Source organism: Saccharothrix sp. DSM 118769, assembly GCF_052936295.1.
Map to the genome: position 1 here is coordinate 9,434,620 of NZ_CP193627.1, position 56,418 is coordinate 9,491,037.

58 protein-coding genes (2 of these 58 cut by a window edge) are annotated in these 56,418 nt (G+C 73.9%); 19 read left to right on the forward strand and 39 right to left on the reverse strand.

Features of this window, described 5'->3' with window-relative positions; genetic code table 11:
• Positions 1-745, reverse strand: the 5' portion of a protein-coding gene (locus ACRAKJ_RS40565) for a Gfo/Idh/MocA family protein (protein WP_438923924.1). 260 nt of this gene lie to the left of the window's left edge; only the first 745 of its 1,005 coding nucleotides appear in the window; the start codon lies at positions 743-745; the stop codon falls past the left edge of the window.
• 139 nt (positions 746-884) lie between these two features.
• Between ACRAKJ_RS40565 and ACRAKJ_RS40570 the strand changes: the two genes are divergently transcribed.
• Positions 885-1,871, forward strand: a complete 987-nt coding sequence (locus ACRAKJ_RS40570) for a substrate-binding domain-containing protein (protein WP_438923925.1) — start codon at positions 885-887, stop codon at positions 1,869-1,871.
• A gap of 60 nt (positions 1,872-1,931) precedes the next feature.
• Here ACRAKJ_RS40570 and ACRAKJ_RS40575 read toward each other — a convergent pair whose 3' ends face one another.
• From ACRAKJ_RS40575 to ACRAKJ_RS40585, 3 genes are all read right to left on the reverse strand, one after another.
• Positions 1,932-3,464, reverse strand: a complete 1,533-nt coding sequence (locus tag ACRAKJ_RS40575) for a tripartite tricarboxylate transporter permease (protein WP_438923926.1) — start codon at positions 3,462-3,464, stop codon at positions 1,932-1,934.
• 1 nt (position 3,465) lies between these two features.
• Positions 3,466-3,975, reverse strand: a complete 510-nt coding sequence (locus ACRAKJ_RS40580) for a tripartite tricarboxylate transporter TctB family protein (RefSeq protein WP_438923932.1) — start codon at positions 3,973-3,975, stop codon at positions 3,466-3,468.
• Between the two features lie 110 nt (positions 3,976-4,085).
• Complete coding sequence (locus ACRAKJ_RS40585; protein WP_438923927.1) at positions 4,086-5,069, reverse strand: tripartite tricarboxylate transporter substrate-binding protein; 984 nt, start codon at positions 5,067-5,069, stop codon at positions 4,086-4,088.
• Positions 5,070-5,217: 148 nt separating this feature from the next.
• Here ACRAKJ_RS40585 and ACRAKJ_RS40590 point away from each other — a divergent pair, with 148 nt between their 5' ends.
• Positions 5,218-6,813: an ATP-binding protein gene (locus ACRAKJ_RS40590; protein ID WP_438923928.1), complete on the forward strand. Its 1,596-nt coding sequence runs from the start codon at positions 5,218-5,220 to the stop codon at positions 6,811-6,813.
• On the forward strand, positions 6,810-7,478 hold the full coding sequence (locus ACRAKJ_RS40595) for a response regulator (protein ID WP_438923929.1): 669 nt from the start codon (positions 6,810-6,812) through the stop codon (positions 7,476-7,478). Before ACRAKJ_RS40590 ends, ACRAKJ_RS40595 begins: the two co-directional genes overlap by 4 nt.
• A gap of 38 nt (positions 7,479-7,516) precedes the next feature.
• On the opposite strand, the gene arfB is transcribed toward ACRAKJ_RS40595, so the two are convergent.
• The 5 genes from arfB to ACRAKJ_RS40620 form a co-directional block, all read right to left on the reverse strand.
• Positions 7,517-7,948 carry an alternative ribosome rescue aminoacyl-tRNA hydrolase ArfB gene (gene arfB / locus ACRAKJ_RS40600; RefSeq protein WP_438923930.1) on the reverse strand — a complete coding sequence of 144 codons (432 nt, stop codon included), beginning with the start codon at positions 7,946-7,948 and terminating at the stop codon, positions 7,517-7,519.
• Positions 7,949-8,365: 417 nt separating this feature from the next.
• Entirely contained in the window at positions 8,366-9,448 is a 1,083-nt protein-coding gene (gene purM / locus ACRAKJ_RS40605) for a phosphoribosylformylglycinamidine cyclo-ligase (protein WP_438926647.1), read from the reverse strand.
• A gap of 70 nt (positions 9,449-9,518) precedes the next feature.
• Positions 9,519-11,051, reverse strand: a complete 1,533-nt coding sequence (gene purF / locus ACRAKJ_RS40610; protein WP_438926648.1) for an amidophosphoribosyltransferase — start codon at positions 11,049-11,051, stop codon at positions 9,519-9,521.
• Between the two features lie 103 nt (positions 11,052-11,154).
• Positions 11,155-11,886: a maleylpyruvate isomerase N-terminal domain-containing protein gene (locus ACRAKJ_RS40615; RefSeq protein WP_438926649.1), complete on the reverse strand. Its 732-nt coding sequence runs from the start codon at positions 11,884-11,886 to the stop codon at positions 11,155-11,157.
• Between the two features lie 221 nt (positions 11,887-12,107).
• Positions 12,108-12,380: a hypothetical protein gene (locus ACRAKJ_RS40620; protein WP_438926650.1), complete on the reverse strand. Its 273-nt coding sequence runs from the start codon at positions 12,378-12,380 to the stop codon at positions 12,108-12,110.
• A 181-nt stretch (positions 12,381-12,561) separates the two neighbouring features.
• Here ACRAKJ_RS40620 and ACRAKJ_RS40625 point away from each other — a divergent pair, with 181 nt between their 5' ends.
• Together ACRAKJ_RS40625 and ACRAKJ_RS40630 are read left to right on the forward strand one after the other, a co-directional pair.
• The gene (locus ACRAKJ_RS40625; protein ID WP_438926651.1) at positions 12,562-12,867 is read left to right on the forward strand and encodes a hypothetical protein; all 306 of its coding nucleotides are present in this window, start codon (positions 12,562-12,564) and stop codon (positions 12,865-12,867) included.
• Complete coding sequence (locus ACRAKJ_RS40630) at positions 12,864-14,846, forward strand: alpha/beta hydrolase (protein WP_438926652.1); 1,983 nt, start codon at positions 12,864-12,866, stop codon at positions 14,844-14,846. Before ACRAKJ_RS40625 ends, ACRAKJ_RS40630 begins: the two co-directional genes overlap by 4 nt.
• Positions 14,847-14,888: 42 nt before the next feature.
• On the opposite strand, the gene ACRAKJ_RS40635 is transcribed toward ACRAKJ_RS40630, so the two are convergent.
• The 7 genes from ACRAKJ_RS40635 to ACRAKJ_RS40665 form a co-directional block, all read right to left on the reverse strand.
• Positions 14,889-15,230 carry a hypothetical protein gene (locus ACRAKJ_RS40635; protein WP_438926653.1) on the reverse strand — a complete coding sequence of 114 codons (342 nt, stop codon included), beginning with the start codon at positions 15,228-15,230 and terminating at the stop codon, positions 14,889-14,891.
• 14 nt (positions 15,231-15,244) lie between these two features.
• Positions 15,245-15,622 (reverse strand): sterol carrier family protein, encoded by a 378-nt coding sequence (locus ACRAKJ_RS40640; protein ID WP_438926654.1) that lies wholly within the window; start codon positions 15,620-15,622, stop codon positions 15,245-15,247.
• A gap of 538 nt (positions 15,623-16,160) precedes the next feature.
• Positions 16,161-16,970 carry an ESX secretion-associated protein EspG gene (locus ACRAKJ_RS40645; RefSeq protein ID WP_447008830.1) on the reverse strand — a complete coding sequence of 270 codons (810 nt, stop codon included), beginning with the start codon at positions 16,968-16,970 and terminating at the stop codon, positions 16,161-16,163.
• A 75-nt stretch (positions 16,971-17,045) separates the two neighbouring features.
• Positions 17,046-18,458: a PPE domain-containing protein gene (locus tag ACRAKJ_RS40650; RefSeq protein WP_438926047.1), complete on the reverse strand. Its 1,413-nt coding sequence runs from the start codon at positions 18,456-18,458 to the stop codon at positions 17,046-17,048.
• A 36-nt stretch (positions 18,459-18,494) separates the two neighbouring features.
• Positions 18,495-18,884, reverse strand: a complete 390-nt coding sequence (locus ACRAKJ_RS40655; RefSeq protein ID WP_438926046.1) for a transcriptional regulator — start codon at positions 18,882-18,884, stop codon at positions 18,495-18,497.
• 107 nt (positions 18,885-18,991) lie between these two features.
• Positions 18,992-19,615 carry a DUF3558 family protein gene (locus tag ACRAKJ_RS40660; RefSeq protein ID WP_438926045.1) on the reverse strand — a complete coding sequence of 208 codons (624 nt, stop codon included), beginning with the start codon at positions 19,613-19,615 and terminating at the stop codon, positions 18,992-18,994.
• Between the two features lie 46 nt (positions 19,616-19,661).
• On the reverse strand, positions 19,662-21,611 hold the full coding sequence (locus ACRAKJ_RS40665; RefSeq protein ID WP_438926044.1) for a glycoside hydrolase family 15 protein: 1,950 nt from the start codon (positions 21,609-21,611) through the stop codon (positions 19,662-19,664).
• Positions 21,612-21,668: 57 nt separating this feature from the next.
• Between ACRAKJ_RS40665 and ACRAKJ_RS40670 the strand changes: the two genes are divergently transcribed.
• Positions 21,669-23,561 carry a glycoside hydrolase family 15 protein gene (locus ACRAKJ_RS40670; protein WP_438926043.1) on the forward strand — a complete coding sequence of 631 codons (1,893 nt, stop codon included), beginning with the start codon at positions 21,669-21,671 and terminating at the stop codon, positions 23,559-23,561.
• Positions 23,558-24,580, forward strand: coding sequence for an alcohol dehydrogenase catalytic domain-containing protein (locus ACRAKJ_RS40675; protein WP_438926042.1), 1,023 nt, complete (start codon positions 23,558-23,560; stop codon positions 24,578-24,580). Before ACRAKJ_RS40670 ends, ACRAKJ_RS40675 begins: the two co-directional genes overlap by 4 nt.
• Positions 24,581-24,629: 49 nt before the next feature.
• On the opposite strand, the gene ACRAKJ_RS40680 is transcribed toward ACRAKJ_RS40675, so the two are convergent.
• Positions 24,630-26,792 carry an EAL domain-containing protein gene (locus ACRAKJ_RS40680; protein ID WP_438926041.1) on the reverse strand — a complete coding sequence of 721 codons (2,163 nt, stop codon included), beginning with the start codon at positions 26,790-26,792 and terminating at the stop codon, positions 24,630-24,632.
• 145 nt (positions 26,793-26,937) lie between these two features.
• Positions 26,938-27,750: an SAM-dependent methyltransferase gene (locus tag ACRAKJ_RS40685; protein WP_438926048.1), complete on the reverse strand. Its 813-nt coding sequence runs from the start codon at positions 27,748-27,750 to the stop codon at positions 26,938-26,940.
• Between the two features lie 155 nt (positions 27,751-27,905).
• Here ACRAKJ_RS40685 and ACRAKJ_RS40690 point away from each other — a divergent pair, with 155 nt between their 5' ends.
• Positions 27,906-29,015 carry a pentapeptide repeat-containing protein gene (locus tag ACRAKJ_RS40690; RefSeq protein WP_438926040.1) on the forward strand — a complete coding sequence of 370 codons (1,110 nt, stop codon included), beginning with the start codon at positions 27,906-27,908 and terminating at the stop codon, positions 29,013-29,015.
• Between the two features lie 2 nt (positions 29,016-29,017).
• A complete protein-coding gene (locus tag ACRAKJ_RS40695; RefSeq protein ID WP_438926039.1) occupies positions 29,018-30,007 on the forward strand; it encodes a pentapeptide repeat-containing protein in 990 nt (329 codons plus the stop codon).
• Here the strand turns inward: ACRAKJ_RS40695 and ACRAKJ_RS40700 are convergent.
• Positions 29,954-30,850: a LysR substrate-binding domain-containing protein gene (locus tag ACRAKJ_RS40700; RefSeq protein ID WP_438926038.1), complete on the reverse strand. Its 897-nt coding sequence runs from the start codon at positions 30,848-30,850 to the stop codon at positions 29,954-29,956. The two genes, ACRAKJ_RS40695 and ACRAKJ_RS40700, sit on opposite strands and share 54 nt — an antisense overlap.
• 130 nt (positions 30,851-30,980) lie before the next feature.
• On the opposite strand from ACRAKJ_RS40700, the gene ACRAKJ_RS40705 reads away from it, so the two are divergent.
• The gene (locus tag ACRAKJ_RS40705; RefSeq protein WP_438926037.1) at positions 30,981-31,826 is read left to right on the forward strand and encodes an aldo/keto reductase; all 846 of its coding nucleotides are present in this window, start codon (positions 30,981-30,983) and stop codon (positions 31,824-31,826) included.
• 345 nt (positions 31,827-32,171) lie between these two features.
• Positions 32,172-32,987, forward strand: a complete 816-nt coding sequence (locus ACRAKJ_RS40710) for a lysozyme (protein WP_447008831.1) — start codon at positions 32,172-32,174, stop codon at positions 32,985-32,987.
• 64 nt (positions 32,988-33,051) lie between these two features.
• On the opposite strand, the gene purL is transcribed toward ACRAKJ_RS40710, so the two are convergent.
• Genes purL through purS form a run of 3 tightly spaced genes read right to left on the reverse strand, consistent with a single transcriptional unit; the run spans position 33,052 to position 36,217 of the window.
• On the reverse strand, positions 33,052-35,313 hold the full coding sequence (gene purL, locus ACRAKJ_RS40715; RefSeq protein ID WP_447008832.1) for a phosphoribosylformylglycinamidine synthase subunit PurL: 2,262 nt from the start codon (positions 35,311-35,313) through the stop codon (positions 33,052-33,054).
• Complete coding sequence (gene purQ / locus ACRAKJ_RS40720) at positions 35,310-35,981, reverse strand: phosphoribosylformylglycinamidine synthase subunit PurQ (RefSeq protein ID WP_438920139.1); 672 nt, start codon at positions 35,979-35,981, stop codon at positions 35,310-35,312. Before purQ ends, purL begins: the two co-directional genes overlap by 4 nt.
• Positions 35,978-36,217 (reverse strand): phosphoribosylformylglycinamidine synthase subunit PurS, encoded by a 240-nt coding sequence (gene purS / locus ACRAKJ_RS40725; RefSeq protein ID WP_306743917.1) that lies wholly within the window; start codon positions 36,215-36,217, stop codon positions 35,978-35,980. Before purS ends, purQ begins: the two co-directional genes overlap by 4 nt.
• Positions 36,218-36,372: 155 nt before the next feature.
• Here purS and ACRAKJ_RS40730 point away from each other — a divergent pair, with 155 nt between their 5' ends.
• On the forward strand, positions 36,373-37,344 hold the full coding sequence (locus ACRAKJ_RS40730; protein ID WP_438920140.1) for an NAD-dependent epimerase/dehydratase family protein: 972 nt from the start codon (positions 36,373-36,375) through the stop codon (positions 37,342-37,344).
• A 35-nt stretch (positions 37,345-37,379) separates the two neighbouring features.
• The gene (locus ACRAKJ_RS40735; RefSeq protein ID WP_438920141.1) at positions 37,380-37,991 is read left to right on the forward strand and encodes an MBL fold metallo-hydrolase; all 612 of its coding nucleotides are present in this window, start codon (positions 37,380-37,382) and stop codon (positions 37,989-37,991) included.
• Here ACRAKJ_RS40735 and ACRAKJ_RS40740 read toward each other — a convergent pair.
• Positions 37,913-38,641 carry a DUF2334 domain-containing protein gene (locus ACRAKJ_RS40740; RefSeq protein ID WP_438920142.1) on the reverse strand — a complete coding sequence of 243 codons (729 nt, stop codon included), beginning with the start codon at positions 38,639-38,641 and terminating at the stop codon, positions 37,913-37,915. The genes ACRAKJ_RS40735 and ACRAKJ_RS40740 overlap by 79 nt on opposite strands.
• A gap of 86 nt (positions 38,642-38,727) precedes the next feature.
• Positions 38,728-39,621 carry a phosphoribosylaminoimidazolesuccinocarboxamide synthase gene (locus ACRAKJ_RS40745; RefSeq protein ID WP_438920143.1) on the reverse strand — a complete coding sequence of 298 codons (894 nt, stop codon included), beginning with the start codon at positions 39,619-39,621 and terminating at the stop codon, positions 38,728-38,730.
• A gap of 63 nt (positions 39,622-39,684) precedes the next feature.
• Here ACRAKJ_RS40745 and ACRAKJ_RS40750 point away from each other — a divergent pair, with 63 nt between their 5' ends.
• From ACRAKJ_RS40750 to ACRAKJ_RS40765, 4 genes are all read left to right on the forward strand, one after another.
• On the forward strand, positions 39,685-40,539 hold the full coding sequence (locus tag ACRAKJ_RS40750) for a transporter substrate-binding domain-containing protein (RefSeq protein WP_438920144.1): 855 nt from the start codon (positions 39,685-39,687) through the stop codon (positions 40,537-40,539).
• 9 nt (positions 40,540-40,548) lie between these two features.
• Positions 40,549-41,379, forward strand: coding sequence for an ABC transporter permease subunit (locus tag ACRAKJ_RS40755; RefSeq protein WP_438920145.1), 831 nt, complete (start codon positions 40,549-40,551; stop codon positions 41,377-41,379).
• Positions 41,376-42,155: an ATP-binding cassette domain-containing protein gene (locus ACRAKJ_RS40760; RefSeq protein WP_438920146.1), complete on the forward strand. Its 780-nt coding sequence runs from the start codon at positions 41,376-41,378 to the stop codon at positions 42,153-42,155. Before ACRAKJ_RS40755 ends, ACRAKJ_RS40760 begins: the two co-directional genes overlap by 4 nt.
• A gap of 71 nt (positions 42,156-42,226) precedes the next feature.
• Complete coding sequence (locus ACRAKJ_RS40765) at positions 42,227-42,667, forward strand: hypothetical protein (protein ID WP_438920147.1); 441 nt, start codon at positions 42,227-42,229, stop codon at positions 42,665-42,667.
• Positions 42,668-42,733: 66 nt separating this feature from the next.
• Here the strand turns inward: ACRAKJ_RS40765 and purB are convergent, their stop codons facing one another.
• From purB to ACRAKJ_RS40795, 6 genes are read right to left on the reverse strand one after another with little or no spacing between them, the layout of a single operon-like run.
• Complete coding sequence (gene purB / locus ACRAKJ_RS40770) at positions 42,734-44,167, reverse strand: adenylosuccinate lyase (RefSeq protein WP_438920148.1); 1,434 nt, start codon at positions 44,165-44,167, stop codon at positions 42,734-42,736.
• A 46-nt stretch (positions 44,168-44,213) separates the two neighbouring features.
• A complete protein-coding gene (locus ACRAKJ_RS40775; RefSeq protein ID WP_438920149.1) occupies positions 44,214-44,996 on the reverse strand; it encodes a hypothetical protein in 783 nt (260 codons plus the stop codon).
• Positions 44,993-45,523 (reverse strand): SigE family RNA polymerase sigma factor, encoded by a 531-nt coding sequence (locus ACRAKJ_RS40780; RefSeq protein WP_438920150.1) that lies wholly within the window; start codon positions 45,521-45,523, stop codon positions 44,993-44,995. The genes ACRAKJ_RS40775 and ACRAKJ_RS40780 overlap by 4 nt, the downstream gene beginning before the upstream one ends.
• A 43-nt stretch (positions 45,524-45,566) precedes the next feature.
• Entirely contained in the window at positions 45,567-46,151 is a 585-nt protein-coding gene (locus tag ACRAKJ_RS40785) for a TetR family transcriptional regulator (protein WP_438920151.1), read from the reverse strand.
• Positions 46,152-46,176: 25 nt separating this feature from the next.
• Complete coding sequence (locus tag ACRAKJ_RS40790; protein ID WP_438920152.1) at positions 46,177-46,932, reverse strand: hypothetical protein; 756 nt, start codon at positions 46,930-46,932, stop codon at positions 46,177-46,179.
• Between the two features lie 17 nt (positions 46,933-46,949).
• On the reverse strand, positions 46,950-47,468 hold the full coding sequence (locus ACRAKJ_RS40795) for a SigE family RNA polymerase sigma factor (protein WP_438920153.1): 519 nt from the start codon (positions 47,466-47,468) through the stop codon (positions 46,950-46,952).
• A gap of 153 nt (positions 47,469-47,621) precedes the next feature.
• Between ACRAKJ_RS40795 and ACRAKJ_RS40800 the strand changes: the two genes are divergently transcribed.
• Positions 47,622-48,641, forward strand: coding sequence for a GntG family PLP-dependent aldolase (locus ACRAKJ_RS40800; RefSeq protein WP_438920154.1), 1,020 nt, complete (start codon positions 47,622-47,624; stop codon positions 48,639-48,641).
• Between the two features lies 1 nt (position 48,642).
• Complete coding sequence (locus ACRAKJ_RS40805; RefSeq protein WP_438920155.1) at positions 48,643-49,224, forward strand: HAD-IA family hydrolase; 582 nt, start codon at positions 48,643-48,645, stop codon at positions 49,222-49,224.
• On the opposite strand, the gene ACRAKJ_RS40810 is transcribed toward ACRAKJ_RS40805, so the two are convergent.
• The 9 genes from ACRAKJ_RS40810 to purD all read right to left on the reverse strand — a co-directional run.
• Positions 49,195-50,064 carry an ion channel gene (locus ACRAKJ_RS40810; RefSeq protein WP_438920156.1) on the reverse strand — a complete coding sequence of 290 codons (870 nt, stop codon included), beginning with the start codon at positions 50,062-50,064 and terminating at the stop codon, positions 49,195-49,197. The two genes, ACRAKJ_RS40805 and ACRAKJ_RS40810, sit on opposite strands and share 30 nt — an antisense overlap.
• A gap of 48 nt (positions 50,065-50,112) precedes the next feature.
• Positions 50,113-50,283 (reverse strand): hypothetical protein, encoded by a 171-nt coding sequence (locus ACRAKJ_RS40815; RefSeq protein ID WP_438920157.1) that lies wholly within the window; start codon positions 50,281-50,283, stop codon positions 50,113-50,115.
• A 67-nt stretch (positions 50,284-50,350) separates the two neighbouring features.
• Positions 50,351-51,505 carry an aminotransferase class I/II-fold pyridoxal phosphate-dependent enzyme gene (locus tag ACRAKJ_RS40820; protein WP_438920158.1) on the reverse strand — a complete coding sequence of 385 codons (1,155 nt, stop codon included), beginning with the start codon at positions 51,503-51,505 and terminating at the stop codon, positions 50,351-50,353.
• Between the two features lie 450 nt (positions 51,506-51,955).
• Positions 51,956-52,486: an ESX secretion-associated protein EspG gene (locus ACRAKJ_RS40825; protein WP_438920159.1), complete on the reverse strand. Its 531-nt coding sequence runs from the start codon at positions 52,484-52,486 to the stop codon at positions 51,956-51,958.
• 132 nt (positions 52,487-52,618) lie between these two features.
• Positions 52,619-53,383, reverse strand: coding sequence for an ESX secretion-associated protein EspG (locus ACRAKJ_RS40830; RefSeq protein ID WP_438920160.1), 765 nt, complete (start codon positions 53,381-53,383; stop codon positions 52,619-52,621).
• A gap of 1 nt (position 53,384) precedes the next feature.
• Entirely contained in the window at positions 53,385-54,680 is a 1,296-nt protein-coding gene (locus tag ACRAKJ_RS40835) for a PPE domain-containing protein (protein WP_438920161.1), read from the reverse strand.
• Positions 54,681-54,689: 9 nt separating this feature from the next.
• Positions 54,690-55,268: a DUF3558 family protein gene (locus ACRAKJ_RS40840; RefSeq protein WP_438920162.1), complete on the reverse strand. Its 579-nt coding sequence runs from the start codon at positions 55,266-55,268 to the stop codon at positions 54,690-54,692.
• Positions 55,269-55,287: 19 nt separating this feature from the next.
• Positions 55,288-55,743: a hypothetical protein gene (locus tag ACRAKJ_RS40845; RefSeq protein WP_438920163.1), complete on the reverse strand. Its 456-nt coding sequence runs from the start codon at positions 55,741-55,743 to the stop codon at positions 55,288-55,290.
• A 226-nt stretch (positions 55,744-55,969) separates the two neighbouring features.
• A protein-coding gene (purD, locus tag ACRAKJ_RS40850; RefSeq protein ID WP_438920164.1) for a phosphoribosylamine--glycine ligase crosses the window boundary here: on the reverse strand, positions 55,970-56,418 show its 3' portion. It continues 808 nt past the right edge of the window; only the last 449 of its 1,257 coding nucleotides appear in the window; its start codon lies beyond the right edge, outside the window; it ends in the stop codon at positions 55,970-55,972.

Below are 56,418 nucleotides of genomic sequence, written 5' to 3' on the forward strand. Positions count from 1 at the left end.
CGGTGGCGAGCGAGTCGCGGCTGCCGAGCACCTCGATGCGGTGGTCGTAGCCGACGGGGTCGTGCCTGCCGCCCGCTAGGACGGCGTGCGCGCCGCCCGCGAACGTCAGCAGCACCACGGCGTTGTCCACGTCGTCGGCCGCCGCGAACGCCTCGTCCACCAGCACGGACCCGGAGGCGTAGACCTCGACGACGGGTTCGCCGACCAGCCACGGGACGGCGTCCAGGTCGTGGATGAGCAGGTCGCGGAAGATGCCGCCGGACTGCGGCAGGTAGGACGGGTCGGGCGGCCGGGCGTCGTTGCCGAGGGCGCGCACCAGGTAGACGTCGCCGACCTCGCCCGCGCGGACGCGGCGGTGCAGCTCGGACACGGCCGGGTCGAACCGGCGCTGGAAGCCGACGAGCACCTCCACGCCGGACGCCTCCACGTCGGCGACCAGCGCGGCCATCTCGTCGAGGTCGCTCGCGACGGGCTTCTCGCACAGCGCGGGCACGCCCGCGGCGACGGCGGCGCGCAGCAGCGCCGGGTGGGTGGTGGTGGGCGTGGCCAGCAGGACGCCGTCACTCGCGGTGATCAGCGTGTCGAGGTCGTCCACGCTTCTGGTGCCGGGCAGGAGCACCGAGGCCGCCGCCGCGCGGCCGGGGACGGGGTCGAACAGCAGCACCTCGTGGACGTCGTCGAGGGTGGCCAGGTTCGTGGCGTGCATGGTGCCGATCCGACCGACCCCGGCTACTCCGATCCGCATTCCGCTGCTCTCCGTCCTGGTAGACGCGGTCTACCGTTAGAGCGCTCTATTGGTTGGAGCGCCCCAATGCTGTAGCGTGCGTCACACTGGTGTCAAGGTCGCGTTCGCCGCCGGCAGGCGCGGCGCCGAGGAGGCACCCGTGGCAAGACCCACCATGGAGGACGTCGCCGCCCGCGCCGGGGTCTCGCGCGCCCTGGTCTCGCTCGTCATGCGAAGGTCACCGAGGGTGAGCGACCAGCGTCGTGCGGCGGTGCTGCGGGCGGCGCGGGAGCTGGGCTACTCGCCGCACGCCATGGCCCGCTCGCTGGCCAGCCGCACGTCGCACGTGCTCGGCGTGATGGTGTCCGACCTGCACAACCCGTTCTTCGCGGAGGTCGTGGACGGCCTGGACGAGGTGGCCCGGGACCGCGGCTTCGACCTGATCATCAACACCGGCGGGCGCAGCCCGGCGCGGGAGCGGCGCGCGCTGGACAGCCTGCTGTCGTTCCGGCCGGCGGGCCTGGCGCTGCTGTCGCCGGTGGTGCCGTCGGCGGACCTGGGCCGGGCGGCCGACCAGGCGCCGGTGGTGCTCGTCGCCCGCTCGTCCCGGCTGGCCACGGTGGACACGGTCAACGACGACGGCGAGCGCGGCATCGCGCTGGCCGTGGACCACCTGGTGTCGTTGGGGCACCGCGGGATCGCGCACCTCGACGGCGGCGGGGGCGCCCAGGCGGCGTCCCGGCGGCGCGGCTACCTGGCGGCGATGGCGGCGCACGGCCTGCCGCCGCGGGTCGTGCCCAGCGAGTACACCGACGCGGCGGGCGCGCGGGCGGTGCGGGAGCTGCTGGGCGACGTGCCCACCGCGATCGTCTCGTGCAACGACGTCAACGCGGTCGGCGCGATCTCCGCGCTGGAGGGGGCCGGGTACCGCGTGCCGCGCGACGTGTCGGTGGTCGGCTACGACAACACGTCGCTGGCGGCGCTGCGGCACGTGTCGCTGACGACGGTCGACCAGCCGCGCAACGAGTTCGGCCGGCTCGCCGCCGAGGCGCTGCTGCAACGGGTGCGGGGCGAGCGGGCGGAACCGGTGCGGCACCTGCTGCACCCGTCCCTCGTCGTCCGCTCGACCACCGCACCCGCACCGTGACCCGGGCGTCACCCCGGGCAGCGCCTCGACAACGCCTCGGGCAGCGCCCCGGGCAGCGCCTCAGGCGTCGACCTTCGGCCGCTCCACCTCGGGCGACGGCTCGACGGGCGGCTCCGGCCTGCGGGTCAGCTTCCTGACCAGCGGGAACAGCAGCAACAACGCCACGACCGCGTACACGGCGATCGAGAACGGCGTGTTGACCAGGCCGGTGAGCGCCCCGTCCGACAGCTGGAGCGCCCGGCGCATCTGCTGCTCGGCGGCCGGGCCGAGGATGACGCCGATGATCGCGGGCAGCACCGGCAGGCCGTAGCGGCGCATCACGAACCCGAGCACGCCGACCACGAACATCACCAGCAGGTCGAACACGTCCGCGTTCACCGCGTACGCGCCGACGCTCGCGAAGAACAGGATGCCCGCGTACAGGTACGGCCTCGGGATGCGCAGCAGCTTCGCCCACACCGGCGCGAGCGGCAGGTTCAGCACCAGCAGCAGGCACAGGCCGATGAACAGCGACGCGATCAGGCCCCACACCAGCTGCGACTCCCGCTCGAACAGCAGCGGGCCGGGCTGGATGCCGTACTGCTGGAACGCCGCCAGCATCACCGCGGCCACCGCCGTGGTCGGCAGGCCGAGCGTCAGCATCGACACGAGCGTGCCCGCGGCGGACGCGCTGGCCGTCGCCTCGGGACCGGCGACGCCCTCGATGGCGCCCTTGCCGAACTCGGCGCGGTGCTTCGACAGCCGCTTCTCCGCCACGTAGGACAGGAACGTCGGGATCTCCGCGCCGCCGGCCGGCACCGCGCCGAACGGGAAGCCGATGAACGGCCCGCGCAGCCACGGCTTCCACGACCGGCGCAGGTCCTCGCGGCCCAGGAACGCGCGGCCCACCGGGATGGGCAGCACGGGCTTGCGGCGCAGGTGCGCGGCGACCCACAGGGACTCGCCGACCGCGAACAGGGCCACCGCGACCACGACCACGTCGATGCCGTCGGCCAGGTGCAGCGAGCCGAACGTCAGCCGCTGCTGGCCGGTCATCTCGTCCAGGCCGACCAGGCCGATGGCGAGGCCGATGAGCAGCGACGCGAAACCGCGCACCCGGGACGCGCCGAGCACCGACGTGACCGCGATGAACGCCAGCACCATGATCGCGAAGAAGTCGGGCGCGCCGATGTCGACGGCGAGTTCCGCCACGGTCGGTGCGAGCAGGACGAGCAGGGTCGTGCCGATGATCCCGCCGATGAAGTGGCCGATTGCGGCGGTCGCAAGCGCTTGCGCGCCGCGGCCCTTGCGGGCCATCGGGTTGCCGTCGATGGCCGCCACCACCGCCGCGCTCTCGCCCGGTGTGTTCAGCAGGATCGACGTGGTCGAGCCGCCGAACATGCCGCCGTAGTAGATGCCCGCGAACATGATGAACGCGCCCGTCGGGTCCAGCCCGTAGGTCACCGGCAGCAGCAGCGCCACCGCCATCGCCGGCCCGATGCCCGGCAGCACGCCGATCGCCGTGCCCAGCAGCACGCCCAGCGCGGCCAGCGCGAGGTGCGTCGGCGTCAGCGCCGTCGCGAACCCGTCGAGGAGGTTGTTGAACGATTCCACGTCAGAACATCCCCACCAGAGGCCCGCCGGGCAGGGGCACCCCGAGCAGGTTGTTGAACAAGAGGAACGTTCCCACCGACAGCCCGGCGGCGATCAGCGGGTCACGCGTGAAGTGACGGCTGCCCAGCGCGTAGGCCGCACCCCAGAACAGGATCGCGCCCGAGATCGGGAAGCCGACCACGCCGATCAGCGCCGCGTTCGCCAGGAACGCCCCGCACAGCAGCAGCACCGTGCGCCAGTCGGCGGGCGCGCTCAGGTCGACGTCCTCGCCGCCCTCGGCCTCGCCCCGGCCGCCGCGCAGCACGTCCCGCGCCAGCAGCGCCGCCACCACGAGCAGCCCGACGCCCACCACCACGGGCACCGCCTTGGGGCCCACCGGGCCGCGCTGCGCGAAGTCGGTGTGGATGCGGATCGCGTCCACCAGCACCAGCACGCCCAGCGCGACCAGCACCGCCGACACGCCCAGCTCCGAGTGCCCGCGCCACCAGCTCCCACCCGACGCCTCGCGCACGTCGGTCCTGCCCGTTCCCGGCACCTCACGCGTGTCCGTCCCGCCCGTGCCCGATGCCTCGGGCGCGTCCGGTCCGCCCGTCCCCGGTGCCTCGCGCGCCTCGGTCCCGCTCATGCCAGCCCCAACTCCTTCAGCACGCTCGCCACCCGGTCGTTCTCCTCGCGCAGGAACGCGCCGAACTCGTCACCGGGCGCGAACGCGTCGGTCCAGCCGTTGCGCGCCACCGCCTCCCGCCACTGCGGCGTGGCGTGCAGGTCGGTGAACAGGTCCACCAGCCGCGCCCGGTCGGTGTCCGCGATGCCCGGCGGCGCGACCACGCCCCGCCAGTTCGTGAACTCGACGTCCACACCGGACTCGCGCAGCGTCGGCGCGTCCACACCGGACAGCCGTGCGCCGCTGGTCACCGCCAGCACCCGGATTTGCCCGGCCTCGATCTGGTCGCGGTACTCGCCGACGCCCGACACGCCGAACGCGACCTTGCCGCCCAGCACCGACGCCAGCAGCTCGCCGCCGCCGTCGAACGGCACGTAGTTCACGGTGCGCGGGTCCAGGCCGACGGCCTTCGCGATCAGCATGGGCGCCAGGTGGTCCGGCCCGCCCGGCGACGAACCGCCGCCCACCGGCACCGCGCCCGGGTCCGCCTTCCACGCCGAGACCAGGTCGGCCAGCGACCGGTACGGCGAGTCCTTGCCGACCACGACGATGTCCGGTTCCTCGATGAGCTTCGCGATCGGCGTGGTGTCCAGCAGCGACGACGGCGCCTTGTTCGTGTAGACGCTGCCCACCACGCCCAGGCCCATCGACATGACGAGCTTGCCGTTGCCGCGCTCGTTGACCGTGCGGCCGAGACCGACCGTGCCGCCCGCGCCGGGCAGGTTGAACACCTCCGCGTTGCGGATCAGCTCCGCGTCCTCCATCGCCTTCGCCGCCGTGCGCGCGGTGACGTCGTAGCCGCCGCCCGGCGCGTTCGGCACCAGCACGCGCAGGCTGCGCAGCGACGCCGTGCCGCTGTCGGCGTTCGACGTGAGCAGCGGGGGCACGAGGACCACCACCGCCAGGGCGGCGCCCACCGCCAGCCAGTTCCGGACCCTCACTGTGATCCCCACCTCTCTTCCGCGTGGTTGGACATGTTGCACTCGTGTAAACAGGGAAGTCCCGCTTGCGCGCCTAAGGGTTCTTGTGGTCTTTGTGGTCGCTCCCCGGCCGCTCCTGCGCGAGCGCGATCCGTGGTAGGAGGTGCTGGTGGGAGGTCGGGGTTCGCTCGCCCGCCAGCTGCTCGCGTGGCAACTGGTGGTGGTCGTGGCGCTGTTGTGCGCGGTCGGCGTGCTGTCCGTCGTCCAGGCGGGGGCCAACTTCCGCACGACCGAGGGACGCCGGATGCTCTCCGTCGCCGAGGACGTGGCCGCGACCGCCGGCGTGCGGGCCTCCCTGGTCGACCCCGAACGGCGCACCCACCAGGTGCTCGCCCCGTTCGCGGAAAGCGCCCGCAGCCTGTCCGGCGCCAGCTACGTGATCATCACCGACCCGGCGCGCGAGGTCCTGACCTCCCCCGACCCCGGCCAGGTGGGCACGCTCCTGGACATCGGCGACAGCACCGCCCCGCGCGGCCGGTCGTGGGTCGGCGAACTCGGCGGCGCGACCACCGCCACCGTGCCCGTCATCGGCGACGACGGCGCGGTCGTCGGCCTGGTCGCCGCCGGGCAGCGGGCACCGGGTTTCTGGGAGGGTGTGCTGGACTCACCCGACAACGCCCTGCGGCTGCTGGGCGTGGCGCTGGTCATCGGCGTCACCGGGTCGCTGCTCCTCGCCCGGCGCGTGAAGAACCAGACGCTCGGCCTGGAGCCGCACGAGATCACCGCGCTCGTCGAGTACCGGGAGGCACTGCTGCACGGCATCAAGGAGGGCGTCGTCGCGCTCGACCCGCAGCACCGGATCACGCTGGTCAACGACCACGCGCGGACGCTGCTCGCGCTGCCCCGGGACGCCGTGGGGCGCTCCGTGGCGTCCCTCGACCTCGACGAGCGGCTGCGCGACGTGCTCACCGGCCGCGCCACCGGCGTCGACCAGCTCGCCCTCACCGGCGGCCGCGTGCTGACCCTCAACCACGTGCCGCTCGACGCGCACGGCGCCGTCGTCACCCTGCGCGACCGCACCGAGCTGATGACCCTCCGCGACGAGCTGGACGCCACCCGCCACGCCACCGACACCCTCCGCGCCCAGGCCCACGAGTTCAGCAACCGCCTCCACACCATCGCCGGCCTGGTCGAGCTGGGCGAGTACGAGGAGGTGCGCGGGTTCATCAGCCGGCTCAGCCACGCCCAGGGCGCGTGGCGGGCCGAGGTCGCGGCGGCCGTCGCCGACCCCGCCGTCGCCGCGCTGCTCGTCGCCAAGTCCAGCCTCGCCGCCGAACGCGGCGTCGGCCTGCGGATGGACCCGTCGAGTTCACTCGGACCGGTCGACGAGGAGCTGTCCACCGACCTCGTCACCGTCATCGGCAACCTCGTCGACAACGCCCTCGACGCCCTGTCCGGCGGCGACGGGTGGATCGAGGTGCTGGTCAGGTCCTCGGACGGCGTGCCGGACGACGGGGTGCCGGGCGACGGGGTGCCGGACGGCGGGGTGCTGGTCGTCGTGCGCGACTCCGGGCCGGGCGTAGCGCCGGAACTCGCCGAGGAAGTGTTCCGGCACGGGTTCACCACCAAGGCCGCCGAGCAGGGCGAGCGCGGGCTCGGGCTCGCGCTCACCCGGCAGACGTGCCTGCGGCGGGGCGGGTCCGTGCGGGTGGACGGCGCCGCGTTCACCGCCCGACTGCCCGCCGTGCCGGAGGTGGTCGCGTGATCAGGGTGCTCGTCGTCGACGACGACTTCATGGTCGCCAAGGTGCACAGCGGGTACGTGTCGCGGACACCCGGCTTCGAGGTCGTCGGCGTCGCCCACACCGGCGCCGACGCGCTGCGGCTCGTGCGCGAACTGCGCCCCGACCTCGTGCTGCTCGACGTGTACCTGCCCGACGTCGACGGGCTGAGCGTGCTGCGCGAGCTGCGCGGACCGGCCGACGACGTCGACGTCATCGTGATCACCGCGGCGACCGACGTGGAGACCGTGCGCACCGCCATGCGCGGCGGGGTGCTGCACTACCTGATCAAGCCGTTCGAGTACGCGGCGCTGCGCGACCAGCTGGCCCACTTCGCCGCCCTCGACCGGCGGTTGGAGCAGCTGTCGTCGGCGGGGCAGGCCGACGTGGACCAGGTGTTCGGCGGTAGGCCGCCCAGCGCGCCCGTGCTGCCCAAGGGGCTGTCGGCGCAGACCGCGGCGCTGGTGGAGCGGGTGCTGCGGGCGCGGCCGGAGGGCGTGTCGGCGTCGGAGTGCGCCGAGGCCACCGAGCTGGCGCGGGTGTCGGCGCGGCGGTACCTGGAGCACTTCGTGAACGCCGGCCGGGCCGAGGTGAAGCTGAAGTACGGCGGGACGGGACGGCCGGAACGCCTGTACGTGTGGCGGGTCTGACCGGTTCCCGACACCGGTTCTCATCGCCGCTGCGGTCGCTAGTCCCAGTTGCCGCCGCGACCCCGCCCCTGCTTGGTCTGCGCCCGGCGCTTCTTCTCCGCGATCCGGCGCTCCTGCGAGCCCCTGGTCGGCTTGGTCGCCCGGCGCACCGGGGGCGGCGCGGCGGCGGCGTCGCGCAGGATTCGCGCGAGCCGCTCCCGTGCCGCCACGCGGTTCTGCAACTGGGCCCGGTGCTCGCTGGCGACGACCGTCAGCACGCCGTCCACCAGCCGTTTCTCCAGCCGGCCGAGCATCCGGTTCTTCAGCCAGCCGGGCACCGAGGGCGAGGACGCCAGGTCGAACGACAGCTCGACCCGGCTGTCCGCCGTGTTGACGCCCTGGCCGCCGGGACCGGACGAGCGCGAGAACCGCTCGCTCAACTCGGTCGCCGGCACCACCAGCGTCCGCGTCACGACCAGGTCCTCAGCCATGCGTCCAGGTTAGAAGATCAACCGGGGTACGGTCGCCGGGTTTACCGGCCCCGGCCCCCGTCGAGGCCCAGCAGCGCGGTGCGGTCGCCGCGCGGCGGGCATGAGGGCTTCCGCACAGCCAGCGCACGGGTTCCGCGCGGCCGACGCCCACACGGCCGGCCGTGTGGGCGTCGGCGGGCGGGTGTCGGCGTGTTCGCCGGGCTCGTCGTCCTGGTCCGCCGCGGCCCCCTCCTCCGTCGCCGCTTGGTACGGGGAGGGGGTTCGGGGGCGTCTCGGCACGGGGGTGGGTTGGCGGCGTTCCGTTCTCACTTCAACCGATGGCGGTAACGGCGTTTTCGTACATGTTCGGGCCCATGTTCACCCGATCGTGAGGTCCGAGGCGCTGTTTCCGCAGGTTGGAGGGGTTCGGGAAGGTAGTCAGAAGCGGGGGTGGTCGCCTACCAGGGTGGCTCGCGGCTCGTCACCTTCGGCGCGGACCACGTCGCCCAGGACCCAGGCGGGCACGTGGCGGGCCGTGAGGACGGCCAGCGCGCGGTCCACGTCCTCGGGGGCGACGACCGCCACCATGCCGATGCCCATGTTGAAGGTCTTCTCCATCTCCGCGCGCTCGACGCGGCCGCGCTGGGCGATGAGGGCGAAGACCGGGGCCGGCGTCCAGGTGTTGCGGTTGAGCTGGGCGCGCAGGCCCTCCGGCAGGACGCGGGCCAGGTTCGCGGCCAGGCCACCGCCGGTGACGTGGGAGAACGTGCGGACCTCGGTCTCGGCGACCAGGGCCAGGCAGTCCTTGGCGTAGATGCGGGTCGGCTCCAGCAGCTCCTCGCCGAGCGTGCGGCCGAACTCCTCGACGTGCCCCTCCAGCGGCATCCGGGCGATCTCCAGCAGCACGTGCCGCGCCAGGGAGTACCCGTTCGAGTGGAGACCGGACGAGCCCATGGCGATCACGACGTCACCGGCGCGCACGCGGTCCGGGCCGAGCATGGCCGACGCCTCGACCACGCCGACGCCCGTGCCGGAGATGTCGTAGTCGTTCGCGCCCATCAGGCCCGGGTGCTCGGCGGTCTCGCCGCCCAGCAGGGCGCACCCGGCCTGCACGCAGCCCGCCGCGATGCCCTCGACCAGGGCCGCGACCTTGTCCGGCACGACCCGGCCGATGGCGATGTAGTCCTGCATGAACAGCGGTTCGGCGCCGCAGACCACGAGGTCGTCCACGACCATCGCGACCAGGTCGATGCCGATCGTGTTGTGCTTGTCCAGCGCCTGCGCGACGGCGATCTTCGTGCCGACGCCGTCGGTGGAGGACGCGAGCACCGGCTCCTTCCAGCGGTCGAGCTTGAGCTGGAAGAGGCCCGCGAAGCCGCCGATGCCGCCGAGCACTTCGGGACGCTGCGCCTTCGCCGCCCACGGCTTGAGCTTCTCCACCGCCTCGTCGCCGGCTTCGATGCTTACCCCAGCTGCGGCGTAGGTCGCCTTGGCGCTGTCCGTCACTTCTCTGTGCTCCATGGTGTCGCGGTGCCGGCGTCGCGGCCCCGCGGTCGGGTCGAGGGCTGGTCGTCGGCCCGTTCCGGCCCGGTCAGGGTCGGCGCAGGGCGTCCTCGGCACCGTACCCGTTCGTCAGGACGGGAGCGGCCGAGCCCGAGACACCGCGGATGCCCTCCAGCAGGTGCTTGCCGATCAGCGCGTCGTCGGGCAGCGGAATCGGGTAGTCGCCGTCGAAACACGCCGTGCACAGGCGGGTCTTCGGCTGCTCGCTGGCGGCGATCAGCTGCTCCAGCGACACGTAGCCGAGGCTGTCCGCGCCGACCGACCGGCGGATGCCGTCGTTGTCGAGGCCGTTGGCGATCAGCTCGGCGCGCGAGGCGAAGTCGATGCCGTAGAAGCACGGCCACTTCACCGGCGGCGACGCGATCCGCACGTGCACCTCGACCGCACCGGCCTCGCGGAGCATGCGGACCAGGGCGCGCTGCGTGTTGCCGCGCACGATCGAGTCGTCCACGACGACCAGGCGCTTGCCGCGGATCACGTCGCGCAGCGGGTTGAGCTTCAGCCGGATGCCGAGCTGGCGGATCGTCTGCGACGGCTGGATGAACGTGCGGCCGACGTAGGCGTTCTTCACCAGGCCCGAGCCGTACGGGATGCCGCTGGCCTGGGCGTAGCCGATCGCGGCGGGGGTGCCGGACTCGGGCACCGGGATGACCAGGTCGGCCTCCACCGGGTGCTCCACCGCGAGCCGGCGGCCGATCTCGACGCGCGTGGCGTGGACGGAGCGGCCGGCGATGGTGGTGTCCGGGCGGGCCAGGTAGACGTACTCGAAGATGCAGCCCTTGGGTTCGGGGTTGGCGAACCGGCTGGACCGCAGGCCGTTCTCGTCGATCGCGATCAGCTCGCCCGGCTCGACCTCGCGGACGAACGACGCGCCCACGATGTCCAGCGCGGCCGTCTCGCTCGCCACGACCCAGCCGCGCTCCAGCCTGCCGAGCACCAGCGGGCGCACGCCCTGCGGGTCGCGGGCCGCGTACAGCGTCGACTCGTCGGAGAACGTGAGGCAGAACGCGCCGCGCAGCGTCGGCAGCAGCTCCAGGGCCGCCTGCTCGATGCCGATGTCGGCGGCGTGGGCGGCGAGCAGGCCGCACACGAGGTCGGAGTCGGTGGTCGCGCCGTGGCCGGTGTCGACACCGGCCTCGCGGGCCTTGACCAGCAGTTCGGCGGTGTTGACCAGGTTGCCGTTGTGGCCGAGCGACAGGCCGGAGCCGGTGGCGGTGGTGCGGAACGTCGGCTGCGCGTTCTCCCACGTGGTGGAGCCCGTGGTGGAGTAGCGGCAGTGGCCGACGGCGACGTGGCCGCGCAGGCTGGACAGCACCTGCTCGTCGAACACCTGGCTGACCAGGCCGAGGTCCTTGAAGACCACCACCTGGCTGCCGTCGCCGACCGACATGCCCGCCGCCTCCTGGCCGCGGTGCTGGAGGGCGTACAGGCCGTAGTAGGTCATCTTCGCGACCTCTTCGCCAGGAGCCCAGACGCCGAACACACCGCATTCCTCGCGGGGTTCGCGCTCTTCCTGTGAATCGTGGTCGGTGCGGCCGGTTGCGGACTGGTCGGTGACCACCGAGTGCTCCCTAGCGACGAGGTCGGGCTGCACGACCGAGTGTACGGCGAACGGAGGCGCATCCAGGGCCGGCAGGAGGCCGACTACGTGATGAAACGCACCCTCACTCCATCTTCAGGGCGAACCACACCTGCTCCTCTCCGGTGCGCTTGACGGGCAGCCGACCCCACAGCCCGTAGTGCACGAGCTGCGCCTCACCGGTGACCTGGAGGTCGGTCCGCTCCCCCGGCCACGCCGCGCGCACCTCCGGCACCAACCCGGGTGTGAACGTCACCACCCACGCCTCGGGCACGTCGGTGAGCTGCACCAGGGCGGTGCCCGCGGCGCTCGGCGGCACGTCGGTCGAGTGCTTCGCGGCCAGCAGGGTGGTCAGCGCCTCGTCGATGCCGTCCACCGCGAAGTCCGCGTCGCCCGTCACCAGTTCGCGCAGCGCGGCCTGCGCGTCCCAGCGGCGGAGGTCCATCTCGTGCGCGATCCGCCGGTGCCACACCCACGCCAGGTCGGGTGCGGCGGGCGAGAACGTCCAGGCGGCCCGGTTGCCCGGGGTCGCCGGCAGCAGCTCGGCCGCCTTCGCCAGCTGGGCGTCCAGGTAGTCGAGCGGGGCCACGCCGGCGGGCGGCGGTGGCAGCTTGAGCTGCACGGTGCTCCCGGTGCGCAGGTACTCCAGCGACGTCTCCAAGAACCGCCCCACGTGCAGGGTCAGCTCGGTGAACGTCCAGCCGGGGCAGCTCGGCACCGCGGCGGCGGGGTCGGCCTTCCCGACCGCCGCGCGGAACATCGCCGCCTGCTCGGTGAACACCTCGGTCCACCGCTGGGTGGTCCAACCTCCTGGCACGTCCGGCCTCCCCGCCACTCTCCGCCGTTCACCGCTGTCGTCGGTGGGCCACATCGTGCCGCACCGCCCGGACCGGGCGCGCCCGAAGCCGCACATCGATGACGACGCGTCCACGACGACGGGACTACGGGACTACGGGACGGGCGGGCGGGCGGGAAGACAGGAGGACGCGAGGACGCGAGAGCGGGTGAAGAGGAGAGCGGTGCGGGCCCACGTAGTGGCTAGCCCGCCCGCACGTGCACCCCTCCCCGCCACGCGATGGCCAGCCGGTGCGCGGGCGGCCTCAACGGGTAGGGCCGGCCCGGGAGCACCGATGAGGCCAGACGGGTGATGCACGCCCGCAACGCCCGACAGAGCAGGACCGAGCGCGACGGAGCCCGGTGGCGGCCTCCCGATGGCTGGATCAGCACGTCAAGGGCGTGCGCCAGCCAGGCGCGCGGGTCGGTGCGGTACTGGAAGCGGTGTGCGGGGCGGGAACGGGGGTTCTTGGTCATGCGTCCATGGTCGAACGGCTGTTCGAGATGAGCAAGATCACGATCGAGTGATTCGGGAGGGGGAGACGGGAGGGTTCCGGATTCACCCACCCGGCCCCGTGCCGCGTGGGAACCGGGGAGGATGACCGTGCGTCGCACCTCCAGCGGCCGGCGGCACGAAGGGCGGGTAACCGTGTTCGGTGTGCAACCAGAGACGTTGCGCGCGGCGTCCAAGCAGTTCCACGAGGGCGCGGACGCGACGGGGGACGGCGCCGAGCTGATCTCCATGCTCAGGCTGGAGGCGGACGCGCTGGGCCAGGTGCCCGCGGCGGCCGAGTTCGTGGACGCGCTGGCCAGGTGGGCCGGCGAGCAGTCCGACGACCTGCGCCGGGGCAGCGCCTGGTACCGCGACGCGGGCGACGGCCTCACCGAGAACGCCGACTCCTACCAGCGCGCGGACGACGACTCGACCGCCTCGTTCCGCGGCATCGAGGGGGGCATGGCGTGAGCTACACCGATCCCGAGGTCCTGTACGGCCGGCTGGCGACCGGTGACGCCGGGCGCGTCGCCGCGGCGGCCGACCCGATCACGGGCGCGCGCAGCGCCGTCGGCCGGGCGGGCGACTCCGTGGCGGCGGGCGGCTCCACGGCGACCGCGACGTGGCAGGGCTCCTCCGCCGACAGGTTCCGCGCGCGGGCCGAGCTGTCCTCGAAGTCGGCGGCGGTCGCGGGCGAGCGCCTGGCCGCCGGGTCGGACATCGTGCAGGCCGCGTCGCGCGCGTACGGCCAGATGCGCGGCAGCGCCGACCAGCTGATCGACTTCTGGCGCGGCCGCTCGCCCGCCCTGGACGAGGCGCAGACCCGCGACCTCGCCAACCGGGTCAACGAGCAGCTCACCAACGTCAAGAACGGCTACGAGCGGGTCCTGCGCAGCTACGCCGACGCCCTCACCAGGGTCCGCCCCGGGTTCGAGGAGACGGCGGGCCGGGACGCGGGCTGGGCGTCCGCCGTGACGGCCATGCGCACCACCGCCGCCGTGCCGGGTCCCGGGACCGACCCGAAGCAGGTCGCGGCGTGGTGGAAGTCGCTGACCAAGGAGCAGCAGGACGAGCTGCTGCGCACCAGGTTCCAGGAGCTGGGACAGCTCCGCGGCCTGCCGTCGGGCGTCCTGAACGAGGCGAACCTCGCCCGCATCCAGGACGACGTGCAGCGGTTCGGGGCGCAGCGCGACCAGCTCGACGCGCAGATGCGGGACCGGGCGCGCGAACTCGGCCTCGACCCGGACGACTCCGGCGACGTGGCGCGGCTGCTCAACGACCCGCAGTACGCCTCGCTGCGCGACCAGTGGCAGGAGGCGTCGACCAAGGCCGAGAACGCGCAGAAGGCGTCCGCCAGCGTCGAGCAGGCCAGGGAGCTCGCGCACCAGAAGGGCTGGCAGGAGGGCGACGTGCGCGTCCTCGCCTACGACCCGTACGGCCCGCGCGGCGACGGCGGCATCGCGGTCGCGTTCGGCGACCCGGACACCGCCGCCAACCTGGCGGTCTGCGTCCCCGGCACCGGGTCGGACATGGGCAGCTTCGGCCTGGACCAGGCGGCGAACCTGCGCGAGCAGATGGGGCCGAACGGCAACGCCACCATCCAGTGGCTGGGCTACGACGCGCCGGGCTGGGCGATCGGCGAGGTCGACAACCCGGCGCAGGCCCGCGAGGGCGGCGCGAACCTGGTCGCCGACGTGAACGGGTACCGGGCCGCCGCCGAGGCCGCGGGCAACCGCCAGCACCTGACCGTGATCGGTCACTCCTACGGCTCCACGACGGTCGGCTACGCGGGCATGAACGGCCTGGCCGCCGACGACATCGCGTTCATCGGGTCGCCGGGCGTGGGCGCGTCGAACGTCGACCAGCTCTCGGTGGGACCCGGGCACGTCTACGTGGGCGCGACCGAGCACGACCCGGTGGTCCAGGGCACCAGCAACAGCTGGTTCACCGAGGACGGGTCGTCGATCGGCCCGTACGACGACCGGTTCGGCGCGACGGTGTTCGGCACGACCGACTCGTCGATGATCGGCCACGCGCACTCGGCCTACTACGACGAGGGCACCGAGTCGGTGCAGAACCTGGCGCGCATCGCGACCGGCGACGGCGGCTCGGTGACCGCGCAGAAGTGGTACGACGACCCGCTGGGGCCGTCGCTGCCGGGGTCGAACCTGCCGGTGGTCGGGCCGGTCGTGGACGTGGTCAGCGGCACGGTCGCGGGCGCGGCGGACCTGGTCGGCGACGCCGGGACGGGGCTCTACAACGCCGGGCGCGACGCGTGGAACGGGAACTGGTCCGACGCGGGCACCGGGTTGCTCAACACCGGCAAGGAGATCGTCAGCGACGGCCTGGACGTCGTGGTGGGCGGGGTCGGCGACGTGGTCGAGTTCGGGCGCGACGCGGTCGAGGGCGTCGGCGACGTGTGGGACAAGACCGTCGGGTCGTGGTTCTAGGCGGGTCGCGGTTCTGGGCGGGTCGCGGTTCTGGGCGCGGTTCTAGGCGGCGCGGCAGGGACCGGTGTCGGTCTTGAGGCCGACGTCGTCGAGGCTGTTGTCGTCCGACTGCCGCACCTGGCACACCAGCGCGTCGCCGACCGCGGTTCCCTCGGGGACTTGCTCGTCGGTGACCGACGCGTGGGAGAACCCCGCGACGGAGTCCGGCTTCTCCTGGTCGAGTTCCAGGCGGAAGCGGCTGCCGACGGTCTCGGTGCCGGTGAGGTCCGTGCGGGGTGAGACCTCGACGACCTTGAACCTGACCTCGCCGGACCACTCGCTGCCGCACCCGACCAGGGCCGCTCCCACCGCGAGGACGGCGGCACACGCCTTCAGCGCCTTCACCCGGTCGAGCTTAGTCAGAAGCGCAGCAGCGGGAGGAGGTTCGAGAGGTCCGCTCGGCTGCCGGAGGCGGTGACCTTCGCCCCGTCGAGGGCGTCCGACCAGGTCCGGTGGCCGACGGCGAGTTCCAGCCAGGTGCGGGGGTCGGTCTCGATCACGTTCGGCGGGGTGCCGCGGGTGTGCCTGGGGCCTTCCACGCACTGCACGGCGGCGAACGGGGGGACGCGCACCTCCACGCTGCGGCCGGGGGCGACCTGCTCCAGGGTCCGCAGGCTGAGGCGCACGGCGGCGGCCAGCACCGGGCGGGGCGGTTGGTCGGCGTCGCCGGTCAGCCAGGGCAGCACGGCTTCCACCGCGGCGCGCACCTCGTGGGGGTCTGCGGGCTTGGACGGCACCCGCCCAGGTTAGCGGCGGTGTCGGCGCAGGTCGCGCGATGCCTGACGAGGTCTGCGGGGTCACTTGCCCCACAATCAGATTGTTCAACAATCCTCACGGCGACCTGCTTTGGTCCGGGTGAGCCGCATGAGCGGTCGGAGACGGCTGGTGGTGACCGGAGGCCGGGAGCGGAGGGCGGCGGCTGGAGGGCGGCGGCTGGAGGGCGGCGGCTGGAGGCGAGGGCGGGGCGCCGGAAGCGGCGAGGCGGCGGGACAGCCGGGCGGCAAAAAACGGCGGAACGGCTGGGGCGGCGGAGTACTGGGGTCGAGGACCGGAGGGGGTGCCGGAAGGGCGGGGTGCCGGGCGACCGGAGGTTTCAGGGATGCCCGGCGACCGGAGGTGCGAAGGACCGGATGCCCGGCGACCGGAGGCGCGGGAACCGGAGGCGCGGGGAACTGGAAGCACTGGCGGCGCGAGGGACCGGAGGCGCGGGGACCGGCGCGGGGAACTGGAAGCACTGGCGGCGCGAAGGACCGGCAGTGCCGGCGGTATCGGGGGTCAGGGCTGCTTCGCGGCCCGCACCGCCTCGCCGAGCAGTTCCTCCACCTGGTGCACGAGCCGGCGGGAGTCGGTGGGGGTGAAGGTCGACCACGGCTCGGTGCCGTTCGACGCACGGCGCTGCTGGAGGTACCGGCCGTCCTCCGTGTCGAAGAACGCCACCACGCGGTCGGGGCGGCAGCGCTTGCCGTACTTGTCACGGGCCGCCGCGCCGAAGTTCCCGGTGTGCACCAGGCCGGTGAACATCTTGACCAGCGTCGTCGCGTCCTCCTGGCGCACGCCGTGCTCGCGCAGCGAGTTCTCCAGCGACCTGGGCGACCCGTCGGACTTCTTCACGGCCGTTTCGAGGTCGGCGCTCGGCATGGTCACCGAGTGGCCGGTGCCGGCGGGGTGCGCGGGCAGCACGCCCAGCACGGCGCCCGCCAGGCCGGACCCCGCCGCGTGCCGCAGCGTGAGCCGCGAGTCGGTCAGCGTGGCCAGCACGCCGTGGTCGCCGTTGGCCGCGGCCAGCACGCGCACGCTCCGGCCGATCCACACCCGGCCGTCCACCTCGCGCTCGGGGCGGGACAGCAGCCGCAGCAGGTGGTCGAGCTCCGGGGCGAGGCCGCGCGGACCGCCCAGGCCCCGCGCGCCGATGCCGTCCCACGCGCGCCGCTCCAGGTCGGCGCGCTCGGCGTGCGTCTTCCCCGGCGACGGCACCTTGACGACCAGCGGCATCTGCCCCAGGTCCAGGCGTTCCCAGAGCACGTCGAACTCCTCGGCGGAGAGCGTGATCGGCTCCCGCTCCGCCGGGCCCCCGAAAAACGTCACCGCGACCCCCGTCCTCGAAACCGGGCACGGGCCCGCGCCGTCGTCGACAGCGCGGGCCCGTGCACCACCACCACGCTACTGCTGCACTTCCCCGATCACGGGCGGTGCGACGAGCCGGTCGTCGCCGAACACGTCGTTCGTCTCGACCAGGTAGTCGGCCGCCTTGTGCTCGATGTCGTCCTCGCCGTTGGCGCCCTGACCGCCGGCCACGCCGCCGCCCGCACCGGGACCGCGACCGGCCGCGCCGGGAGCACCGGGCGCGCCGGGGCGACCGCCGGCCGGGCCGCCGGGACCACCGGGGCCGAAGCCGCCGGGGCCGGGCATGCCGGGACCGCCGGGACGTCCGGCCGCGTGGGGACCGCCGGGGCCGAAGCCGCCGGGACCGCCCGGGCCACCGGGCACACCGCCGGGCATCCCACCGGGACCGCCGGGCATCCCGCGGAACTGGCCGGGGCCGGTCGGCACGCCGGGGCGCTGACCACCGGGGCCACCAGGACCACCGGGCACACCGGGACCGGGCAGGCCGGGACGACCGCCCGTGGGCGGCAGGCCGGGCTTGACGCCGGGACCGCCGGGGAGACCGGGTCCCCTGGGCGGGAGCGGGAGGCCGCCGCCCGGGGGCCTCGGCGGGGTCCAGCCGGGCGGGAACGGGCCGACGACGGGCGGCTTCACGCCCGGCGGCGGCGGGGGCGGCAGCGACGGCGGGGGCGTCGGGGTGGGGGGCGGCGTCGCCCAGGACGGGTTCGTGGTGCCGCCCGTGGGCGGCTGACCCGGGACCTGGGTGACCGGCGCGACCTGCGTGCCGGTCGACGGCGGCGCCCACGACGCGTGCGTGGTGCCGCCCTCACCGGGGGGCGTCCACGTCGGCGTGCTGGTGTAGCCCGCGCTGGTGCTGTTGAACTGGCCCACCCCGGCCGGCGGCGGCGTGTCGACGACGACCTTCGGCGGCGGCACGAACTCGCCCAGCGTGCTGCTGTTCCACTCGCTGCTGGACTGGTAGTTGTTCATCACCTCGACGGCCTTGGCCTCGGCGTTGTCCTGCGCCGCTTCCTGCCGCTCGTGGTCTTCCTGCTGCTGGATGACGTGCATCATCCCGAACGGACCGGCCAGCGCGCCGAGGACCTTGTCCCCGGTGGACGGCGCCTCGGTGGTCACCGGGACGGGTTCCGGCATCTCCTTGCGGGCGTCCGCGATGTACTCGCCCTGGAGCTGCGCGGACGTCTTCATGACGTCGGAGCCGCGCTGCGCGTCGGTCGCCCACTCGCCCAGCGGCGACAGGGCGGCCCGGGTCTCGGTGGCGCTGGAACCCTCCCAGCTCGCGCCGAGCCTCTCCAGGCCCTGGTGGATCGAGGTGTCGATCTCGCCCAACGCCTCGGAAAGCGCCTTCCACTTGTCCTCGATCGGACGGGAGGCGGCGACGCCGGGACCTGAGTTGATCATGTCGTACAGCTCGGGGTGCGCGTATCCGCGCCAGCGGTGGTCACCCATCGTGCTCGCCTTCCCGGGGTGCGTCGGTCATGGTGTTCACTGGTTCTCGACGCGTCCCCAGGACGCGGTGTTGTCGCCCTCGACGCGGCGGTAGTCGGCCTCGATCGCGGTCAGCTGCTCCACGACGCCCTGGAGCTGGTCGCGGTAGGCGAGGATCGCGGTCAGGGCGGCCGAGTCACCCGCCTCGAAGGTGTCCTGGTTGAACTTCTCCGCGGTCTCCCGGCTCACCGGGTCACCCGCCCAGCGCCGGGCGTGCAGCGCGGGCTTGGCGTCCCGCAGCTGCGCTTCGAGGCGGTCCAGGGCATCGGTGAAGACCTTGCGGGCCTCGGGGATCGCCGAGGGCTGGATGCTCAGCTTCTGCTGCGTCCCGCTGTAGTCCGGGAGCGACTGCGTCGACCCCCCGCCACCACCATCCGCGATGAACACGACTCACCCTCCTCAGTACGTGCGCACACCCCACCGTGCGCAAGTGGGACGACTCTAGCTCTGATGCGCGGCGGAGGTGGGCGGTTCCACGTCCGAAGGGAGTAGTTCTACCCGTTCACGAGGGTCCCGACGGCGGCTTCGGCGACCTTCGGCGCGAGCCCGCACAGCTCGTCCTGGGGGGTGCCCTCGAAGCTCGCCACCTGCACGTCGAGCATCTGCCCGGCCGAGACGTCCACGCCCAGGAAGCAGGTCTGCCGGTCGCCCGAGTTGCGGCCGAGCACGGCCGGGAAGCCCGCGACCCGGACCTCCTCCGCCTCCACGTCGAAGCTGCCGTCGGTGTACCAGGCGATGCCGGTGGTGGTGACGGTGGTGATCCGCACGCCGTACGCGCGGTCCTCGCGGGAGAAGTCGCACGTCGGCGACCGGTAGACGCTGGACGTGCCCGCCAGCGGCGGCCGGTCGAGGCCGAGCTGCGCGCGCTGCGCCTCGGTGAGGAGCGCGCACGGGTCGGACTTCCCGACGTCGACCGACTCGGGCCGGTCGACGGGCTCCGCGGCCGACGACGACGCGGGCGCGGTCGAGCCACCCGCGGTCGGGCCACCCGTGGTCGAGCCACCCGTGGTCGAGCCGCCCGCGGTGGGGCCGCCGGCGGCGGTCCCGGACCCGCCCGTCGTCTCGGAACAACCCGCGAGCAGGGCCAGGGCGGCGAGGAGCGGCACGGCACGGCGCATGGGCCGAACGTAGCGGATCGGCCTCACCCGCAAGGGCCGTTCGGCGTCACCGGCAACCGGTGTAGCGGCACGCCACGACGGCCGGCCGCTCGACCGGCGCGCCCGCGTCGATCGACCACGCCAGCCGCACGTACTGGGCGTGCGCCCAGCCCAGCGGGGTAGCGGACGTCGTGCCGCGCCCGCGCCACACCTGCTCGGGCAGCATCCCGCCCGCGTTGGCGGCGGTGGCCATGTCGGCGAGGCGGCCCCGGGCCGCGCGGCGGTCGCCCGCCAGCAGCTCGTACTCGCCGCGCTCCCCCGCGAAGATCGGCCACGTGCGGCCGTACGTGCGGGTGCCGTCCTCGTAGATGTTCCAGGGGCCGCCGTCGGCGCGCTCGCCGTACCCGTCGCCGTTGTAGCGGTGCCAGAAGCGGCCTTCCTTGAGCTGCTCGTCCACGACGCGCACGGTGTCGCGGACCACCGGGTCGTCGGCCGGGCGGACGCCGAGGCGCACCAGTTCGAGGAAGCTCGGGTCCACGGCGGCGCGCTGGTCGATCTCGACGGGGTGGTTGTCGCCGGGGTTGTAGGTGGTGCCCGCGTCGGGCCGGCCGTCCTTGGTGAGCCGCAGGTAGTAGGGCTTCGCGGAGAACGGGCCGGTGCGCGTCACCGTCCACCCCTCGACGCGGCGCTCCCACTCGTCGGCGATGCCGAGGTACCTCGCGGCACGCGGGTCGCCCACCCGGCCGAGCAGGTCGGCCAGGCACACCAGGCCGGCGATCTCGGCGGCGATCGTGCCGGGCGAGTAGCCGCTCTGGTTCTCCCACCGCTCCTGCTGGGTGAACGGCGCGTCCGGTTGGGACACCATGAACTCCGCCGCCGCGACCAGGCCGTCCAGCGTGGACCGGTCGGTGCGGCCCAGCAGGTGGGCCAGCAGCATCGGCGCGGCCTGCTCGTCCTGCTGGACGTTGGTCCAGTACGGCTCGCCGGTGACGCGGGTGTTCTGCGGCAGGTGGCCGTCGGGCTGCTGCTGGACCTCCAGCATGAAGTCGAGGGCGCGGTCGGCGGCGGCGCGGTCGCCGGCGGCGAGCAGGGCACTGGCCACCTGGTACTGGTCGCGCGGCCAGACCAGCGCGTAGGAGCCGAACTCGGGGGCGATCTCCCGGTCGAAGCCGAACGCCCACGGGAAGCCGGGCGCGGCGACGAACGCGCCGGGGTTGCGCTTGTCCTCGGTGGCGGCGAGCACGAGCACCGACGTCTCGTAGAGCGCGCGGTCGGCGGACCGCGGCCGGGCCAGGGACCGGAGGTGGTCCTCCCAGCCCCGGTCGTAGCCGCGGGCGTGCCGGGCGAAGCCCTCGGCCAGCGAGGTGCGGGCGGTGCTCAGCGCCTCCTCCGGGGTGGCGCCGAGGCCGAGGGACAGCGTGGTGCGGCGGTCGTGGACGCCGTCCACGCGCAGGTCGCCGGTCTGGACGACGTTGCCGGTGGTGGACCCGCGCGGGGTGATGCCCTCGTCTGCGACCAGGGCGCTCGCGGACCGGGCGTCCCGGGCGACCAGCGCGTCGGGCCGGTCCACGGCCGAGTCGTCGTCGCCGTCGCGGGACAGGTTCGGGTCGAGCACGACCTGCGCGGTGACGGGCCGGTCGGCGTGCAGCTCCACGTCCGCGAGCACCGCGGCCCGGCCCGGGTCGGTGGTCCAGGTGAACGACGCCCGCCAGCCCTCGCCGCGGAACACCTGGCGGAACCGCAGCCTGCCCACCTGCTCGGTGCGCGGGTCCGCCGCCTCGCGGCCGTCGACCACGAGCTTCAGGTCGCGCGTCGCCGGCGTGCTCAGGTCCGGGTGGAAGACCTCGGTGAGGCCGGTGCGGCCGAGGGTGAACCACACCGGGCTCTCCGCCTGCCGGGCCGTGCCGAAGCCCAGCTTGTCGGCGGGCGCGTAGGTGGCCGGTGGTCCGGGGACGGCGGGAGGTGGTCCGGGGACGGTGAGCGCGCTCGCCAGCAGCGCCGCGACTAACGGGGTCATGCCCCGGGGGTGCGCAGCGCCGAGCGCGCTCAAACGGGTGACCGTAACCTCGGCGGCGTGACGGACACCGGACCGGGGTTGATCGAGGACTACGCGCTGCTGTCGGACCTGCGGACGGCGGCGCTCGTGGGGCGCGACGGGTCGATCGACTGGTTGTGCATGCCGCGGTTCGACTCGCCGTCGTGCTTCTCGCGGCTGCTGGGCACCGAGGACGACGGCCACTGGCGGATCGCGCCGACCGGGGAGGTCCGGTCGGCGACGCGGGCGTACCGCGACGGCAGCCTCGTGCTGGAGACCGTGTTCGAGACGGACGACGGCGTGGTGCGGCTGATCGACACCATGCCGCCCGAGCAGGACCACTGGGACGCCGACACGCGCGTCGTGCGCGTGCTGGAGGGCGTGTCCGGGCAGGTCGAGGTGCGGCTGCGGTGGGTGCTGCGGTTCGCCTACGCCGACTCGGTGCCGTGGGTGCGGCGCGGCGAGCGCGACGGGCAGGAGTGCGTCGTCGCCGTCGCCGGGCCGTCGGCGGTGGCGCTGTACGGCGACCGCCTGCCGTACCGGGTGCCGGGCGCGCGGGCGCACGAGGCGGTGTTCACCGTCTCCGCCGGCGAGCGGCTGTCGTGGGTGATGGAGTTCGCGCACTCTCCCGACGAGCCGCCCGCGCCGGTGGACCCGCTCGGCGAGGTCGCGCGGTCCGAGGCGTTCTGGCTGGACTGGTCCTCGCGCATCACCTACGACGGGCCGCACGCCGACGTCGTGCGGCGGTCGCTGATCACCCTCAAGGGCCTGTCGTACGCGCCGACCGGCGGGATCGTGGCCGCGCCCACCACGTCGCTGCCGGAGACGCCGGGCGGCGGGCGGAACTGGGACTACCGGTACTGCTGGCTGCGCGACGCGACGTTCACGCTGCTCGCGCTGGACAACTTCGGCTGCACCGACGAGGCGCTGGCGTGGCGGAAGTGGCTGCTGCGGGCCGTGGCGGGCGACCCGGCCGACCTCCAGATCATGTACGGCATCGGCGGCGAGCGGCACCTCGTGGAGTGGGAGGTCGACTGGCTGCCCGGGTACCGGGGCGCACGCCCGGTGCGGGTCGGCAACGCCGCCTACCGGCAGCTCCAGCTGGACGTGTACGGCGAGGTCATGGACGCCCTGCACCTGGCGCGGGAGCGCGGGCTGGGCGAGACGCCGGACTCGTGGGCGATGCAGCGCGGCATGATGCGGCACCTGGAGACGGTGTGGCAGCGGCCCGACAAGGGGCTGTGGGAGGTGCGCGGGCCGGACCGGCACTTCACCCACTCGCGGGTGATGCTGTGGGTGGCGTTCGACCGGGCCGTGCGGGCGGTCGAGGAGTTCGGCCTGCCGGGTCCGGTGGACCGGTGGCGGGAGCTGCGCGACGAGGTGCACGCCGAGGTGCTGGCCAAGGGCTGGAACGCCTCGCTGAACTCGTTCACCCAGTACTACGGCGGCACGGAGCTGGACGCGGCGACGCTGCTGGTGCCCGCCGTCGGGTTCCTGCCCGGCGACGACCCGCGCGTGCTCGGCACGCTCGACGCGGTGGCCCGGGTGCTCAAGCGCGGCGACCTCGTGGAGCGCTACCAGACCGGACCGGGGGAGTCCGAAGTGGACGGGTTGGCGGGTGTCGAGGGAAGCTTCCTGGCGTGCTCGTTCTGGTACGTCGACGCGCTCGCGCTGGCGGGGCGGCACGAGGAGGCGCGGGCGATGTTCGACCGGTTGGTGGGGTTGGTGAACGACGTGGGGCTGCTGGCCGAGGAGTACCTCGTGGATGATCATGGCCCGGCGGGGGACGCGGCCGGGGACCGGCACGGCCCGCCGGGGCGGATGACCGGGAACTTCCCGCAGGCGTTCAGCCACCTGGCGCTGGTCAACAGCGCGGCGGTGCTGTTCGGCGGGCACACCCGCGAGGAGCGTCACCGCGGCGGTGCCGCGTGAGGGCCGCGGAGGTGGTGCCCGGCGAGCCGGGCGCGTCGCGCGTCGTCGACCGGCCGGACCCCGCGGCCGGTGACGAGCTGCTCGTCGAGGGCCTGCTGGCCGGCGTGTGCGGCACGGACGTGGAGATCGTCCGCGACGGGTTCGGCACGCCGCCGCCCGGCCGGGACCGGGTGGTGCCGTTCCACGAATCCCTCGGACGGGTGATCTCCAGCCCCACGGCGGACTTCGCGCCCGGTGACCTGGTGGCGGGCGTGGTGCGCCGGCCCGACCCGGAGCCGTGCCCGGCGTGCGCGGTGGGCGCGTGGGACTTCTGCCGCAACGGCCGCTACACCGAGCGCGGCATCAAGGAGCTGGACGGCTACGGCGCGCAGCGCTGGACCGTGCCGCCGGGGTTCGCGATCAGGCTCGACCCGGCGCTGGGCGACGCGGGCGTGCTCACCGAACCGGCGTCCGTGGTGGCCAAGGCGTGGGCGCGGGCGGAGGACGCGGCCGAGCGCACCCACCTGCCCGTCCGGACCGCGCTGATCACCGGCGCGGGCCCGATCGGGCTGCTCGCGGCGCTGCTCGGCGTGCAGCGGGGGCTCGACGTGCACGTGGTGGACCGCGTCGCCGACGGCCGCAAGCCCGACCTGGTCACCGCCCTGGGCGCCACCTACCACCGAGGCGCGGACCGGCTCCCGGCGGACGTCGACGTGGCGATCGAGTGCACCGGCGTCGCGCCGCTGGTCTGGGACTGCGCCCGCCGCGCCTCGGTGACGGTGCTCGCGGGCATCGCGGGCGAGCACGACCCCGTGCCGCTGGACCCGCACGTGTTCGACGAGGTCGTGCTGGGCAACAAGGTGCTGCTCGGCACCGTCAACGCGGGCCTGGCCGACTACCGGGCCGCGGCGGACGCGCTGGCCGACGCGCCGGCGGCGTGGCTGAACGGCCTGATCACCCGGCGCGTGCCGCTGGAGCGGTTCACCGAGGCGTTCGAGAAGGGCGAGGACGACGTGAAGGTGGTCGTGGACCTGACCTGACCTGCTCCGGCCTGACCCGGCCGGACCCGGCCGGACCTGACCCCGCCGGCTAGCCGCGCCGCAGCAGCTCGTCGATCGACTCCGGCCGCATGGGCTTGGCGAAGAACCAGCCCTGGCCGGTGTCGCAGCCGATGCGGTGCAGGCGCTTGGCCTGCGCCGGCGTCTCCACGCCCTCCGCGGTGACGCCCAGCTGGAGCGCGTGCGCCAGCTGGACGAGGGTGGAGACGATCTGCGCGTCCACGGCGTCCTCCTCGTCGGCCGCGCGCAGGCCCTCCATGAACGAGCCGGCGATCTTCAGCTCGTGCACGGGCAGGTGCTTGAGGTAGGCGAGGTTGGAGTAGCCGGTGCCGAAGTCGTCGATGGCGATGCGCACGCCCATGTCCGACAGGACGCGCAGCGCCTCCAGCGGCTCGTCGGCGGTGCCCATGATCGCGCTCTCGGTCAGCTCCAGCTGGAGGTGGTGCGGCGGCAGGGCGCACTCGTCGAGGATGCGCTTGACGTCCCGCACCAGCTCGGGGTCGCGGGACTGGCGCACGGCCAGGTTCACCGACACGAACGGCGCGTCCTCGCCGAACTCGTCCAGCCAGCGGCGGGCCTGCTCGCACGCCTTGCGCAGCACCCAGCGGCCCAGCGGGACGATGAGGCCGGTCTCCTCGGCCAGCTCGATGAACCGGTCGGGCGCGAGCCGGCCGAACTCGGGGTGCTGCCAGCGCACCAGCGCCTCGACGCCGACCACGACGCCGTCCTCCAGCCGCACCAGGGGCTGGTAGTCGACGTAGAACTCGTCGCGCTCCAGGGCGGCGGGCATGGTCGCGGACAGCGTGAAGCGGGCGACCTCCTTGGCGTTGCGCTCCGGGTCGTACAGCGCCCAGCGCGACTTGCCGTCGGCCTTCGCCCAGTACAGCGTGATGTCGGCGTCGCGCATCAGGTCGGCCGGGGTGGTGCCGGCCAGGGCGCGCTCCACGATGCCGATCGACGCGGACACGGTCAGCTCGTGGCCGCCGATGCGGATCGGGGACTCCAGCTCGCGCAGCACGCGGTCCGCGACGCTGACGATGTCCTGGGTGTCCCGGGAGCCCTCCACCAGGATCACGAACTCGTCGCCGCCCATCCGGGCGACCAGCTTGCCCTCGCCGGACACCGCGTCGCGGAGCCGCCGGCCGACCTCGACCAGGAGCTGGTCGCCGATGTCGTGGCCCAGGCTGTCGTTGATCACCTTGAACCCGTCGAGGTCCAGGTAGCACAGGCCGGCGCGCTGCCGGGCGCGGTTGTTGAACACCCGGACCAGCCGCTCCAGGAACAGCGCCCGGTTGGGCAGGCTCGTCAGGTGGTCGTGCAGGGCCTGGTGGCGCAGCCGGTTCTGGAGCAGGTGGCGGTCGGTGACGTCCTCGATCATCGCCACCTGGTACTGCGGGTCGCCGTGGTCGTCGCGCACCAGCGACAGCGTCAGGTGCGTCCACACCTGCTCGCCGTCGGCGCGGCGGAACCGCTTCTCGGCCCGGTAGTGGTCGCACTCGCCCGCGGTGAGCTGGTCGTAGAGCCGCCAGACGCTGCCGCCGTCCTCCGGGTGCATCAGGTCGCGGATGTTGTACTGCCGCATCTCCTCGACGCTGAAGCCCAGCATGTCCTGCAACGCCTGGTTGACGTCGAGGATGCGGCCCTCGATGTCGGCGATGCCGATGCCGATGGCGGCCTCGGTGAACATCGCGCGGAACCGGGCCTCGGACGCGCGCAGCGCCGCCTCGGCCTGGTCGCGGGCGTCCAGCACGGCGGCGCGGATCGCCTCCTGCTCGGCGAGGGTGCGCTCGCGCAGCGCCCGGGCGTACCCGGCGGCCAGCGCGCCCTGGAGCGCGGCGAGGCGGGAGCGCACCAGCTCGTCGGGCGCGATGCCCAGCTCGGTCAGCAGGTCGTCGCCGAGCAGCTGGACGGTGCGGCCCAGCGTGTCGGTGCCGGTGAAGTGCGCCTCGACCAGGCGCGCGCCGATCTCGTAGCCGGGCGCGGTGCGGAACGGGCTCGCGTGCAGCGCGTGCACCAGCACCTCGGTCAGCGCCTGGAGGTGCTCGGCGACCTCGGTCCGGGTCATCGGGACGTAGCTGCTGCCGATGACCGCCGTGGCCCAGGTCCGCGCGAACGACTCCGCCCCGGCCAGTACGGCGGGGTCGAGGTTCGATCGGCCCGGTGCTGCCACCCGATGGTCAACCTGTTCCGTCATGTCCGCCGGCCTACCGCCACACCCGCAGAGGATACGGCCGCCCGCCGGACGGAGTCGACAACTCGGCCGGGTGCGCCTTCACCCGACGGCGCATCACCCGGCCGGGTCACGCGCGACGTGGTCAGTCCCGCCCGGGTCCCGCCCATCAGGGTTTCCGCCCCACCGCGCCGAAGCCGAGGAAGTGCGCGGCGCCCTCGTCCACGTCGTCAGGCGACTCCGGGTGCCACAGCGGCAGCCGCGCCACGCCGGGCGGCACCAGCTCGAACCCCGTGAACAGCGCCTCCACCTCCCGCTTCGGGCGGTAGGTCATCTCGCTGACGCCGCGGTCGTAGGTGTTCTTGGCGTCGTTCCACACCGGGTCCCACTCGCCCTCCTCGTAGCCCGCGTGCGAGAGGACCAGGAAGCTGCCGGGCGGGACGGCGTCCCGGTACGCGGCGACGATCCCGCGCGGGTCCTCGTCGTCCGGCACGAAGTGCAGCAGGGCGACCATGAGCACGCCGATGGGCCGGCCGAAGTCCAGCAGCCCGCGCACCTCGGGGGAGCGCACGACGGCGTCGACGTCCCGCATGTCGGTCTGGAGGACGTTGACCAGCGGGTTGCCGGTGAGGATGGCCCGGCTGTGCGCCACCGCGACCGGGTCCCGGTCGACGTAGACCACCCGCGCGGACGGGTCGACGGCCTGCGCGATCTCGTGCACGTTGCCCACGGTCGGGATGCCGGAGCCCAGGTCGAGGAACTGGCGGACGCCCCGCGACAGCAGGTGGCGCACCGCCCGGCGCAGGAAGGACCGGTGGTTGAGGATCAGGGTCTTGAGCACCGGCACGTCGGCGAGCACCCGGTCGGCCACCGCCCGGTCGACGGCGAAGTTGTGCGCGCCGCCGAGCCAGTAGTCGTAGACCCTCGCGATGCTCGGCCGGCCCAGGTCGATGTCCCCCGGTGCCCAGTCCGGCCGCTCCACGCTCTCCAAGCCCGTTCTCCTCACGGCCGCGCGATTCCACCGTTGCGGTGACCCACACATCATGGGCCAATCCGGTGAGTTAGCACACCGCTCGTTTGCGCTGTTCTCCCGGATGGATCACCCCGCGTCCCGTCACCGGGGAGAATGTCCCCCTTGTGGGCTACCTCTGGATCGCCGGTGCGGTCGCGGTGACCGCCGCGGCGGTGCTGCTCGTCCTGCGGCACCGCAACGGGCAGCACCTGCTCGTCCCCACCCTGGTCGGCTCGATCGGGGCGTTCCTGCTGGTCGCGGGCTGGCTGTTCGCCGTGGACCCGAACGCGCCGAAGAACGAGGCGATCAAGACCGGCGGCCTGGCGGGCGGCGCGGTCGTCGCGCTGTACGCGCTGTGGCTCAACGACCGCCGCCGGCGGACGGACGAGGACCGGCAGGCGATCGAGGTGCGGCGGCAGCAGCTGGAGGACCAGCGCGCCGAGCACGACCGGTCGCGCGTCGCCGACGAGCGGTTCGCCCGGTCCGTCGAGCTGCTCGGGCACGACGCCGAGCAGGTGCGGGTGGGCGCGATGCACGCCCTCGCGGGCCTGGCCCGGTCCCGCGGGGAGTACCGGCAGACCGTGCTCGACGTGCTGTGCGCCTACCTGCGGCGGCCGTTCGCCACCACCGACGTCGGGACGGGGCCGGTCGACGGGCGGGAGCTGGAGGTCCGGCTCACCGCGCAGCGGCTGATCGCCGACCTGCTGCCGCGCGACGACGACCCGGCCGCCGGCCGCTACGACCTGGACCTGACCCGGGCCTACCTGGAGTACTTCGACATCTCGCACCGCCAGGTGGGCCTGCTCGTCCTGCGCGCCGCCCACCTCGCCGAGTCGAACTCGTTCCACCACTCGGTGGTCCGCACCGGCGCGTGGTTCACCGACGCGGTCAGCGAGGGCAGGCTGCACGTGCACGACGTGACCTTCCACGGGAAGGCGTGGTTCAGCCGCTTCACCTGCCGCGACCGGGTCGACTTCGCGCGCACCCGGTTCCTCGGGCCGACGAAGTTCGCCGACTCCCGGTTCACCGCCGAGGCGGGGTTCGCCGACGCCGTGTTCACCCGGCCGGTCGACTTCACCGGCGCCCGGTTCCTGGGCGGGGTGGACCTGCGGGTGGCCGGGTCGGAGGGTGCGGCCACGATCGGGATGCACGTGGCGCTGGACCACGGCAACGCGCTGCCGGACGGCTGGGTGGTCGAGCGCCGCCCCGACGGCACCGGCCTGGTGAGGAGCTGACCGTGCGCGGACGCGGGTTGTTGCTGGCGAGCGTGCTCGCCGCGCTGGTCGTGACGGTGGGGACGACCACCGCGCTGCTGCTGGTCGACCCGAGGCAGCCGAAGGCGGAGGCGATCAAGACCGGCGGCCTGGCGGGCGGCGCGGTCGTCGCGCTGTACGCGCTGTGGCTCAACGACCGCCGCCGCCGCACCGAGGAGGCCCGGCACGAGCTGGACAGCGCCCGGCACGCCCTGGAGAGCGAGAAGGTCGCCGACGAGCGGTTCGCGCGCGCCGTGGAGCTGCTGGGCAACGAGGCCGACCAGGTCAGGGTGGGGGCGATGCACGTGCTGGCCGGGTTGGCGGGCAGCGCGCCGCGCTACAAGCAGACCGTGCTCAGCGTGCTGTGCTCCTACCTGCGGCAGCCGTTCGAGCACGCGTCGCTGGTGGAGAAGCCCGAGGACCCCGAGCAGGCGTACTTCGGGGACCCGGAGCGGCGGGCGGCCGAGGTGCCGCAGGCCGACGACCGGGAGATGACCGTGCGGATGACCGCGCAGCGCCTGATCACCGACCTGCTGCCGTGGGGTGAGGACCCGGACGCGACGCCGTACCAGCTGGACCTGACCGGCGCGAAGCTCGTGCACTTCCGGCTGGAGGGCCGCCGGTTCGGCCGGCTCGTCGCCCGCCGCGCCCGGTTCTACGGCATCACCGCGTTCCGCGAGGTCGAGCTGGTCAAGCCCGCGCTGTTCTCCGGCGGCGAGTTCCTCGGGCGGGTGGACTTCCGGGACGGGAGGTTCGCCGGCGGCCTCTCCTTCCAGGACGTCTCCTTCGCCCGCGAGCTGAACGTCACCGGCGCCCGGGTCGGGGTGTTCCTGCACGTCGGCCCTCGGCCGCCGGAGGTCGTCGGCGCGCTGGCGCTGTCGCCGGGCACCGCGCTGCGGGTCGACCCGGCGGGGTGGCCGCTAACCGGTGGCGGGGAGCCCGCGCGCGCTGAGGACCATGTCCAGCAGGACTGACGCCGCCGCGCCGACCGCGGGCGCGGCGACCACGACCACCTCCGCGGCGGGCGCGTCCACCACCTCGACGAACCTGGCGCGCGTCCGCTTGCCCGCGAACGACCGGGGCACCAGCGCCACGCCCAGCCCGAAGCCGACGAAGTCGAGCAGCGAGTGCACGTCGTTGACCTCGACCGCGACCCGCCGGTCGACCCCGGCGGTGGCCAGGGCGCGGTCCACCTCGTCGCGCGTGCCCCAGTCCGGGTGGAAGTCCACGAACGCCTGACCCGCGAGGTCGGCGAGCCGCACGGACGAGCGCTGCGCGAAGCCCGTCCCGGGCCCGCAGGCGAGGACCATCGGCTCGCTGGACAGGGTCGCCACCTCCAGGTCGTTCCCGACCTGACCGGCCGCGACCCGGCCGGGCGTGGCGAACGCGAGGTCGAGCCGGCCCGCGCGGACCAGGTCGACCAGCTCGCCCGACCCGGCCTGGCGCAGCCGGATCTCCACGCCGGGGTGCAGCTCGTGGAACCGGGCCAGCACGGCGGGCAGGTGCACGGCGTGCAGGCACTGCACGCTGCCCACGGCCAGCGTGCCGCGCAGCAGGCCCTGCACGGCGGCCACCGCGTCGCGGGCCGCGTCGATCGTGCCCAGCGCGCGGCGCGCCTCCACCAGCAGGGCGCGGCCGGCCTGGGTCAGCTCGACCTGCCGGGTGCTGCGCACGAACAGCGGCGCGCCCAGCTCCACCTCCAGCGCGCGGATCGACGCGGACAGCCCCGACTGGGCGACGTGCATCCGGCGCGCGGCGCGCGTGAAGTGGCACTCCTCGGCCACCGCCACGAAGTACTCCAGCTGGCGCAGTTCCACGATCCCGGCACCCGCCCGTGTATTCATCACCCGTGCTGCTGAATGGCATCAGGTCCTTCTGTTGGACAGCTTAATGCGTTCGGCCCAAGCTGGAACCGCACAAAGTGACGACACAGGAGGAAGGTCCACGATGCTGACTCGCCGTATCGGAGGTGTCGAGGTCAGCGCCATCGGCCTGGGCGGGATGCCGATGTCGCTGGCCGGCCGCCCCGAGCGCGACCGGTCGGTCGACACCATCCGCACCGCGCTCGACAAGGGCGTGACCCTGATCGACACGGCCGACGCGTACTCGGCCGACCACACCGACTTCGGGCACAACGAGGAGCTGATCGCCGAGGCCCTCAAGGGCGTCGACGGCGTCCTGGTCGCCACCAAGGGCGGCCACACCCGCACGCCGGACGGCGGGTGGGGGCTCGACGGGCGGCCCGAGTACCTCAAGGCCGCGTGCGAGGCGTCGCTGCGCCGGCTCGGGGTCGACGCGATCGGGCTCTACCAGTTCCACCGGCCCGACCCGGAGGTGCCGGTGGCGGAGTCGGTGGGCGCGCTCGCCGAGCTGCTCGACGAGGGCAAGATCAGGCTCGCGGGCGTGTCGAACTTCGACCCGGCGCAGATCCGCGAGGCGAACGAGGTGCTCGGCGGCCGGCTGGCGAGCGTGCAGAACCAGTTCTCGCCCGCGTTCCGCTCCAGCGAGCCGGAGCTGGAGCTGTGCGCGGAGCTGGACATCGCGTTCCTGCCGTGGAGCCCGCTCGGCGGCATGGGCTCGGCCGGGCAGCTCGGCACCAGGTTCGCCGCGTTCGCCGAGGTCGGGGAGGCGCACGGGGTGAGCCCGCAGCAGGTGTGCCTGGCCTGGATGCTCGCCAAGGCGCCGCAGGTCGTGCCGATCCCCGGCGCGTCGCGGCCCGCGAGCATCGCCGACTCGGCCGACGCGGTGCACGTCCGGCTGACCCCGGAGGAGTTGCGGCGCCTGGACGGGTGACCGGTCCCCGGATGCGGGACGGGGCGGGTGGCCCGATGATCTAGGCCATCCGTACCAGCACAGCGGGCCGAACGGGGGCGTCGATGGCGATGCGCACCCGTCCGCGCACCCCCGCCGCCCGACCGGGTGCCCCGCCGATCACGCCGGAGGGGGTCGGGACCGCGTGCTGCGGTCCCGACCCCCTCCGGCGTGTCCTCACCCGGTGGCGGGACCCGCCCGAGCGCAGGGCGACCCCGTGGGCGTTGCTCCGTTTTCGTGACCAATTAACACGAACCCTGGTGAATTGGTGAAACGGACGGCACACTGCCCATCGAGTCAACCCCTGCACTGGCTCAAGGAGTCCCGATGAAGACCTTCGCCCGCTCCGCCACGTCCCTGATCGCCGCCGCCGGACTGGTCCTCTCCGGCCTCGCGGCCACCACCGCCACCGCCGCACCCCCCACCTCCACCGCCGACGCCCCCGTGGGCGATCACGCCATGGGCTCGCAGATCCGCAAGCACGAGGGCCAGGGCCAACGCCGGTCGGTCGGCACCGACCCGGGCGCCCAGGCCGTCGTGCACGGCATCGACGTCAGCGGCCACCAGGGCAACGTCGACTGGGCGTACTGGTGGAACCAGGGCAAGCGGTTCGCCTACGTCAAGGCCACCGAGTCCACCAACTACCGCAACCCGTACTTCGCCCAGCAGTACAACGGCTCGTACAACATCGGCATGATCCGCGGCGCGTACCACTTCGCGCTGCCCGACCGGTCCGGCGGCGCGGCCCAGGCCGACTACTTCATCGCCAACGGCGGCGGCTGGTCGCGCGACGGCCGGACCCTGCCGGGCGCGCTCGACATGGAGTACAACCCGTACGGCTCGACCTGCTACGGCCTGTCCAAGGCGGGCATGACGTCGTGGGTGCTGTCGTTCAGCGACCGCTACCACGCCCGCACGGGCCGCTGGCCGGTCATCTACACGTCCACGAGCTGGTGGAACCAGTGCGTCGGCGGCGACTTCAGCTCCACCAACCCGCTGTGGGTGGCGCGCTACTCCACCTCGGTGGGCACGCTGCCCTACGCCTGGCCGTTCCACACGATCTGGCAGTACTCGTCCTCGCCCATCGACCAGAACGAGTTCAACGGCGCCTACGACCGCCTGCAGGCGCTGGCCAACGGCTGACGCGCCGCACGCGGCGAGGGGGTCGGCCGGGCTGCGAGCAGCCCGGCCGACCCCCGCCGTCACCTCAGTCGAACAGCGCCGGGAGGGTGCCCTCCCACGCCTCGCGCAGCTCCGCCAGCGGCAGCGCGCCGAGGCCCTGGAACTCCAGCGCCCCGGACTCCGGGTCCACCACGCCGACCTTGCGCCACGGCAGGCCGCGCGCCGTGCACATGTCGGTGAACCGCAGCTCCTCCGTGCGCGGCACGGCCACCAGCACGCGGGCCGCCGACTCGCTGAACAGCTCGGTGAACGGGTCGCCCTCCAGGAACACCCGGGCGCCCACCTCGCCGATCAGGCACGTCTCGACCAGCGCCTGCGCCAGGCCGCCGTCGGACAGGTCGTGCGCGGCGGACAGCATCCCGTCGCGCGACCCGGCCACCAGCACCTCGCCGAGCAGCTTCTCCCGCGCCAGGTCCACCTTCGGCGGCAGGCCGCCCAGGTGCCCGTGCACGACGTGCGCCCACTCGGACCCGCCGAACTCGGCGCGGGTCTCGCCGAGCAGCAGCAGCGTCTCGCCGGCCTCCGCGCCGATCCCGGTGGGGGTGCGGCGGCGGACGTCGTCGATCACGCCCAGCACGCCCACCACCGGCGTCGGCAGGATCGCCGTCGACCCGGTCTGGTTGTAGAAGCTGACGTTGCCGCCGGTCACCGGGATGCCCAGCTCGACGCAGCCGTCCGCGAGGCCCTTCACGGCCTGCTCGAACTGCCACATCACCGCCGGGTCCTCGGGCGAGCCGAAGTTCAGGCAGTTCGTCACCGCGACCGGCGTCGCGCCCGACGTGGCCACGTTCCGGTACGCCTCGGCCAGCGCGAGCTGCGCGCCCGCGTACGGGTCGAGCTTGGTGTAGCGGCCGTTGCAGTCGGTGGCCAGCGCCACGCCCCGGTGCGTCGACTCGTCGATGCGGATCATGCCCGAGTCGGACGGCTGGGCGAGCACCGTGCCGCCGCGCACGTACCGGTCGTACTGCTGGGTGACCCACCGCTTCGACGCCAGGTTCGGCGATGCCGCCATGGTCTTGACCAGCTCCAGCAGCTCGCCGTCCGCCGGCCGGGGCAGCGCGTCCGGCACGTCGGCCTGGAGGGCGTCCTGGTCGGCCGGGCGCTCGATCGGCCGGTCGTACACCGGGCCCTCGTGCGCGACCGTGCGCGGCGGGACGTCGAGGACGACCTCGTCGTGCCAGGTGATGACGAGCCGGTCGCCCTCGGTGACCTCGCCGATCTCGGTGGCGATGACGTCCCACTTGGCGCAGACCGCCATGAACGCGTCCATGTCCTCGGGCCGCACGACCGCGCACATGCGCTCCTGCGACTCGCTGGACAGGATCTCCGCCGGCGTCATGCCGGTGGCGCGCAGCGGCACCCGCTCCAGGTAGACGTGCATCCCGCCGTCACCGGCGCTGGCCAGCTCCGACGTCGCGCACGCCAGGCCCGCGCCGCCGAGGTCCTGGATGCCGACGACGATGCGCTCGGCGAACAGCTCCAGGCAGCACTCGATGAGCACCTTCTCGGTGAACGGGTCGCCCACCTGCACGCTGGGCAGCTTCTTGCGCTTGCCCGCCGTGTCGTCGAAGGTCTCGGACGCCAGCACGGACACGCCGCCGATGCCGTCGAGGCCGGTGCGCGCGCCGAACAGGACGACCTTGTTGCCGGTGCCCGAGGCGTGCGCCAGGTGCAGGTCCTCGACCCGCATGGCACCCACGCACAGGGCGTTGACCAGCGGGTTGCCCGCGTAGGTCGCGTCGAACACGACCTCGCCGCCGATGTTCGGCAGGCCCAGGCAGTTGCCGTAGCCGCCGACGCCCGCGACGATCCCGGGCAGCACGCGGCGCGTGTCCGGAGCGTCGGCCGGGCCGAAGCGCAGCGGGTCCATCACGGCCAGCGGGCGCGCGCCCATGGCCAGGATGTCGCGCACGATGCCGCCCACGCCCGTCGCCGCGCCCTGGTACGGCTCGACGTAGGACGGGTGGTTGTGGCTCTCCGCCTTGAACGTGATCGCCCAGCCGTCGCCGATGTCGACCACGCCCGCGTTCTCGCCGATGCCCGCGAGCATCTTGGCGCGCATCTCGTCGGTGGTGGTCTCGGAGAAGTACTTCAGGTGCACCTTGGACGACTTGTAGGAGCAGTGCTCGCTCCACATCACCGAGTACATGGCCAGCTCGGCGTCCGTGGGGCGGCGGCCCAGGATCTCCTTGATGCGGGCGTACTCGTCGTCCTTCAGGCCCAGCTCCTTGTAGGGCTGCTCCTGGTCCGGCGTGCTCCCGGCGTTCTCGACGGTGTCGACGGTCATGCGCTCACCACCGAGTCGAGCAGGGACAGGAACATGCCGAGCCCGTCGTCCGTGGGGCCGGTCAGCGCCTCGATCGCGTGCTCCGGGTGCGGCATGAGGCCGACGACCCGGCCGTTCGCGCTGGTGATGCCCGCGATGTCGTTGCGCGAGCCGTTCGGGTTCTCGCCGACGTAGCGGAACACGACGCGGCCCTCCCCCTCCAGCTCGTCGAGGGTGCGCTGGTCGGCCTGGTAGCCGCCCTCGCCGGACTTGAGCGGCACCAGGATCTCGGCGCCCTCGTCGTACCGGGTCGTCCAGGCGGTCGTGGTGTTCTCGACCTTCAGCCACTGGTCGCGGCACACGAAGTGCAGCTTCGAGTTGCGCACGAGCGCGCCGGGCAGCAGGTGGGCCTCGCACAGGATCTGGAAGCCGTTGCAGATGCCCAGGACCGGCATGCCCTTGTTCGCGGCCTCGACGACCTCCTCCATCACCGGGGCGAACCGGGCGATGGCGCCGCAGCGCAGGTAGTCGCCGTAGGAGAAGCCACCGGGCACGATGACCGCGTCGACGCCCTTGAGGTCGCGGTCCGCGTGCCACAGCGGGACGGCCTCGCCGTCCGCGTACCTGACCGCGCGCGCCGCGTCGACGTCGTCCAGCGTGCCCGGGAACGTGATGACCCCGACCCTCATGCCTCGACCCGCCTCACGACCCAGTCCTCGATGACGGGGTTGGCGAGGAACGTCTCGGCGATCTTCGCGAGCGTGGCGTCGTCGACGTCGTCGGCGACCTCCAGCTCGAAGTGCTTGCCCTGGCGGACAGTGGTGATTCCGTCGAACCCGAGACGGGGCAGCGCGTTGGCCACCGCCTGTCCCTGCGGGTCGAGGATTTCGGGCTTCGGCATGACGTCGACGACGACTCGGGCCACGACAGGCTGCTCCAAGGTAGGAGGACTGCGGTACTGGCGAAGGGTACCTGACCTGGGTGTTCATCCAGTTCACAGGTGGCCGGGGGCACACGTTCACCTGTTCGCCCTGGGCTGACCTGCCGGCGGTCGCGCCCCGCGGGGTCCAGGGTGGGCCCATGCGGATGCTGGTGCTCGGCGGCACGGTCTTCCTCGGCAGGGCGACGGCGGCCGAGGCGGTGGGGCGCGGGCACGAGGTGGTGTGCGCGGCGCGCGGCGAGTCCGGGGCGGTGCCCGCGGGGGCCGTGCACGTGCCCGTCGACCGGGACGCCGGGCTCGGCGAGCTGGCGGGCACGCGCTTCGACGCGGTCGTGGACGTCGCCACCATGTCGGTGACCTGGGTGCGCGACGCGCTGCGCTCGGTGGGCGCGGACCACTGGGCGTTCATCTCCAGCTGCTCCGTCTACGCCGACCACGCCACCCCCGGCGGCACGGCGACCCTCCCGCCGGCGGAGGACGAGCCCGGCGCGCCGACGACGCCCGAGCTGTACGGGTCGGTGAAGGTGGCCTGCGAGAACGCGGTGCTGGACGCGCACGGCGACCGGGCGTTCATCGTCCGCGCCGGCCTCATCACCGGGCCCGGTGACCGGAGCGACCGGTTCGGGTACTGGCCGAACCGGCTCAGCCGGGGCGGCCGGGTGGTCGTGCCCGACGCGGCGGACCAGCCGGCGCAGCACGTGGACGTGCGCGACCTGGCCGCGTGGGTGGTGGACGCGGCCGAGCGGCGCGTCACCGGCACCTACGACGCGATCGGGCCGAGCAACCCGTTGGGCATGGTCCTCGGCGAGGTCGCGGGCGCGGTGGCGCCGCCGGGGACCGAGCTGGTCCGCGTCCCGGGGGACGTCCTGGCGCGGCACGGGGTCCAGCCGTGGGCCGGGCCGAGGTCGCTGCCGCTGTGGTTGCCGCGCAGCCACCGGTCGATGATGTTCCGCGACGCGGGTCCCGCGCTGGCCGCCGGGCTGCGCGTCCGGCCGACCGCCGGGACCGCCGTCGACGCCCTGGCGCACGAGCGGGAGCTGGGCCCGGACCGCGAGCGCCGCGCCGGCCTGCCGCCCGAGGTGGAGCGGGAGCTGCTGCGCGCGATCGGCTGAACCGGGGTAGAACGGTGCCCTGAGGAGGCACCACCATGGAAATCGTCCACTTCGGACACTCCTGCCTGCTGGTCGACACCGGCTCCGCGCGCGTCCTGTTCGACCCCGGCACGTTCTCGACCGGCTTCGAGGGGGTCACCGGGCTCGACGCGGTCCTGGTCACCCACGAGCACCCCGACCACCTCGACCCCGCCCGGCTGCCCGCCCTGCGCGACGCCAACCCCGGCGTCCCGGTCTTCGCCCCGTTCGACCTCGACGGCGCGACCCGGGCCGAGCCCGGCGCGGTGCTGGGGTTCGGCGGCACGTCCGTGCGCGTCCTCGACGCGCCGCACGAGGTGATCCACCCGAGCGTCCCGCTGCCCGCGAACGTCGGCTACCTGGTCGACGACGGCGCGTTCTACCACCCGGGCGACTCGCTGAGGGTGCCCGGGCAGCGCGTCGACGTGCTGGGCCTGCCGACCGCCGCGCCGTGGATGAAGCTGTCCGAGGCGGCCGACTTCCTCGCCGCGGTCGGCCCGCGCCGGGCCGTGCCGATCCACCAGTCGCTCCTGGCCCACCCCGGGGTGTACTACCGCGTCCTGACCGGCACCGCGCCGGAGGGCGTCGAGGTGGTCGTGCTGCCCGAGGGGGAGGTCGTGGCGCTGTAGGTCGAGGCGCTGTAGGTCGTCGGGGTCGCGCCGTGGTGCAGGGCCAGGTCCACGGCCTCCAGCAGCACGGGCGCGAGCCGGTCCAGCGACGCGGCGTCCGCGCCGAGCCGCACCAGGCCGCCGCGCCGCGCCGACCGGCCGACCGCGAGCAGGTGGCCCCAGTGGTCGACGGCCATCCGCACCCGCCCCGGCCGCACGTCGCCGGTGCGCAGGTCGCGCACGCCCGCCATGTCCGCGCACACCGCGAACCGGTGCCGGCGCAGCGCGACCAGCGTGCCCGGCGACGCGAGCCACGACGGCGGCGCGAACAGGTCGGTGGCCAGGCCGAGCCGCTCCAGGCCGGCGCGGGCGGCGACCAGCCGCAGCCCCGCCTCGTGCGCGGGCAGCGCGGAGAACTCGGCCCGGCGGCGCAGCGACACCGCCCGGTGCGTCGGGTCGGCGGCGTGGTCGAACCCGTGCAGCACGAGCGCGTCACCGGCGGCGACGCGCGCGCGGACCCAGTCGGGGACCGCGCCGGGGACGGCCTTGCGCGGGGCCAGGAGCAGGGACAGCGGCACGTGCCGCCGGTCCAGCTCCCCGGCCAGGTCGGCGCACCGGTCGAGCGTGCTCGGCCCGATGCCGGACAGCGAAACCACGAGGTGGGCGCCCATGTGCCCAGTGCGCCGCACCGGCGTGTCGCCCGCTTGGCGACGAGGTGACGCGCCGGTGCGGATCGGGCGAAATCACGAGGTCGGGCTCAGGGGGTGCCGGACGGCCAGTCGGCGAAGGACAGCCCGGTGATCCGCTCGTACGCCTCGACGTACCGGGCGCGGGTCGCGGCCACCACGTCGTCGGGCAGCGGGGGCGGCGGCGCGTCGGACGCCCGGTCCCAGCCGGAGGCGTCCGAGGTCAGCCAGTCGCGCACGTACTGCTTGTCGAACGACGGCTGCACCCGGCCGGGCGCGTACCCGTCGGCGGGCCAGTAGCGCGACGAGTCGGGCGTGAGCACCTCGTCGCCGAGGACCAGCGCGCCCGAGGCGTCCAGGCCGAACTCGAACTTCGTGTCGGCCAGGACCACCCCCTTGGACCGGGCGAACTCGCGCGCCGCGCCGTAGATCTCCAGGGTGGCGTCCCGCAGCCGCCCGGCCAGGCCGGCCCCGACCTCGGCCACGACGTGCTCGAACGACACGTTCTCGTCGTGCGCGCCGATCTCGGCCTTCGTCGCCGGGGTGAAGATCGGCTCCGCCAGCTCGGACGCCTCGACCAGCCCCTCGGGCAGCCGCACGCCGCACACCCCGCCGTCGCGCCGGTACTCGGCCATGCCGGACCCGGTGAGGTAGCCGCGGGCGACGCACTCCACCTGCACCATGTCGAGCCGGCGCACGAGCAGCGCCCGGCCGCGCACCTCGTCCGGGATGCGCGGGTCGTCCCACGCCACCAGGTGGTTCGGCACGAGGTCGGCGAACCTCTCGAACCAGAACACGCTCATCGCGGTGAGCACGCGTCCCTTGTCGGGGATCTCCGTGGAGAGCACGTGGTCGAAGGCGGAGATCCGGTCGGAGGCCACGAACAGCAGCAGGTCGTCGTCCACCTCGTGGACCTGGCGGACCTTGCCGGTGGCGACCAGCCGGTAATCGGCGAGCTTGGGCACGATCCGAAGCCTACTTGTCCCGCTCCGTGGGCACCCCTTCCCACCTGCGGCAAGATCTCCCCCATGCGTGCACCCGGAGTGATACTCGCCGCCACCGCCCTCCTCGCGGCGGCCGCCTGCGCCCCCGAGGAGCAGGCCGCGCCGCCCACCAACCAGGTGGACGGCGTCGCCTGCGAGAAGGCGAACCTGGCGACCCTGACCGCGGGCAGGATCACGTTCGGCACGGACCAGCCGGTCTACGAGCCGTGGTACGTGGACGACGACCCGACCAACGGCAAGGGCTTCGAGTCCGCCGTCGCCCACGCCCTCGCCGGGGAGCTGGGGTACGCGAAGGAGGACGTCGTCTGGACGCGCGTCCCGTTCAACGCGGCCATCCAGCCGGGGAAGAAGACCTACGACGCCAACCTCACCGAGTTCTCCATCACCGAGGAGCGCAGGCAGGCCGTCGACTTCTCCGCGCCGTACTACGACGTGGACCAGGCCGTGATCACGCTGGAGTCGTCCAGGGCCGCGTCCGTGAAGACGCTCGCCGAGCTGAAGGAGGTCAAGGTCGGCGCCCAGGTGGGCACGACCAGCTTCGAGGCCGCCCAGCGGCTCCAGCCCGCGCAGGACGTCGCCGTCTACAACACCAACGACGACGCCAAGGCCGCCCTGCGCGCCGGGCAGATCGACGCGCTGGTGGTGGACCTGCCGACCGCGTTCTACATCACGTCCGCGGAGCTGGAGGACGGCCTGATCGTCGGCCAGGTGCCGCCCGGCGACGGCAAGCCCGAGCAGTTCGGCGTCGTGCTGGACAAGGGCAGCCCGCTCACCGCGTGCGTGTCGACCGCGGTGGAGAACCTGCGGGCCGACGGCACGCTGGCGAAGATCGAGCAGGAGTGGCTGTCGGCCGCCGGCACGGCACCCGAGCTGAAGTGACCGCCTGACGTGACGAGCCTGCTGCAACGGGAGCGCCTCGCCTACCGGCGTTCCCGCTCGCGGCGGTCCACGCTGGTCGCGCTGCTGTCCACGGTCGTGTTCGCCGCGGCGGCCACCGCGACCGTCGCCACCGCGCCCGGCTGGCCGCGCGTCCGGGACTCCTTCTTCGACCCGGAGGTCGCGTGGCGGTCGCTGCCCGCCATCCTGGAGGGGCTGTGGCTGAACCTGCGCGTGCTGGTCGTGTGCGGGGCGCTGATCCTGGTGCTCGCGCTCGGCGTGGCGGCGCTGCGCACCCTGCGCAGCCCGGTGTGGTTCCCGCTGCGCGCCCTGGCCACCGTGTACGTGGACCTGTTCCGCGGGCTGCCGCTGATCATCCTGCTGTACCTGGTCGGGTTCGGGCTGCCCGCGCTGCGGCTCACGGGCGTGCCGAACGACTTCGTGGTGCTCGGCGGCGTGGCGCTCGTGCTCGCCTACACCGCGTACGTGGCCGAGGTGTTCCGGGCGGGCATCGAGTCGGTGCACCCGTCGCAGGTGGCGGCGGCCCGCTCGCTGGGGCTGACGCCGCGCAAGACGATGCGGCTGGTCGTGCTGCCGCAGGCGGTGCGGCGGGTCATGCCGGCGCTGCTCAACGACTTCGTGGCGCTCCAGAAGGACTGCGGGCTGATCTCCGTGCTGGGCGCGGTGGACGCGGTGCGCGCGGCGCAGATCGAGCAGGCCAGGGCGTTCAACTTCACCCCGTACGTGGTGGCGGGGCTGCTGTTCGTACTGCTCGCGGTGCCCACGGCGCGGTTCGCCGACGCGGTGGGCCGCCGGGTGGAACGGCGTCAGGGGGGACGATGAGCGACCGCGGTGCACCCGCGCGGGGGCTGCCCGGACCGGTGCTGTCCGTGCGCGGCGTGGTGAAGCGCTACGGGGGCCGCACGGTGCTCGACGGCGTCGACCTCGACGTGCACGAGCACGAGGTGGTGGCGCTGATCGGGTCGTCCGGGTCGGGCAAGTCGACCCTGCTGCGCTGCGTGAACCTGCTGGAGGAGCTGGACGACGGCCAGGTGCTCCTCGACGGCGTCGACGTGTCCGACCCGCGGGTCGACGCCGACGTGGCGCGGCGGGCGATGGGCGTCGTGTTCCAGGCGTTCAACCTGTTCCCGCACATGACCGTGCTCGACAACGTCACCCTCGCGTCGCGCGTCGTGCACGGCGTGCCCCGGGCGGAGGCCGAGCGCACCGCCCTGGACCTGCTGGGGCGCGTGGGCCTCGCCGACCGGGCCCGCGGCTACCCCGAGCAGCTGTCGGGCGGGCAGCAGCAGCGCGTCGCCATCGCCCGTGCGCTGGCCCACGTGCCGCGCCTGCTGCTGCTGGACGAGATCACCAGCGCGCTGGACCCGGAACTCGTCGGCGAGGTGCTGTCGCTGGTCAGGGAGCTGGCGGGGCAGGGCAGGACGATCCTGATGGCGACGCACGAAATGGGGTTCGCCCGCCAGGTCGCCGACCGGGTGGTGTTCCTCGACGGCGGGCGGCTCGTCGAGTCCGGGCCGCCGGAGCAGGTCCTGGGCGACCCGGAGCACCCGCGGACCCGGCAGTTCCTGAAGAGGATCATCGACGCGGGGAGGCTGTAGCTCTACTCCGGGTGTGCGTCCGGCACACCGCCACTTGGGGTATCGGGCCTGCTGCCCCTACTCTGCTCGGCGTGGTCCACCGGAAGGCGCTACTGGCCCCCGTCGCGGGGGGCAGCCTGATCGCCGTGCTGCTCGCGGGCGCGTGCGGCAAGCCGACGGCTGCCCCGGAACCGGTCGAGCTGCCCACCATCACCACCGGTTCGACGACGCCCCCCGCGTCGGTGCCCGCGGTGGCGAGCATCTCCGTCCGCGCGGTCGCCACCACCCCGCCCCCCACCGCGGAGGCGACCACCGAACCCCCGCCGCCACCACCGCCGGTGGAGGTCCAGCCCGTGCCGCCGCCGGCGCCCCCGGCGCCGCCGCCGACCACGACCGAACCCGCGTTCGACGAGGTGGCGATCGAGGGCTTCCCGTGCGACGAGCGGGGCGCGACGGCCGTGGACCCGGCGGGCCGCGCCCTGACCTGCGAACCGGGCCGCCGGGACCGCCTCCGCTGGACGCGCGTCCGCTGACCGCCCTCGGCCGGGCCCGGCCCGTTCCGACGCGGGCCGACGCCCTTCAAGGGCCCGACCCGCTCGTCAGAGGATCGGTTCCGGCACGTAGCCCGCCGCCGCCGGGAACGCCGACAGCACGTCCTCGACCTGCGCCACCACGGCCGCCACCTGCTGCTCCGCCACGCCGGTGAACGACAGGCGGTCGGCGAGCAGGGCGTCCAGGGCGGCCCGGTCGAGCGGCAGGCGGTCGTCGGCGGCGAGGCGGTCCAGCAGGTCGTTCTCCGCCAGGCCGCGCTCGCGCATCGCGAGCGCCACGCCGACCGCGTTCTCCTTGATCGCCTCGTGCGCGGTCTCCCGGCCGACGCCCGCGCGCACGGCCGCCATCAGCACCTTGGTCGTCCCGAGGAACGGCAGGTAGCGGTCCAGTTCGCGGGCCACCACGGCCGGGTGGGCGCCGAACTCGTCGAGCACCGTCAGGAACGTCTCCAGCAGGCCGTCGAACGCGAAGAACGCGTCCGGCAGCGCGACCCGGCGCACGACCGAGCACGACACGTCGCCCTCGTTCCACTGGTCGCCCGCGAGTTCGCCGACCATCGACAGGTAGCCCCGCAGGATCACCGCGAACCCGTTCACGCGCTCACACGAACGGGTGTTCATCTTGTGCGGCATGGCGCTGGAGCCGACCTGGCCGGGCTTGAAGCCCTCGGTCACCAGCTCGTGGCCCGCCATCAGCCGGATGGTCTTGGCCAGCGACGACGGCCCGGCCGCCAGCTGCACGAGCGTCGACACGACGTCGAAGTCCAGCGACCGCGGGTACACCTGGCCGACGCTGGTCAGCACCCGCTCGAAGCCGAGGTGCCCGGCGACGGCGCGCTCCAGCGCCACCAGCTTGTCCCGGTCGCCGCCGAGCAGGTCGAGCATGTCCTGGGCGGTGCCGACCGGGCCCTTGACGCCGCGCAGCGGGTACCGCGCGATCAGCTCCTCCAGCCGCCGGAACGCGACGAGCACCTCGTCGGCGGCGGTCGCGAAGCGCTTGCCGAGGGTGGTGGCCTGGGCGGCGACGTTGTGCGAGCGACCGGCCATGACGAGGTCGGTGTACTCGGCGGCGCGCTGCGCGAGGCGGGCGAGGACGGCGGCGGTCTTGCCGCGCACGTGCTCCAGCGAGCGCAGGACCTGGAGCTGCTCGACGTTCTCGGTCAGGTCGCGCGAGGTCATGCCCTTGTGCACGTGCTCGTGGCCGGCGAGGGCGTTGAACTCCTCGATGCGCGCCTTCACGTCGTGCCGGGTGACCCGCTCGCGCTCGGCGATGGACGCCAGGTCGACCTGCTCGACGACCCGCTCGTAGTCCGCGACGGCCCCGGTGGGCACGTCGACGCCCAGCTCGGCCTGCGCCCGCAGCACGGCGAGCCACAGCTGCCGCTCCAGCACGACCTTGTGCTCGGCGGACCACAGCGTGGCCAGCTCCGCGGAGGCGTAGCGACCGGCGAGGACATTGGCGATGCGGGGCTTGACCGTCACGTGACCAGCATATTTGCCGTCCGGCCGGGACCGGGAACCGGGCACGTCAGAGCAGGGCCAGGCCGGGGTCGACGGCCAGCTCGACCAGTTGGTCCACCGACAGGGGCACGGTGGCGCGCAGGGCACCCCCCTTCGCCGGGTCGTAGTTGTAGGCGTTGACCTGCACCACGGTGCCGTCGAGGCGGAAGTGCGCGGCGGTGAGCACGGTCGTGCCCTCCGGTCCGCCGTCGGCCACGGCGACCTCGACGCGGCTGCCGTCCGGCCGCGTGGAGGTCGACACGCAGGTCGCCGACGCGCAGAACCGGTCGGGGTCCGGCCCCACCCCGGCACCGGTGATCTGCACGGCGATCCCGCTGCTGCCCTCGGCGTCGACGTACTGCACCAGCCCGCTGATGAACCGGGCGCCCTGCTGGTCCTTGTCGTCGAAGTCGACCGCGACCACCTCGGCCCCGGGGGCCACCCGGGCGAGCAGGTCGGTCACGCGCCGCGCCAGGAGGCCCTCGGGTCCGCTCCGGGGGGTGGGCGCCTCCGGCGTGGTGGTGGGCGGCAGGGCGGTGGGGGCGGGCGGGCGCCCGGTCGGGGGCGGGGACGCCGCGGTCGTCAGCAGCGGCCCCGCCGCCGCGTCGAGCAGCGGGCGCCGGTCGAGGGCGCCCGGCAGCGACAGCGCCGTCCCGGTCAGCGCCAGGGTCGCCACGGCCACCGCCACCAGCGCACGACGCCTCTTGCGCGCGTGCCGGGCGCGGGCGATCAGCGCGTCCGGGTCGAAGTCCAGCGGCGGCTCGTCCCCCACCGCGGCGCGCAGGCCCTCCCTCAGCTCCGCCTCGCTCACGAGGCCACCACCGCCCCCTGCTCCAGTTCCTCGACGGCGACGCGCAGCGCGACGAGCCCGCGCGCGGTCTGGCTCTTGACCGTGCCCTCGGTGCAGCCCATCGCCACCGCGACCTCCGCCACCGGCAGGTCCTCGAAGTAGCGCAGCACGAGCGCGGCCCGCTGGCGCGGCGGCACGCGCAGCAGCGCCGCGTGCACGAGGTCGCGCGCCCACAGCTGCTCGCCCGCCCGGTCCGGGTCGGACGACGAGTCCGCCACGTCCGGCACCTCGCCGTCGCGCTGCTCGGCCCTCCGCCACGGGCGCCGCTTCTCGTCGAGCCACGTGCGCAGCAGCACCTTGCGGGCGTAGGCCGAGGCGTTGTCGCGCCACTCGATGCGGTGCCACGCCTGGTAGAGCTTGAGCAGGCTCGCCTGCATCAGGTCCTCCGCCATGTGCCAGTCACCGCAGAACAGGTACGCCGTTCGCCGCAGGGAGGCCGCGTGCCCCACCGCGAACTCGCGGAACCCCTGCTCATCGGCCTTGCGCATGCCATCCCCTTCCGCGCCCCCACCTTGTGAACGCGGTCGGGGGTCACCGGGGTTGCATCGACTTCTCCAACATGCGCCGGGCGGCGGCGCGGGGGTCCGGGCTGATCTCGATGAGGGCGTTCACGACGGCGCCGTCGACCAGCGCGATCAGCTCCTCGACGCGCTCACGGGTGACCGGTTGGCCGGTGCGGGTGAAGATGTCGAACAGCAGGTCGTGCAGCTGCCCGGACATGCGGCGCATCAGCGGTCGCAGGTAGGGCCGCCTGCCGGTGGCGACGAGGCGCTCGTAGCGCAGCAGCACGGCCTCCGCGTCGCCGTCGCCCACGGGTCCGAGCAGCAGGTCGAGCACCAGGTCGATGAGCGCGTCGCCGCCGCAGTCCGCCGGGTCGAGCTCCTCCAGCCGGGCCTTGCCGTAGGCCAGCTCGGCGATGCTGCGGTGCTCCAGGGCCGCGGCGACCAGGTCGTCCAGCGAGTCGAAGTAGTAGGTGGTCGACGCCAGGGGCAGGCCGGCGCGCTCGGCGACGGCGCGGTGCCGGACCGCGTCGAACCCGCCGTCGGCCAGGAGGTCCGCGGCGGCCTCGACCAGCGCCTGGCGCCGGCGTTCACCCTTCGGCGTAGCGGCTGTCATTGCAGGGAAGGTACTAGTGCGCGCGTCAGAACCGGTCCCCGAGCCGCCGCGCCAGCGACGCCAGCTCGTCCGCGAAGGGCGCGACCCCCGACCCGGCCGCCGGCTCGCTGAGCACGTACAGCTCCTCGCCGCCCGACGTGGGCGAGCTCTGGAACCGGACCGACCGGTCCGGGACGAGGTCGGGCGTGCCCGGGGGCACGACGACGACGGACACCGTGCCGGTGGCACCGCCGTCGCGGACCAGGTAACCGGCGCCGCGACCGCCCGCCGGGCAGTTCGCGGCGGCGGGCGAGGGCTGGAGGCCGCGGGCGACCGGGAGCTCGTCGGCGAGGGCGACGGCGAGCTCCCGGTCCACCTCCACACACCCACCCGGGGTGCGGCCGACCGTCGGGCGGTCGGCTGTCCCCAACGGCTCGTCCCCCTGCGTGGACGGGTCGTCGGGGACGCTCTTGGGCGGCATTCCACCGCTCCGGTCCGGTGAGGCGTCCTTCGGGACCGCGGGTACCTCGGCTTCACCGAACGGGGTGACGTCAGGGGACGGGGCGCTCTCAGCGGAACCCGCCGCGGTCGTGTCGCCGGTCGACTTCGCGAACAGGTCGGTCGAGACGACGACCCCGCCGAACACGAGCACGACGGCGAGCGCGGAGCCGAGCGCCGCGGCCGACCTGCGGCGGGCGGTCGCGCGCGCCGAGGCCGCCCGCACCTCGCCCACGTCGAAGGACGCGGGGGGCGCGTCGCCGGCCGCGTCGCGGAACAGCTCCGAGAGCTTCTGCTCGTCCACCTACCTCCACCTCCCGTTCACGACGCGGGCCGCAGGTCGTCGATCGCGTCGCCGAGGGCCTCGCGCAACGCTTCCAGGCCCCGGGAGGTCTGGCTCTTGACCGTGCCCTCCGAACACCCCAGCGCCACCGCGGTCGCCGAGACGTCCAGCCCCTCCAGGAACCTGAGCACGAGCACCGCCCGCTGCCTCGGTGGCACCCGCCGCAAGCCCGTGACCAGGGTCTCGCGCGTCGCCACCGAGTCGGCGACCTCGCCGTCGGTCGCGGGCGCGTCCGGGACCTCGTCCACGAACCGCTCCCGCCGCCACGGCCGCCGGGACTCGTCGATCACCGCGCGCACCACGCTGCGGCGGACGTACGCGTCCAGGGCCTGCTTGTCCCGGACCTTCCGCCACCTGCGGTGCAGCGCGACGAACGCGGTCTGCGCGAGGTCGTCCGCCCGGTGCCAGTCGCCGCAGAGCAGGAACGCCGTTCGGCGCACGGCCTCCCGGCGAGCGGCGAAGTACTCCGCGAACTCCTGCTCGTCGCGCTGATCCACGCGGACTCTCTCCGCTCGTCGTGCTTGCACCTGCTGGACGGAACCGGGACGGTCAACGGTTGCACGCCCCTCCGGCGAGACGTGCGTCACCCCCCATCGTCGTACGGCCGGCGCGATCGGGTCAGGACTTGCGCGGTGTGATGTGATCCGTTCGTGACCCTGCTCCCGCCGCTCGACTTCCGGTCGGACACCGTGACCCAGCCGGACGAGGAAATGCGACTGGCGATGTCGCGCGCCGAGGTCGCCGACGACGTCCTGGACCACGACCCGACGATGAGACTGCTGGAGGAGCGGGTCGCCGAGGTGCTCGGCGTGGAGGCCGCGCTGTGGGTGCCGACCGGGTCGATGGGCAACCTCATCGCGCTCACCGTGCACCTGCGCCCCGGTGACCGGTTCCTCGCGCCGCGCGGCGCGCACGTGCTGGACAGCGAGCTGGGCACGGCCGCGTTCATCGCGGGCGGGATGCCGCACCCGCTGGAGTGCGACGCCGGGCCGGGTCGCGCGTCGCCGGACGCGGTGCGCGCCGCGGCGGGGTCCTCGGGGCCGTACTACACGCTGCGCACGACCCTGTTGTGCCTGGAGAACACGCACAACTCGGCGGGCGGCTCGGTGACCCAGCCCGACGAGCACGCGCTGCTGGTGTCGGCGGCGAAGGAGACCGGGCTGCGGGTGCACCTGGACGGCGCGCGGCTGTGGAACGCGGCCGTCGCGCTGGGGCTGCCGCCCGCGGCCCTGACCGTGGGCGTGGACACCGTGCAGGTGTGCCTGTCCAAGGGCCTGGGCGCGCCGGTCGGGTCGGTCGTGGCCGGGTCGTCGCTGTTCGTCGCCGAGGCGCGCCGGGTGCGCAAGATGCTGGGCGGCGGCGTGCGGCAGGGCGGTGTGCTGGCCGCGGCGGGCCTGGTCGGGCTGGGTCGCCTGGACGACCTGGCGCAGGACCACGCGAACGCCCGCACCCTGGCCAAGGGCCTCGCCGCCCTGGGCTGGCAGGTGGACGAGCCGGAGACGAACATCGTGCTGGCGGGCGTGCCGGACCTGGAGGTGACGCTCGCCGGGCTGCGGCACCTGGGCGTGTACGCGGGCCCGATGTCGGGCAAGGTGCGGTTCGTGACGCACCGGGACGTGGGCGCGGACGACGTGGCCGAGGCGCTGCGGCGGATCGTGTCGGTGAGCTGACGTGCGCTGGGTGGTGTTCGACTACGGCGAGGTCATCTCGCGGCCGACGGAGGCGCTGCCCGAACTGGCGTCCCTGCTCGGCGTGCCCGAGGAGGGCTTCGCGGCGGCCTACTGGGCTCCGCGGCACGACTACGACAGCGGCACGCCGGACCTGGGGTACTGGCGGGCCGTGGGCGCGCGGCTGGGCGTCGGGGTGGACGCCGAGCTGGCCGCGCGGTTGACCGACGTGGACGTGCGGGGGTGGCTGCTGCCCGACCCGTCGGTGGTGGCGCTGGTCGAGGAGCTGGCGGCGTCCGGGGTGCCGCTGGCGCTGCTGTCCAACGCGCCCGCGTCGTTCGCGCGGGTCGCCGAGCGCGAGCCGTGGGCCGCGCACTTCCGGCACCTGGTGTTCTCCGGTGACCTGGGCGTGGCCAAGCCGGACCGGCGGATCTTCACCGCGCTGGTCGAGCGGCTCGGGGCGGAGCCGGGTGACTGCGTGTTCTTCGACGACCGGCAGGTCAACGTGGACGGGGCGAACGCGGCGGGCCTGACCGGCGTGCTGTGGCGGGGCAGCTCACACGCCCGGTCGGTGCTCGGCCCGTAGCTCCCCGGCCGGGCCAGCTCGCCCGGCCTGCTCCCCGTTCCCGACCTGCGCCCCGTTCCCGGCCTGCTCCCCGCTCCCTGCCTGCTCCGCCCGCCCGGCCGGTTCCGCTCGCCCGGCCAGTTCCTCCCGCAGGGCCGCCAGCTCCGCCCGCACCAGGCGCAGCTCGGCCGCGGTGGCCTGCTCGGCCTCGGCCACCGAGCCCTCGACGCCGCTGAGCCGGTCCACGATCCAGGACGCGATGGTGCCCGTGATGACACCCAGCAGGGCGATGCCGCCGACCATGAGCAGCGCGGCGACCAACCGCCCCTCCCAGGTCACGGGGTAGCGGTCGCCGTAGCCGACGGTCGTGATCGTGGTGAGGGTCCACCACGCCGCGTCGCCGAACGTGGTGATCGTGGCGTCGGGGTGGTGGCGCTCGGCGTCCAGGACGGCGAGCGAGGCGGACAGGCCGATCAGGGCCGTGACGCCCGCGACGTAGAGGCCGATCCGCTGCCGGACCCGGCCCGCGAACCGGCGGTTGAGCAGCTTGAGCACGGTGAGCAGGCGGAGCACGCGCAGCTGGCGGACCGCCGGCAGCAGCACCGCGAGCAGGTCGACCAGGTGGGTGACCAGGAACCGCCGCTTGTCCGCGGCGAGCACCAGGCGGGCCGCGTAGTCGACCGCGAAGACCAGCCAGACGAACCAGAGGACGACCTCCAGCGCGCCGTGCAGACCGGGGGTCGCCCGGTCGTCGAGGACCTGCCAGGCGTAGGCCACCAGGAACAGCACGGCGAGGCCCGTCAGGGGCCACTCGACGCGCCGCTCCCAGCGGACCAGGCGGCGTTCATCAGTCTCGAACACCGCACCATCGTGAGCGTCGGTTCGGCGTTTTACCAGCTCCGTGCGGCGTTACGGCCCTTTGATGCCCTTGCGGCCGTTCGACTTGATCGCACCGTACGCGGCGGTGCCGAGGAACAGCACGCCACCGACCACGGCCAGCCAGAAGATGCCCTCGATGAGGGCCCCGGCGACGGTGATCACGATCCACGCGGCGAGCAGCCACAGGATTATTCGGGCCATGCCACACGAACGAGCGACACCCGCCGTCAGTTCCCCCACCCGGCGACCAACGCGGGTACAACGGTCATCATGATGACGACAACCACCCGCCGATCCGCCGCAGCGCCTCCTCGATGTCGTGGCCGGCCCCGGCGAAGGACATCCGGATGAACTCGTGCCCGCGCACGGGGTCGAAGTCGACGCCGGGCACGATCGCGACGCCCGTGTCGTCGAGCAGGCGGCGGCAGAAGTCCGTCGAGTCGGTCGTGAGGTGCGAGACGTCGGCGTAGGCGTAGAAGGCGCCGTCGGCGGGGGCCACCTCGTCGATGCCCAGGTCGGCCAGGCCCTTGAGCAGCAGGTCCCGGTTGAGGCGGTACCCCTCGACCAGGCGCTCGGTCTGCGCGTACGACTCGGGCTCGAACGCCGCGACGGCCGCGTGCTGGGCGAGCGCGGGCGGGCAGAGCGTGAAGTTGCCCGTGAGCCGGTCCACCGCCCGGCGCAGGTCGGGCGGCAGCAGCATCCACCCCAACCGCCAGCCGGTCATGGCGAAAACCTTGGAGAAGGAGTTGACGACGATGGTGTCCCGGGAGGTCTCCCACGAGCAGGCGAGGGGCGTGCCGTAGCCGATGCCGTGGTAGATCTCGTCGCTGACGAGCCGCACCCCGTGCTCCGCGCACCACTCGACGAGCCCGCGCAACTCGTCGGGGGCGAGCACGGTGCCGGTCGGGTTGGCCGGGCTCGCCACGATCAGCCCGTCGAGGCGGCCCGCCGCCTCCAGCATCTCGACGGTCGGCTGGAACCGGGTCCCCGGTCCGCACGGCAGTTCGACGACCTCGCACCCCAGTGCCCGCAGGATGTTCCGGTACGCCGGGTAGCCGGGGCGCGCGAGCGCCACCCGGTCACCCGCCTCGAAGGAAGCGAGGAACGCGAGCAGGAAGGCCCCCGACGACCCGGTGGTGACCACCACGTCGTCGGCGGACACCGAGAGGCCGTACTGCCGGTCGTAGTGGCCGGCCAGCGCCTCCCGCAGCTCGACGATCCCGAGCTGCTCGGTGTAGCCCAACGGCTGCTCCCGCAACGCCCGCTGCGCCGCCTCCAGCACCGGCGCGGGAGCGGGGCTGGAGGGCTGCCCGGCGGCCAACGACACGACGTCCCCGTGCGTCCGCTGCCGGCGGGCGGCGGCCGACAGCACCTCCATCACGTGGAAGGGAGGAACGTCCGCACGAGCCGAAACACCCAGCATGGACGCCAGGCTAACCCCTGGTCACCGCACAACCGCATGCCCCCGGCAGCGCCGACAGCGCCGGCGAGTCCGGCGACCCGGCGGTCGCGCCGCCGGACTCGCCGGTCCGCCGACCGCGCGCCGGCACCGCCGCACGGCCACAGCACCGCCGCACGACCTCGGCGTCGACCCGCGCGACCGCCGTTCCCGACCTCGGCGCGGACACCGCGGCCACATCCCGGCCACCCGCGCCAGCCCGGCCACCCGCGCCATTCGCGCCGCCCGGGCCACCCACGCCACCCACGCCAGCCGGGCCGCCCGCGCCATTCGTGCTGGCCGGGCCGCCCACGCCAGCCGGGCTGTTCGGGCCGTTCGGGCCGCCTGGACCACCCGCGCCGGCCGGGCCGCCCGCGGTCACCCACGCCGGCCGGGCCGTCCGCGGTGCCGATCACCCCACCTGTGGCACCCGGCCTAGTCGCGGAACTCGTTCAACAACACGGCGATCCTCTCGCGCAGGTCGGCGGGGTCCGTCGGTCCGTGGAAGCCGACCACGTCAGCCGCGCGGCGCCTGCGCCCGGTCCGGTCGGTCGCCGCGGCGCCGAACTGGCCGTGCAGGTCCGGTGCGCCGACCCGCCCACCCGGCTGCCGGGGCAGCAGGCCGACGAGCGCGGTGGCCAGGTCGTGGTCCACCTCGCGCACGGTGAGCAGGTCCCGCCTGAGCACGGCCAGCAGCGACCCGGTCCCCGAGGACGCCGCGAGCGCGCGCACGGCGGTGCTGCCGAAGCCGAGCCTCAGGTCCGCCGAACGGGGCGGGTAGGCGAGCAGTTTGAACGCGGCCCCCAACCACGGGTCGAGCTCCCCGCCGCGGGCCAGGCCCTGCGCGGTCAGGTGGCTCCACGGTGCGGGGTCGTCCTGGACGTGCAGGACGATCGGCATGGCGCCGAGGTCCAGGTGTTCCCATGCCGTGCGGAACGCGGTAGCGCTGAGCGTAGCGTTGGTCACCGAACGTCACTCCCGAATGACGGCGGGCAGTGCTTGGCCCCCCAGGCCCGCAACGGGATTGACGTGGTGCGGGGCGTCGGGGTTCCCGGACCCACCCCCTGTACGGCCCCCGTGACCCCCCTGAAAAAGGGGTCAGACCTCCTGGAGCAGCTCCCAGACGCAGGCCGCCAGCCGGGCGTTGTCGATCGGCGTGATGGTGCTCCACTCGCGGCCGTCCGAGCTGGGCCGCACGAGGTGCAGGTACCGGCCGGACGGGGTGTCGTGCCACGCCACCACCCGCGAGGCCCGGACCGGCGGTCCGCCGCGCTGGGCGCGTTCGGCGCCGAACTGGCCGCGGGTGCTCATGCCGTCGCACATCGCGGCCAGCTCCTGCGCCTCGTGCAGCGGCAACCCGTGCCGCTCCAGCGACAGCACCAGCTTCTCGGCGTCCCGTCCGGCCTCGTCGGACGCCTTGCGCAGCACGTCGTTCGGGAGGCTGATCGACCGCCCGTACCCGGCGTTCACCTCGCCGGCGACGGACACCGCCGCCTCGGCGAGCGCGCTGGCGCGTGCCTCGATCAACCACACCTCGTCGCCGTCGACGACGGCCAGCAGGCCGTCGTCACCGGCGGAGGCCGCGAGGCCCTTGATCTTGCGGCGGTCCACCCACACCCACAGGTCAATCGACACCTGCGGGTTCGCCAGCAGCGCGAACGCGTCGGCCAGCTCGGGCGTCAGCCGCCGGTTCCGGGCCAACCCGCGGACGGCGAGCGACTGCCACGCCTGGTCCACCAGCGCGGCCCGCTCGGTGTGCGTGACACCGGGGCTGGGCACGTCCAGCGCGACGCTGCGCCTGGCCGACCGCTCGCCCTCCCACGCGACGTCGAACTCCAGGGTCGACAGGACGACCGTGTTCACTTCACTTCTTCTCGGGCTCGTCGCCGATGACCGACTGCACGACCATCCGCTCGTCGCCGAAGACGTCGTCGGAGTCCACGCCGTACTTGCGCACGTGCTCGGCGTCCTCCTCGCCCTCGCCGCGCTGCGGGGCCGCGGCGGCCTGCATCATCGACCCGCCCGCGCCCTTGCCCGCGGCGACACCCGCGGCACCGGGACGTCCGGGGACGCGCTCGTCCGGGTCGATCATGCCGATCGTGGCCGAGACGCCGGGCTTGCCGGTCAACGCGCCACCGGCACCGCCGGGCACCCCGCCCTTGGGCACGCCGCCACCGGCACCGGAACCGCCCTTGCCGCCGGCCGCGCCCTCCGGCACCTTGGCGCCGGCGGGCAGCCCGCCACCGGACGGGTTGCGCACGACCCGTCCCCCGCGCGCGGCACCCGCCGCCAACCCGAGCGCCGCACCGCCGGCCAGGCCGAGGCCGAGCCCCAGCCCGAGGTTCGACCCGCCGACCTTGCCCAGCGCGGCGGGCGGCAGCACCGTCCCACCGGGCCCGGGCGTGCCGGGCGCGATGCCGGTGACGGCACCGCCGGGCAGCACCCCCGGCAACTGCTGCGGCAGCCCGACCGAACCGCCGCCGGGCACCGACCCGACCCCGCCACCGCCGGGCAGCGACCCGGGCACGGCCCCCGGCACACCCGTGATCCCGCCACCGGGCTGGATCGCGGGCGACACCGGCGTGCTGACGCTGGAGGCGGAGGTGACGTCGAACTGCGGCGGCTTGTTCATGCCCTGGTACTGGTCGAGCGCGTCGCGGCTCGCCTCGGTGTACTGGTCGAGCCCGCGGATGGTCTGCTCGCGCGCCGCCTGGGTCGCCTTGACCTCCTTGGCGTGGTCGGTCTCGTACCCGAAGAACCCGCCCGCGTCGTCCCAGAAGCTGGTCTCCGTGTCGCCCTGCAACGCGGTGGGCGGCGGCATGCTGTTGCGCGTCTGGCTGTAGTTGGCCCCCTGCACGGCGGTGGCCTTGGAGTTCTGCTTGGCGGCGTCGGTGCCGGACGACGCCACGTCCGCCGACACGGTGACCGCCTTCCCGGCGTTGTCACCGGCCGCGCCCTGCCAGTTGATGCCGAGCTTCTTCAGCTCGTTGCGCAGCGTCTCGTCGGTCTCGTCCAGGGTCGCCGCCAGCTGGCGCAGGGCGTGCGAGGCGTTGCTGAAGCGCTGGGAGGCGTCGCCGCTCTGGAACTGCTCGACCAGGCCGGCCAGGGCGGCGTTGGAGTAGCCCTCGAAGCGGTGGTCCGTGATCTGCCTGAAGCCCATGCCTGCCCCTTACTTCAGAGTCCGCAAAGTCGTCAGCGCCGCTTCCGCGCCCTTGGCCGCGTTCTCGCACATCTGGTCCCGGGTGAACCCGTCGCCGATGGGCAGGAACGACACGAACAGCTGCTGCCCGTCCGCCACGTCGACCGCCACGGCGCAGTCGCCCTTGGTCGTGCCGATCAGGGTGACCTGGTAGGCACCGAAGCCCGCGACCGTCTTCTGCTCGATTTCGAGGTTGCTCGGGCCTTCCCAGTAGTCGACGCCCTCGTCCGCGATCAGCGTGACCTCGTAGCTGAACAGCGGCCGGGAGTTGCCCTGGAAGCTGCACCCCGGCGAGTTCTTGCCCTCGATGACGTCCTGGGGCTCGCTGATCGCCTCGTCGATTCCCAACCGCTCCTGCTGCTCGGGCGTGAGGGCCCGGCAGGCGTCGGCGATGCCGTCGAGCGTGACCTCGGCCGGCCTGGCCGGGAACTCGACGGTGGGCTTCGACGAACCGGACGTCGGACCGGCCGAACCGCTGGTCCCCGTCGGTCGCGGGGTGGGGTCGCCGGGCTCCTGGGTCGTGCAGCCGGCGAGAACCGCACCGGCCACGGCGACCACGACCAGAGCCCTACTGCTTCGAAGCACCCGCTGCCCCCATAGCCGCCACTACCTCTTCCTCGGTGTGCCCGTACTGCGTCGCCGTGGCGCGCAACTGCTCGACCAGGCTGCTGAGGCTGTCGATGTACTGCTCGATGCGGCTCGTGTAGGAGTCGTCGTTCTCGATCAGCCGGTCGTTCCAGGCCGCGGCGATCTCCGTGTTCAGGTCGTCCAGACCGTCGAGGTTGACCCTGATGTCGCGGAACGCCGCGCGGTAACTGGTGCGCAGGGCGTCGATCTGGTCGTTGACGAGTTTCCCCGCCTGGAGCACCGTCTCCTCGGACACCTCGAACTTCTGGCTGGAGCCGGGTCCCGAGGCCATCGTCCGACCCAGGCTCTTCTCCGCCGCGAAGACCTCTCCGACCGCCTTGCCGATGGCTCCGCCGATGCCCGCGACCGCGCCCAGTAGGCCGTTCTCCTCTGCCACGACGCCCTACCCCCGTACGCTCGGTGACGACTCACTCCCGGTCCGAGGCTACCAACGACCGCGTGAACCGGGTCTGAGGTTGGACGAAGCCGCACCTCCGCCGGTTCCCGCGGGTTCGGAGGACTTGCCCACCGGTCCCGGGGCCGCGCGAGCCTCGCGGAGGCCGCGACGACGGGTGCCCGCGCGGTCGGCCGCCGGGCACGAGCGGTGCCCGGCGGGCCGTGACCTACGGGACCTCGATCACGCCCTCCGCCGCGCGCAGCGCGATGTCGGTGCGGTGGTGGGACCCGGTCAGGTGAACGGCGTCCACGCGCCGGTAGGCGTCGGTCCGGGCTTCGGCCAGGGTGGCGCCGGTGCCGACCACGGACAGGACCCGGCCGCCGGTGGAGACGACGGCGCCGTCCTCGCGGCGGCGGGTGCCGGCGTGCAGGACGCCCTCGGCCTCGGCGCCGCCCACGACGTCGCCGGTGCGCGGGAGGCCCGGGTAGCCCTCGGCGGCCACCACGACGGTGACCGCGTAGCCGTCCGACCAGTCCAGGGGCGGCGCGGACGCGAGCGAGCCCGTGGCGGCGGCGTGGAAGAGGCCGGCCAGGGGGGTGCGCAGGAGGGCGACGACGGCCTGGGTCTCCGGGTCGCCGAAGCGGCAGTTGAACTCGATGACCTGGGGGCCCGTCG

Excerpts from the sequence above, each read along its gene's own strand:
- ACRAKJ_RS40780 (WP_438920150.1), bottom strand. The coding sequence starts at position 45,523 with ATGCGCAAGGCCGATGAGCAGGGGTTCCGCGAGTTCGCGGTGGGGCAC.
- purM (WP_438926647.1), bottom strand. The coding sequence starts at position 9,448 with ATGGAGCACAGAGAAGTGACGGACAGCGCCAAGGCGACCTACGCCGCA.
- ACRAKJ_RS40820 (WP_438920158.1), bottom strand. The coding sequence starts at position 51,505 with ATGCTGGGTGTTTCGGCTCGTGCGGACGTTCCTCCCTTCCACGTGATG.
- ACRAKJ_RS40705 (WP_438926037.1), top strand. The coding sequence starts at position 30,981 with ATGCTGACTCGCCGTATCGGAGGTGTCGAGGTCAGCGCCATCGGCCTG.
- ACRAKJ_RS40740 (WP_438920142.1), bottom strand. The coding sequence starts at position 38,641 with ATGGGCGCCCACCTCGTGGTTTCGCTGTCCGGCATCGGGCCGAGCACG.
- ACRAKJ_RS40660 (WP_438926045.1), bottom strand. The coding sequence starts at position 19,615 with ATGCGCCGTGCCGTGCCGCTCCTCGCCGCCCTGGCCCTGCTCGCGGGT.
- purL (WP_447008832.1), bottom strand. The coding sequence starts at position 35,313 with ATGACCGTCGACACCGTCGAGAACGCCGGGAGCACGCCGGACCAGGAG.
- ACRAKJ_RS40815 (WP_438920157.1), bottom strand. The coding sequence starts at position 50,283 with ATGGCCCGAATAATCCTGTGGCTGCTCGCCGCGTGGATCGTGATCACC.
- ACRAKJ_RS40735 (WP_438920141.1), top strand. The coding sequence starts at position 37,380 with ATGGAAATCGTCCACTTCGGACACTCCTGCCTGCTGGTCGACACCGGC.
- ACRAKJ_RS40785 (WP_438920151.1), bottom strand. The coding sequence starts at position 46,151 with ATGACAGCCGCTACGCCGAAGGGTGAACGCCGGCGCCAGGCGCTGGTC.
- arfB (WP_438923930.1), bottom strand. The coding sequence starts at position 7,948 with ATGGCTGAGGACCTGGTCGTGACGCGGACGCTGGTGGTGCCGGCGACC.
- ACRAKJ_RS40650 (WP_438926047.1), bottom strand. The coding sequence starts at position 18,458 with ATGGGTGACCACCGCTGGCGCGGATACGCGCACCCCGAGCTGTACGAC.
- ACRAKJ_RS40680 (WP_438926041.1), bottom strand. The coding sequence starts at position 26,792 with ATGACGGAACAGGTTGACCATCGGGTGGCAGCACCGGGCCGATCGAAC.
- ACRAKJ_RS40665 (WP_438926044.1), bottom strand. The coding sequence starts at position 21,611 with ATGACCCCGTTAGTCGCGGCGCTGCTGGCGAGCGCGCTCACCGTCCCC.
- ACRAKJ_RS40620 (WP_438926650.1), bottom strand. The coding sequence starts at position 12,380 with ATGACCAAGAACCCCCGTTCCCGCCCCGCACACCGCTTCCAGTACCGC.
- ACRAKJ_RS40730 (WP_438920140.1), top strand. The coding sequence starts at position 36,373 with ATGCGGATGCTGGTGCTCGGCGGCACGGTCTTCCTCGGCAGGGCGACG.
- ACRAKJ_RS40760 (WP_438920146.1), top strand. The coding sequence starts at position 41,376 with ATGAGCGACCGCGGTGCACCCGCGCGGGGGCTGCCCGGACCGGTGCTG.
- ACRAKJ_RS40710 (WP_447008831.1), top strand. The coding sequence starts at position 32,172 with ATGAAGACCTTCGCCCGCTCCGCCACGTCCCTGATCGCCGCCGCCGGA.
- purQ (WP_438920139.1), bottom strand. The coding sequence starts at position 35,981 with ATGAGGGTCGGGGTCATCACGTTCCCGGGCACGCTGGACGACGTCGAC.
- ACRAKJ_RS40835 (WP_438920161.1), bottom strand. The coding sequence starts at position 54,680 with ATGGGCTTCAGGCAGATCACGGACCACCGCTTCGAGGGCTACTCCAAC.
- ACRAKJ_RS40750 (WP_438920144.1), top strand. The coding sequence starts at position 39,685 with ATGCGTGCACCCGGAGTGATACTCGCCGCCACCGCCCTCCTCGCGGCG.